Origin of the sequence: Paenibacillus sp. FSL L8-0470 (genome assembly GCF_038008625.1) — a bacterium.
Classification (GTDB): Bacteria; Bacillota; Bacilli; order Paenibacillales; family Paenibacillaceae; genus Paenibacillus_AQ.
Genome location: NZ_JBBOZM010000001.1, coordinates 4,537,785 through 4,594,684, shown reverse-complemented (window position 1 = coordinate 4,594,684; position 56,900 = coordinate 4,537,785). Strand labels below are relative to the sequence as shown.

Annotated in this window: 59 protein-coding genes, 1 tRNA gene and 2 pseudogenes (2 of these 62 cut by a window edge); 48 read left to right on the top strand and 14 right to left on the bottom strand. The window is 46.7% G+C overall.

Annotated elements, in window-relative coordinates; translation table 11 throughout:
* The 8 genes and pseudogenes from NST99_RS20925 to NST99_RS20890 all read left to right on the top strand — a co-directional run.
* Positions 1-341, top strand: the 3' end of a protein-coding gene (locus NST99_RS20925; protein WP_341094139.1) for an alpha/beta hydrolase family protein. 781 nt of this gene lie to the left of the window's left edge; 341 of the gene's 1,122 nt are visible here — the last part of the coding sequence; the start codon falls outside the window, past its left edge; its stop codon occupies positions 339-341.
* Between the two features lie 48 nt (positions 342-389).
* The gene (locus tag NST99_RS20920) at positions 390-1,457 is read left to right on the top strand and encodes an alpha/beta hydrolase family protein (RefSeq protein ID WP_341094138.1); all 1,068 of its coding nucleotides are present in this window, start codon (positions 390-392) and stop codon (positions 1,455-1,457) included.
* A gap of 109 nt (positions 1,458-1,566) precedes the next feature.
* Positions 1,567-1,683: pseudogene (locus NST99_RS20915) on the top strand (winged helix-turn-helix domain-containing protein); the annotation flags it as partial.
* Between the two features lie 331 nt (positions 1,684-2,014).
* Positions 2,015-2,488 carry an IS200/IS605 family transposase gene (tnpA, locus tag NST99_RS20910; protein WP_341094137.1) on the top strand — a complete coding sequence of 158 codons (474 nt, stop codon included), beginning with the start codon at positions 2,015-2,017 and terminating at the stop codon, positions 2,486-2,488.
* A gap of 425 nt (positions 2,489-2,913) precedes the next feature.
* A pseudogene (locus NST99_RS20905) lies at positions 2,914-3,634 on the top strand (IS5 family transposase).
* A 132-nt stretch (positions 3,635-3,766) separates the two neighbouring features.
* On the top strand, positions 3,767-3,928 hold the full coding sequence (locus tag NST99_RS20900) for a DUF255 domain-containing protein (RefSeq protein ID WP_341094136.1): 162 nt from the start codon (positions 3,767-3,769) through the stop codon (positions 3,926-3,928).
* A 237-nt stretch (positions 3,929-4,165) separates the two neighbouring features.
* On the top strand, positions 4,166-4,987 hold the full coding sequence (locus NST99_RS20895; RefSeq protein WP_341094135.1) for a helix-turn-helix domain-containing protein: 822 nt from the start codon (positions 4,166-4,168) through the stop codon (positions 4,985-4,987).
* Positions 4,988-5,171: 184 nt separating this feature from the next.
* Positions 5,172-5,606 (top strand): VOC family protein, encoded by a 435-nt coding sequence (locus NST99_RS20890; protein ID WP_341094134.1) that lies wholly within the window; start codon positions 5,172-5,174, stop codon positions 5,604-5,606.
* A gap of 198 nt (positions 5,607-5,804) precedes the next feature.
* On the opposite strand, the gene NST99_RS33745 is transcribed toward NST99_RS20890, so the two are convergent.
* On the bottom strand, positions 5,805-5,936 hold the full coding sequence (locus NST99_RS33745; protein ID WP_445744978.1) for a multicopper oxidase domain-containing protein: 132 nt from the start codon (positions 5,934-5,936) through the stop codon (positions 5,805-5,807).
* On the bottom strand, positions 5,918-6,127 hold the full coding sequence (locus NST99_RS20885; RefSeq protein ID WP_341094133.1) for a hypothetical protein: 210 nt from the start codon (positions 6,125-6,127) through the stop codon (positions 5,918-5,920). Before NST99_RS20885 ends, NST99_RS33745 begins: the two co-directional genes overlap by 19 nt.
* A gap of 161 nt (positions 6,128-6,288) precedes the next feature.
* Here NST99_RS20885 and NST99_RS20880 point away from each other — a divergent pair, with 161 nt between their 5' ends.
* From NST99_RS20880 to NST99_RS20850, 7 genes are all read left to right on the top strand, one after another.
* Entirely contained in the window at positions 6,289-7,281 is a 993-nt protein-coding gene (locus tag NST99_RS20880) for a hypothetical protein (RefSeq protein WP_341094132.1), read from the top strand.
* A gap of 14 nt (positions 7,282-7,295) precedes the next feature.
* On the top strand, positions 7,296-7,556 hold the full coding sequence (locus tag NST99_RS20875; protein ID WP_341094130.1) for a helix-turn-helix domain-containing protein: 261 nt from the start codon (positions 7,296-7,298) through the stop codon (positions 7,554-7,556).
* Between the two features lie 639 nt (positions 7,557-8,195).
* Positions 8,196-9,764: a recombinase family protein gene (locus NST99_RS20870; protein ID WP_341097713.1), complete on the top strand. Its 1,569-nt coding sequence runs from the start codon at positions 8,196-8,198 to the stop codon at positions 9,762-9,764.
* Positions 9,765-10,288: 524 nt separating this feature from the next.
* Positions 10,289-13,396 (top strand): ATP-binding protein, encoded by a 3,108-nt coding sequence (locus NST99_RS20865; RefSeq protein WP_341094129.1) that lies wholly within the window; start codon positions 10,289-10,291, stop codon positions 13,394-13,396.
* Entirely contained in the window at positions 13,389-14,294 is a 906-nt protein-coding gene (locus NST99_RS20860) for an RNA-binding domain-containing protein (RefSeq protein WP_341094128.1), read from the top strand. The genes NST99_RS20865 and NST99_RS20860 overlap by 8 nt, the downstream gene beginning before the upstream one ends.
* Positions 14,295-14,652: 358 nt before the next feature.
* Positions 14,653-14,814 (top strand): DUF255 domain-containing protein, encoded by a 162-nt coding sequence (locus NST99_RS20855; protein WP_076110153.1) that lies wholly within the window; start codon positions 14,653-14,655, stop codon positions 14,812-14,814.
* A 37-nt stretch (positions 14,815-14,851) separates the two neighbouring features.
* Entirely contained in the window at positions 14,852-16,774 is a 1,923-nt protein-coding gene (locus NST99_RS20850; RefSeq protein WP_341094126.1) for a thioredoxin domain-containing protein, read from the top strand.
* Between the two features lie 454 nt (positions 16,775-17,228).
* On the opposite strand, the gene NST99_RS20845 is transcribed toward NST99_RS20850, so the two are convergent.
* Positions 17,229-18,062 (bottom strand): MurR/RpiR family transcriptional regulator, encoded by an 834-nt coding sequence (locus NST99_RS20845; RefSeq protein WP_341094125.1) that lies wholly within the window; start codon positions 18,060-18,062, stop codon positions 17,229-17,231.
* Positions 18,063-18,243: 181 nt separating this feature from the next.
* On the opposite strand from NST99_RS20845, the gene NST99_RS20840 reads away from it, so the two are divergent.
* The 13 genes from NST99_RS20840 (at position 18,244) to NST99_RS20780 (ending at position 34,484) form a co-directional block, all read left to right on the top strand.
* Positions 18,244-19,122, top strand: a complete 879-nt coding sequence (locus NST99_RS20840) for a cell division protein FtsQ (protein WP_341094123.1) — start codon at positions 18,244-18,246, stop codon at positions 19,120-19,122.
* The gene (locus NST99_RS20835; RefSeq protein ID WP_341094122.1) at positions 19,115-20,866 is read left to right on the top strand and encodes an ABC transporter ATP-binding protein; all 1,752 of its coding nucleotides are present in this window, start codon (positions 19,115-19,117) and stop codon (positions 20,864-20,866) included. Before NST99_RS20840 ends, NST99_RS20835 begins: the two co-directional genes overlap by 8 nt.
* On the top strand, positions 20,838-21,674 hold the full coding sequence (locus NST99_RS20830) for an energy-coupling factor transporter transmembrane component T family protein (RefSeq protein WP_341094121.1): 837 nt from the start codon (positions 20,838-20,840) through the stop codon (positions 21,672-21,674). The genes NST99_RS20835 and NST99_RS20830 overlap by 29 nt, the downstream gene beginning before the upstream one ends.
* A gap of 35 nt (positions 21,675-21,709) precedes the next feature.
* Positions 21,710-22,501, top strand: a complete 792-nt coding sequence (locus NST99_RS20825) for a PHP domain-containing protein (protein ID WP_341094120.1) — start codon at positions 21,710-21,712, stop codon at positions 22,499-22,501.
* A gap of 659 nt (positions 22,502-23,160) precedes the next feature.
* On the top strand, positions 23,161-24,111 hold the full coding sequence (locus tag NST99_RS20820) for an ABC transporter permease (protein WP_341094119.1): 951 nt from the start codon (positions 23,161-23,163) through the stop codon (positions 24,109-24,111).
* 34 nt (positions 24,112-24,145) lie between these two features.
* Positions 24,146-25,042 (top strand): carbohydrate ABC transporter permease, encoded by an 897-nt coding sequence (locus tag NST99_RS20815; RefSeq protein WP_341094118.1) that lies wholly within the window; start codon positions 24,146-24,148, stop codon positions 25,040-25,042.
* Positions 25,043-25,131: 89 nt separating this feature from the next.
* Positions 25,132-26,778, top strand: coding sequence for an extracellular solute-binding protein (locus NST99_RS20810; protein WP_341094117.1), 1,647 nt, complete (start codon positions 25,132-25,134; stop codon positions 26,776-26,778).
* Positions 26,779-26,856: 78 nt separating this feature from the next.
* Positions 26,857-27,876, top strand: a complete 1,020-nt coding sequence (locus NST99_RS20805) for a LacI family DNA-binding transcriptional regulator (RefSeq protein WP_341094116.1) — start codon at positions 26,857-26,859, stop codon at positions 27,874-27,876.
* 7 nt (positions 27,877-27,883) lie between these two features.
* Positions 27,884-28,870 (top strand): N-acetylglucosamine kinase, encoded by a 987-nt coding sequence (locus NST99_RS20800; RefSeq protein ID WP_341094115.1) that lies wholly within the window; start codon positions 27,884-27,886, stop codon positions 28,868-28,870.
* Positions 28,855-30,159, top strand: a complete 1,305-nt coding sequence (locus NST99_RS20795) for a 6-phospho-beta-glucosidase (protein WP_341094114.1) — start codon at positions 28,855-28,857, stop codon at positions 30,157-30,159. Before NST99_RS20800 ends, NST99_RS20795 begins: the two co-directional genes overlap by 16 nt.
* A 226-nt stretch (positions 30,160-30,385) precedes the next feature.
* Positions 30,386-32,353, top strand: a complete 1,968-nt coding sequence (locus NST99_RS20790; protein ID WP_341094112.1) for a serine hydrolase domain-containing protein — start codon at positions 30,386-30,388, stop codon at positions 32,351-32,353.
* 59 nt (positions 32,354-32,412) lie between these two features.
* Positions 32,413-33,090, top strand: coding sequence for a response regulator transcription factor (locus tag NST99_RS20785; RefSeq protein WP_341094110.1), 678 nt, complete (start codon positions 32,413-32,415; stop codon positions 33,088-33,090).
* The gene (locus NST99_RS20780; RefSeq protein ID WP_341094109.1) at positions 33,087-34,484 is read left to right on the top strand and encodes a HAMP domain-containing sensor histidine kinase; all 1,398 of its coding nucleotides are present in this window, start codon (positions 33,087-33,089) and stop codon (positions 34,482-34,484) included. Before NST99_RS20785 ends, NST99_RS20780 begins: the two co-directional genes overlap by 4 nt.
* A 59-nt stretch (positions 34,485-34,543) precedes the next feature.
* On the opposite strand, the gene NST99_RS20775 is transcribed toward NST99_RS20780, so the two are convergent.
* The 3 genes from NST99_RS20775 to NST99_RS20765 form a co-directional block, all read right to left on the bottom strand.
* Entirely contained in the window at positions 34,544-35,179 is a 636-nt protein-coding gene (locus tag NST99_RS20775) for a TetR/AcrR family transcriptional regulator (RefSeq protein ID WP_341094108.1), read from the bottom strand.
* A 75-nt stretch (positions 35,180-35,254) separates the two neighbouring features.
* Positions 35,255-36,427: a pectin acetylesterase-family hydrolase gene (locus NST99_RS20770; protein WP_341094107.1), complete on the bottom strand. Its 1,173-nt coding sequence runs from the start codon at positions 36,425-36,427 to the stop codon at positions 35,255-35,257.
* Positions 36,428-36,667: 240 nt separating this feature from the next.
* Positions 36,668-36,880 (bottom strand): hypothetical protein, encoded by a 213-nt coding sequence (locus NST99_RS20765; RefSeq protein ID WP_038593656.1) that lies wholly within the window; start codon positions 36,878-36,880, stop codon positions 36,668-36,670.
* Positions 36,881-37,118: 238 nt separating this feature from the next.
* Between NST99_RS20765 and NST99_RS20760 the strand changes: the two genes are divergently transcribed.
* The 3 genes from NST99_RS20760 (at position 37,119) to NST99_RS20750 (ending at position 39,681) form a co-directional block, all read left to right on the top strand.
* Positions 37,119-37,958 (top strand): DegV family protein, encoded by an 840-nt coding sequence (locus tag NST99_RS20760; RefSeq protein ID WP_341094106.1) that lies wholly within the window; start codon positions 37,119-37,121, stop codon positions 37,956-37,958.
* Positions 37,959-38,130: 172 nt separating this feature from the next.
* On the top strand, positions 38,131-38,490 hold the full coding sequence (locus tag NST99_RS20755; RefSeq protein ID WP_341094105.1) for an acetyl-CoA acetyltransferase: 360 nt from the start codon (positions 38,131-38,133) through the stop codon (positions 38,488-38,490).
* 174 nt (positions 38,491-38,664) lie between these two features.
* On the top strand, positions 38,665-39,681 hold the full coding sequence (locus tag NST99_RS20750) for a S66 family peptidase (RefSeq protein WP_341094104.1): 1,017 nt from the start codon (positions 38,665-38,667) through the stop codon (positions 39,679-39,681).
* A gap of 45 nt (positions 39,682-39,726) precedes the next feature.
* On the opposite strand, the gene NST99_RS20745 is transcribed toward NST99_RS20750, so the two are convergent.
* Positions 39,727-40,182, bottom strand: a complete 456-nt coding sequence (locus NST99_RS20745; protein ID WP_341094102.1) for a GreA/GreB family elongation factor — start codon at positions 40,180-40,182, stop codon at positions 39,727-39,729.
* Between the two features lie 424 nt (positions 40,183-40,606).
* Here NST99_RS20745 and NST99_RS20740 point away from each other — a divergent pair, with 424 nt between their 5' ends.
* Positions 40,607-40,801, top strand: coding sequence for a sporulation protein Cse60 (locus tag NST99_RS20740; RefSeq protein ID WP_038593642.1), 195 nt, complete (start codon positions 40,607-40,609; stop codon positions 40,799-40,801).
* A 165-nt stretch (positions 40,802-40,966) separates the two neighbouring features.
* Here NST99_RS20740 and NST99_RS20735 read toward each other — a convergent pair whose 3' ends face one another.
* The 4 genes from NST99_RS20735 to NST99_RS20720 all read right to left on the bottom strand — a co-directional run bounded on the left by NST99_RS20735 (position 40,967) and on the right by NST99_RS20720 (position 42,932).
* On the bottom strand, positions 40,967-41,254 hold the full coding sequence (locus tag NST99_RS20735) for a YxcD family protein (RefSeq protein ID WP_341094101.1): 288 nt from the start codon (positions 41,252-41,254) through the stop codon (positions 40,967-40,969).
* Positions 41,254-41,670: a hypothetical protein gene (locus NST99_RS20730; RefSeq protein ID WP_341097712.1), complete on the bottom strand. Its 417-nt coding sequence runs from the start codon at positions 41,668-41,670 to the stop codon at positions 41,254-41,256. The genes NST99_RS20735 and NST99_RS20730 overlap by 1 nt, the downstream gene beginning before the upstream one ends.
* 182 nt (positions 41,671-41,852) lie before the next feature.
* The gene (locus NST99_RS20725; protein ID WP_038593636.1) at positions 41,853-42,431 is read right to left on the bottom strand and encodes a beta-class carbonic anhydrase; all 579 of its coding nucleotides are present in this window, start codon (positions 42,429-42,431) and stop codon (positions 41,853-41,855) included.
* A gap of 129 nt (positions 42,432-42,560) precedes the next feature.
* A complete protein-coding gene (locus tag NST99_RS20720; RefSeq protein WP_341094100.1) occupies positions 42,561-42,932 on the bottom strand; it encodes an iron-sulfur cluster biosynthesis family protein in 372 nt (123 codons plus the stop codon).
* A 135-nt stretch (positions 42,933-43,067) separates the two neighbouring features.
* On the opposite strand from NST99_RS20720, the gene NST99_RS20715 reads away from it, so the two are divergent.
* The 8 genes from NST99_RS20715 to trmD all read left to right on the top strand — a co-directional run bounded on the left by NST99_RS20715 (position 43,068) and on the right by trmD (position 49,591).
* The gene (locus NST99_RS20715) at positions 43,068-44,585 is read left to right on the top strand and encodes a carboxypeptidase M32 (RefSeq protein ID WP_341094099.1); all 1,518 of its coding nucleotides are present in this window, start codon (positions 43,068-43,070) and stop codon (positions 44,583-44,585) included.
* Between the two features lie 81 nt (positions 44,586-44,666).
* Positions 44,667-45,314 (top strand): PAQR family membrane homeostasis protein TrhA, encoded by a 648-nt coding sequence (gene trhA, locus NST99_RS20710; protein ID WP_341094098.1) that lies wholly within the window; start codon positions 44,667-44,669, stop codon positions 45,312-45,314.
* Between the two features lie 148 nt (positions 45,315-45,462).
* A complete protein-coding gene (locus tag NST99_RS20705) occupies positions 45,463-45,819 on the top strand; it encodes a putative DNA-binding protein (RefSeq protein WP_038593628.1) in 357 nt (118 codons plus the stop codon).
* 21 nt (positions 45,820-45,840) lie between these two features.
* Positions 45,841-47,232: a signal recognition particle protein gene (gene ffh / locus NST99_RS20700; RefSeq protein ID WP_341094097.1), complete on the top strand. Its 1,392-nt coding sequence runs from the start codon at positions 45,841-45,843 to the stop codon at positions 47,230-47,232.
* Between the two features lie 270 nt (positions 47,233-47,502).
* Positions 47,503-47,775, top strand: a complete 273-nt coding sequence (rpsP, locus tag NST99_RS20695) for a 30S ribosomal protein S16 (RefSeq protein ID WP_036688604.1) — start codon at positions 47,503-47,505, stop codon at positions 47,773-47,775.
* A gap of 22 nt (positions 47,776-47,797) precedes the next feature.
* Positions 47,798-48,028 carry a KH domain-containing protein gene (locus tag NST99_RS20690; RefSeq protein WP_038593622.1) on the top strand — a complete coding sequence of 77 codons (231 nt, stop codon included), beginning with the start codon at positions 47,798-47,800 and terminating at the stop codon, positions 48,026-48,028.
* Positions 48,029-48,194: 166 nt separating this feature from the next.
* Positions 48,195-48,719, top strand: coding sequence for a ribosome maturation factor RimM (gene rimM / locus NST99_RS20685; protein ID WP_341094096.1), 525 nt, complete (start codon positions 48,195-48,197; stop codon positions 48,717-48,719).
* Entirely contained in the window at positions 48,719-49,591 is an 873-nt protein-coding gene (gene trmD / locus NST99_RS20680) for a tRNA (guanosine(37)-N1)-methyltransferase TrmD (protein WP_341097711.1), read from the top strand. The genes rimM and trmD overlap by 1 nt, the downstream gene beginning before the upstream one ends.
* A gap of 778 nt (positions 49,592-50,369) precedes the next feature.
* On the opposite strand, the gene NST99_RS20675 is transcribed toward trmD, so the two are convergent.
* On the bottom strand, positions 50,370-50,735 hold the full coding sequence (locus NST99_RS20675) for a hypothetical protein (protein ID WP_341094095.1): 366 nt from the start codon (positions 50,733-50,735) through the stop codon (positions 50,370-50,372).
* Positions 50,736-50,933: 198 nt separating this feature from the next.
* On the opposite strand from NST99_RS20675, the gene NST99_RS20670 reads away from it, so the two are divergent.
* Positions 50,934-51,007, top strand: a tRNA-Pro gene (locus tag NST99_RS20670).
* Positions 51,008-51,170: 163 nt separating this feature from the next.
* On the opposite strand, the gene NST99_RS20665 is transcribed toward NST99_RS20670, so the two are convergent.
* Entirely contained in the window at positions 51,171-51,368 is a 198-nt protein-coding gene (locus NST99_RS20665; RefSeq protein WP_341094094.1) for a hypothetical protein, read from the bottom strand.
* Positions 51,369-51,578: 210 nt separating this feature from the next.
* On the opposite strand from NST99_RS20665, the gene NST99_RS20660 reads away from it, so the two are divergent.
* On the top strand, positions 51,579-51,827 hold the full coding sequence (locus NST99_RS20660; protein ID WP_038593610.1) for a hypothetical protein: 249 nt from the start codon (positions 51,579-51,581) through the stop codon (positions 51,825-51,827).
* Positions 51,828-51,915: 88 nt separating this feature from the next.
* On the opposite strand, the gene NST99_RS20655 is transcribed toward NST99_RS20660, so the two are convergent.
* Positions 51,916-52,959 (bottom strand): hypothetical protein, encoded by a 1,044-nt coding sequence (locus tag NST99_RS20655; protein ID WP_341094093.1) that lies wholly within the window; start codon positions 52,957-52,959, stop codon positions 51,916-51,918.
* Between the two features lie 332 nt (positions 52,960-53,291).
* Between NST99_RS20655 and NST99_RS20650 the strand changes: the two genes are divergently transcribed.
* The 6 genes from NST99_RS20650 to NST99_RS20625 form a co-directional block, all read left to right on the top strand.
* The gene (locus tag NST99_RS20650; protein WP_341094092.1) at positions 53,292-53,579 is read left to right on the top strand and encodes a hypothetical protein; all 288 of its coding nucleotides are present in this window, start codon (positions 53,292-53,294) and stop codon (positions 53,577-53,579) included.
* A 141-nt stretch (positions 53,580-53,720) separates the two neighbouring features.
* Positions 53,721-54,065, top strand: coding sequence for a 50S ribosomal protein L19 (gene rplS / locus NST99_RS20645; protein ID WP_038593601.1), 345 nt, complete (start codon positions 53,721-53,723; stop codon positions 54,063-54,065).
* Between the two features lie 217 nt (positions 54,066-54,282).
* Positions 54,283-54,903 (top strand): signal peptidase I, encoded by a 621-nt coding sequence (lepB, locus tag NST99_RS20640; protein ID WP_341094091.1) that lies wholly within the window; start codon positions 54,283-54,285, stop codon positions 54,901-54,903.
* A gap of 29 nt (positions 54,904-54,932) precedes the next feature.
* Positions 54,933-55,793: a ribosome biogenesis GTPase YlqF gene (gene ylqF, locus NST99_RS20635; protein WP_341094090.1), complete on the top strand. Its 861-nt coding sequence runs from the start codon at positions 54,933-54,935 to the stop codon at positions 55,791-55,793.
* Positions 55,794-56,012: 219 nt separating this feature from the next.
* Positions 56,013-56,624: a ribonuclease HII gene (locus tag NST99_RS20630; RefSeq protein ID WP_341097709.1), complete on the top strand. Its 612-nt coding sequence runs from the start codon at positions 56,013-56,015 to the stop codon at positions 56,622-56,624.
* A 59-nt stretch (positions 56,625-56,683) separates the two neighbouring features.
* On the top strand, positions 56,684-56,900 hold the start of the coding sequence (locus NST99_RS20625; RefSeq protein WP_341094089.1) for a DNA ligase. Its footprint extends 2,093 nt past the window's final position; the window shows 217 of its 2,310 coding nt (coding positions 1-217); it begins with the start codon at positions 56,684-56,686; its stop codon lies off the right edge, out of view.

Here is a 56,900-nt window from a genome sequence, read left to right as displayed (position 1 = left end):
TTTATATCGGGGGTCTCCAAGGTTTAAAGCAATTAAATCCGATCTGGCAGCGTGGTGTCACTTATATGACTGGATGTTTGACACTGGAAGAAGCTGTTCATCAATTTGATTGGGACATTGAAATGGCTCCGAATCTGCAAGTCCCTCTATTGTTTTATCATGCAGGGAAGGATGAAGTGATGCCCTCGCCAAAAATTCATTCAGAAAAGATAATGAAATGGGCACAGGGAGACAAGCAGCTTAAATATTACGAAGAGGGGGAACATTGCACCATGAATTATTTGGATGAAGTGTTCCCGGAAATGATTGACTGGCTTAAACACAACCTTGCAATGAACTGAACAAATAGAATCGGGAATATCTAATCAATTGAAGAGGTGGTTAATGATATGGATAAAAATCAGCAGATGCTTCATGACACGATTCGAACTGTACCCATAGACAGGGCAATTCCCAATGGATTTGATTTAATTGATTATTTGAAGCTTATGGAAGAACACCGGAAGGGTAGAGACTATGTTGACACATGTTTAGAGATCGCAGAGACTGCTCAATCGCTTGCGGAGAAGGCTTTAAAAGATGGCCGTATTTTTACTGCAAGAACATTTTTCTTAAATGCAACGGCAGCATATAGAGTCGGACAATACACAATAATTCATGACACGGAAAAAAAGCTGGATATGTATCGTAAATTAATCACCTGCTACAGCGAAGCGGCAAAATTATATACTCCACAAATCGAGATAGTTAAAATTCCATACAAGGGATGCCAAATGGTAGGTTGGTTGAGAATGCCTGAAAAAGCAAACGTTCGGGTACCCGTTGTTATTTCTATCGGTGGTGCTGATGGATGGCGTGAAGAGCATCACAATTATAGCCATTTTTATTCCGAAAGAGGAATAGCCTATTTGATGATTGATGGGCCCGGCCAAGGTGAAACAAGATTATTCAATAAACTGTATATGGAATTGAACAATGAAGAAGCTCTAAATGAAATAATTGAGTATGTATCCAAAGATCAACGTTTTGAGAAAATCGGGATGATTGGCTACAGTTTTGGAGGCTACTTGGTTGCCAGAACGGCAGCAATTAGTGACAAGCTGGATGCTTGTGTTGTTAATGGGGGCTCATACTCTCCCAAAGAAATACTGTCCTTCTTGCCACACTTTACAAATGTATTCTCTGCTTTGACTAATAAAAAGGATCAAGACTTGGAACGGTTTATTAATGGCATGACTATGGAAGGATATGCTAACCAGATCAAATGTCCGCTTTTTTTGAATCATGGAAAACTTGACCCCTTATTTTCAGCATCCGGTATTCAAAGAATTTATGATGAGTCTCTTTCTATGAATAAAACAATTAAACTATGGGATGATGGAAACCACTGCGTAACCAACCATGCAACTGAAGTTATTACAATGATAACGGACTGGTTTACAGAAGTGTTGTGTTAAAGTCAAAGACTTGGTTGTTACATTGTTTGCTAGGTATGACCTGCAATTATATAACTTTTTTATTCGTATAAAATAGTCAGTTGAAGCATGGGTCGCTCACCTCCACACATTCGGAAAATGGATCGAACAAAAGTGGGATATCCGGTATTCGGATCGGGGAGCACTAGACCTGCTGTACCGTTTGAAGCTTAGCTTTACGAAGCCAACCTTCACGCTGGCTAAAGCATAAAAATAGGCGGAATTCAAAAAACACTTGCAAGCGTAAAAAAACACCTCGGAACTTTGTCTGCCGCCAGCCGGTTAACCCTGAGGCGGTCAAGGAGCTGCTGGTAGTACGACAATAGGCAGAATGAAATTGCAATAAACCGTTATGTAAATCAAGAGGAGCGCAGGAAGAACTGCGCTCCTCTTTTTGTTATGGCTTTAGCCAGTTGAGTGCGTGAAACGCGCGAAACAAAAAACCACCCGCTATGCGGGTGGAGGGAACGAGGGTTTGACCACCAGGACCATTCCGATAAAATTGAGATGTTCAGGCTCAACGGAAGGAATGATCTTAGATGGCAAACAAGAGCTATAGTCTAGCTCACACGAAGTGGATGTGCAAATACCATATCGTGTTCACCCCGAAGTATAGACGGAAAGAGATTTATAATCAAGTGAGGAAAGATTTGATCGAAATCGTCAAACGTCTATGTAAGTACAAGGGAGTAGAAATACTAGAAGGTCATATGATGCCAGATCACGTGCACATGCTGGTCGCGATACCACCGAAGATCGCCGTGTCTACGTTCATGGGATATCTGAAGGGAAAAAGTTCGCTCATGATCTTTGAGAAGCATGCGGGGCTAAAGTATAAGTATGGGAATCGAAAATTTTGGGCGGAAGGCTATTACGTGAGTACAGTGGGCTTAAATGAAGCCACAGTAGCCAAATACATCCGTGAACAAGAAGCACATGACCAAGCCGTAGATAAATTGAGTGTAAAAGAATACGAAGACCCATTCAGTGACAAAAGAAACAAAAAGAAATAAGCCCGTTTAACGGGTAAGTGAGGATGACAAATTACACTGAGCCTGAACAAATGTGTGGTCAGGCTAGCGTCTTTAGGCGCAGTTTGGCAACGAGGGGTTATACCCCTAGAGCAAACCACCCGTTGGACGGGTGGTCCTGATTGTGTAACGGTTTGGTCTACTCCTGCAGCACCAAAGATTTTATTTGCGCTGGTAGCGGCTGGACTGAAGCTCTACTCCAACTGCAGAATTGGGTCCCTCTAAACGCCAGACAATCTATATGCGGTACCTTGAACACACCTAAGCAGAGTCACCGGATAGACCAAGGTTTATTCTAATGTCTATTCCAATTTTCACTCTAATGGGGCACTTTACACCTCTGACTATGAAGTGTCTGAAAACTAAAAAAGATGGTAAGATTTGAGAAAACGAATGGGGCGTCAAGCATGATTCAAAGACGGTACGAAATAAGCGATGAACGGTGGGAACAAATTAAGGGCATGTTTCCACCCTACAAAACAGGACGTCCGTCAAAATTAAGTGAAAGAACCATGTTTAACGCTTTTCTATGGATCGCTCGAAGTGGTGCTGCCTGACGCGATCTACCGGAGGAACGCTATGGTTCATGGAAAACGGTCTACAGCCGCTTCTGCAAGTGGCGAGATACCGGACTGCTTGTCGCGATCTTCCAAACTCTTCAGGTCGAACCTGACTTTGAAAACTTGAGCATTGATTCTACATCAGTCAAAGCCCATCAACATAGTGCCGGTGCTAAAAAAACGCCCCAGGACACGAAGTGAATCAGCACATCGGCGTCAGTCGTGGCGGAAAGACAACCAAACTTCACACCTTCGTCGATGGATTAGGAAACCCCCTCGCTTTTCTTCTGACGGGTAGTCAAGTCTACGATTCCGTTCCAGCGATCGATTTCAGAAGCGATTCGGAATTGGATTACAGCTAAGCAGGCATCCTACACCATCCCGCCTAAAACGAATAGTCAAAACCCATGGAAAGTCGATTGGTATCGCTACAAAGAACGCCACCTAGTGTGAGTGCTTTTTCAATAAAATCAATCACTTTCGCCGTGTGGCTACTCGTTACGACAAGTTGGCCAAGTCATTCCTGGCTTCTGTATACGTAGCTGCCATTTTCAAATTGACTCAATGAAGAGTTTTCAGACACGACCTAAATGATTTTCAAGTTTTTACTGCCTTTACATAGTTCCTCCCCCATCAATTTGGGTAAACTAACCCTAAGCAATACTTTACCCAAATCCAACACAAAACGGGGTGATGCCCCATGACAACTCAAAAAGTACCCAATAGATTAGCCATGGAAAAGTCACCGTATTTGCTGCAACACGCAAATAACCCGGTGAACTGGTTCCCTTGGTCGGAGGAAGCTTTTGAAATCGCTAAACGCGACAACAAGCCTATCTTCTTATCTGTTGGGTATAGCTAGTTGTTGATCCATAAGAACTTGCCATTGGTGGGATGTTCGCGTGAATCAATAATAATTGCTCTATAATTTTATAGGGGAATGGGCAGTTAATTGGTGTTTCTTGGGGATGTCTAGATAATTTTTCCAAAGCTAATTTGAATAAGTACCAGAGCTTAAGGTTGCTTAAGGTAGTACTTCCTAAGAAAGGTGGAGCGACTCCGTGGATTTAACATCCATGGCTCCTGTCGCGAATATGCCATGAAGTTACGCACTTATACTCCGCAAGCCCCATTATTAAATTTTGTTGATTATTTCTGGTATCTCGAAGGATATAGTCCTCCTTATTCGAAGGAGCTAACGCTTCCTAATGGTTCGATTGAACTCGTGATCAACCTATGTGAGTATAAGATTAAATTGTTTGATCGAGAATCTAACGGCCTGTTACGGACGTATGACAGCTCTGTCATTTGCGGGCCGCATTCAGAGTTTTTCATGATTGATACTTCCGCAGAGACCACGGTTTTGGGAATACATTTCAAACCGGGTGGAATCTATCCATTTCTTAAAATACCAGTGAATGAACTACATAATATTCGTGTATCCTTGGATACACTGTGGGGAGCAAGAGCTCATGAACTGCGTGAGACGCTGCTTCCCTTGAAAACGGTGGATGATCAGTTTCGAATACTTGAAGAAAATCTTTTGAAATTGGCTTCCAGACCTCTGATACGACATCCAGCAGTAAGCTTCGCACTTAACGAGTTTTTGAGTTTGCGACATAAAAGACCCCTCTCGGATGTAAGCGGACAAATCGGTTTAAGCCAACGGAGATTTATCCAGATTTTTAAAGAAGAAGTGGGGATGACTCCCAATCTCTTCTGTCGTCTTCGCCGTTTTCAAGAGGTATTGAACAGATTAAACCACACAGAAAGCGTCAATTGGTTGGATGTCGCTATCGCTTGCGGTTATTATGATCAGATGCATTTTATAAAAGATTTCCAAGCTTTCACCGGTCTCAGTCCTACGGATTATTTCTCAAGGCAAGGCAGGCATCACAATCATGTTGCGATCTACAATTAGCCATATTCAAATGCAGACTATGTTATTATTGGACGGAAAATTATTTTAAAAAGGTCAATTTTTTACTATACGCTCGGTTGAGGGGCGATTAGAATAGTATGTGAGCGGGAATGGTCAGCTTAAGCGCATCAAACGATACTGCATAGGGCTTATCATCTTCCGGGAAAGAGAGAGGTGGATTATATTGGATAAAGCAACCCCGTTTCTATGGATCAAGAATACTGCGGAGGCGATTGAGTTCTATAAGAAAGCTTTTGATGCCGTAGAGAAATATCGCTTGACGGAGCCGGAAGGCAAAGTGGCTCATGCTGAGATTACAATCGGCGGAGCCAACATTTCAATTGCTGGTGAATATCCAGAATTTGACATTTTAGGGCCGGAAACTATTGGTAATACGACAGTTGGTATCCATCTGAAGGTGGACGATGCGGATAAGTTGTTCCATCAGGCGATTGCGGCTGGAGCTACAAGCGTTAATCCTATGGCGGATCAATTCTACGGTGACCGATCGGGAAGTGTGAAGGATCCTTTCGGACATTATTGGATGATCTCAACCACGATTGAAGTCGTGGATCCGGAGGAAATACAAAAACGATTCCTCGCTTTGTATGTAAATTAATCTGTTCTCCGTTGACTAAGGTGCCTCCGATAGAAATGAAGATGTCTAAGCCCAAAGGTTGCAGTGGCATCCTTTGGGCTTACTTCTATTTTGGTTTTCGTGTGAATCAATATTATTTTAGATATCCTCGCTTGGTAATCAAAATAACAGCCTGGATCAATGCTAGACGAAGCTTCAACCTCCGGTACGCCTTCCACTTCATTTTGGAATATCTAAACCATGCCAGTGTACGCTTGTCGGTTGAGGCAATTGATTATGTGCTCTAATGAATACATAGTCTCCAGAGTATAAGCAGATCGTTGGACCGGGAGTTATTCCATATAGCCCCATGCATTCATGTAAATTCCGGGAACTATCTCGATCTTTACTACTTCGGCAACAAGCTTGAAATACTTAACTCCATTTGTCGCGGTAAAGGGTAAATGTGGGATATTGGGAGCAAGAACAATGCTGATTGAACCTATGGAATTTTCCGTGGGGTATTTGTTGTATTTAAATACTTTTTCCATTGAACGAGCCATGGAGTAGCACCCTTGACAATATATTGCAAGAGTCATACAGTAAGCAGTAAGTGATAAGTAGTAAGTAGTAAGTAGTATTGAGACGAATTCAAAAAAAAGTTCTTCATACACTCACGAAACACGAACCGGCTTGTCAAAATCATGGGTAGGGGTGGATGGCTATGATGGATTTAAAATTAGCACAAAGTTTTGCGCTGACCGCATTAAATGCACAGAGTAGTCTTTACATGACTAATGCAAAGAAAGTGTCTCTGCGTTCTATGGCTGCTGCGGTTATTTTGGAGGCCTACTTAGAGGGATATTTTACACAAGCTGATAACGAGCTAACTTTCCGCAAAGAAGTGCTTGACCAATCCAGTTCAACGCTCTACAGAGAAACTATTCTATTACCCTTGCTCCATAATCATGCTGAGGTACAAGGTGATCTGGGATGGTGGCTGAAAAAAGCTTCCATGCTGCCTAACAAAAAATTAAAGAAGTTTGAAATCGCGATATCAGATTATCTAAAGGCAATGAATTTGTTGGAAGAAATTCCGAGTTTGTTAGGGAGCGACATGTATTATGATTCAGCGGGCGTTGAAATGAAAGCCTATCGCAGCAACATTGGGGTTTATACAAGCATTACAGAGAACCTTCGAGCAGAAATTTTGGAAGAGGGAACGGTAACGGATGAGATCATTTGCATGCTTTGGCTGCTTCACGAAAGTGGATGTATGCATGATGTCTTCTCACGGAATGAACTGGAGAAGATCAATACCAGAATGCACGATCTATACCGTAGTAACTTATGGGCAAAGTCATTGTTTCGGATCCAAATCCATCATGGAATTGAGTTAGGGATCAAACAGTTCCTGCAAATGAAGTCGAAGTTTATGATGACATATGCGGGCAGCAGTATCAATTTTTTATTCCCTTTCCTTGAGCGATCACAAGCTGTCTTTATAGAGACAGAGGCTTGGTTCGATAATTCTAATAAAAGGCTAAACTCCGTCCTTACAAGGTTAGAGTCCTATGGACATGAAGTTAAGGTTATTGAGAGAGGATCAATTGCGACCATCAAAATTGATAATTTGTTATACGATGCGATGCCGCATTTTGTGATGATGAAAATACCGATTCAAGGTGTGCGTCTTGTTCCGAAGCGCCCACTGTAAAGGAGTTGGTATCCATGTCTAGGCAACGTTCCATGGAGGCGATTCTAAACTCAGAGTATGTGTCTATAGGTGAATTAGTAAGAATTACAGGTTCTCGTTATAGCACGCTGAAACATTACACCGAAGAAGGTATGCTGCCCTTTGAACAGGCTGAAGAGAATTTAACACGAAGATATAAAAGAGAGGAAACCGTCGCACGCATTATTCGGATAAAAGAACTGAAAGCGAACGGTTTATCTATCCCGCAAATTAAAGAAGCTATAGGCATGAATTAACATAGGTTGAGTTCTAGATTTTCATGGGATACCATAGATGGTCCCTGAACAAAGGGATGGCAAACATCAGCAAGAAGATTCGTCACAGCAGGAAATAATATTAAATGAAGCAAATGTGTAAAAGTTGCAGTAAGAACTAAATGATGGGCAAAGAAGTGCGGCCACTTTCCATTGAAGAATGTAAAGCCTGGAAAATTCGGAGTGACCAACAGTCAGATGATTCCGGCCATTAAGCAAGTCATTACTGAAGGTTCCGTTGAGAAGCTAAGAATGCTCAGATTTATGTTTCTATATTCTTTCGAGAATTCATTGTAGTATTTGAAAAAGGTGGAGCGGGAATTCATCCAAAATAACCTTAGATAAAACAAGCCGGTGCGAAAGTGGTAATGCGCACCGGCTTGTTTTTATTTTGTTAAGTTTCGGGCTTGTCTTGTGGAGAATGGTTTGATTTGGGAAGAGGTATGTCCATTTAGGCCTCGGCTTGGGCGTTTCGGCTAATGAGTTCAGCAATATGTTCATGAAACTCTCTTAATGCCTTGCGGGATGGTTGATTGATTTCTTTAACTACATACTCACATTTCTTCATCATTACGCCTCCAAAAATTTACAGTTGTCATTTTCGATAATGTGTCTTCAAAAATGTTCAACATTCTACTTGGAAGGCGGCAAAATCTTAACACGTTTGGAGTAGAGAATCTTATGGAAAGTAAAGCAATTAAGCACGTAGCCATATATCTAAGAAAATCTCGTAATGATGGCGAATTTGAAGACGTTCTCTCGAAGCATCGGGATACCCTTCTGGCCTTGGTCGGAAGTCGGAATTGGACCTATAGGCTATATGAAGAGGTGGCTTCAGGGGAAAAGATCGAGGCCCGGAAGGAAATGCAGAAGTTACTTCGGCATGTCGAAGACAAATTGTATGATGGTGTGGTCGTCATGGATATTGACCGTCTAGGCCGTGGAGAGAATAAGGATTGGGCACTCATTAAAGATACATTTTTGAACTCGGAGACGTTGATCATTACCCCAAGCAAGATATACGATCTGGAAGTGGACAATGACGATGTATCGTTTGATTTTATGTCCATCTTCGCCAGAATCGAGTATAAAACGATTAAGCGCAGAATGAAGCAAGGAAAAGAAGCAGGAGCTAAGAAAGGCATGTGGACGAACGGTAAGCCACCATTTCCCTACTATTATGATAAGAACACAAAATCGGTATTGGTGGATGAAGGCAAGCGCCCTATTTATCGGGCCATAGTTGAAAAATACCTGAGTGGAATTAATCTTGGGCATATTGCGATTTGGTTAACGGATAATAGAATACCAACGCCATACAACATTAAACCGGATGGAAGGGACAAAGGGTGGTCCAATGTGACCGTACAAAGGCTGCTATTGAGCGAGATTCATCTTGGCTACATCACCTATGGAAAAACGCGAACAAAACGTGGTCAAGTGGAGATAGTTCCAGAAGAAGAACGAATCAAGGTCATGGGAACACATGAGAAATTGAAGACACAGGAAGAACATGATGCCATCGTAGAACGTTTAGTGAAGAACAGGCTAATGAATCCCAATAGCCGGAGAAATATATTTCCACTGTCGGGATTACTCTACTGTGAAAAATGCGGTTGTAGAATGCAGTTCAGAGTGGGCCAAAGCAAGAAACAGGGCCAATATTGGAGTGCTTTATGCTACCACCATTATAAGGATGGCAGCAAATGTGAGCAGAAGGGCAAGGTGTTGGACGAAGAGTTTTTTAATGCTTTATATGAGCGCATCATCAATGTTGACCCGAACATGTTGCAGGAGATCGAGCTCCAAGGTCGCGGTTATAACGATACGAAGACGATGATTGCAGTGAAGGAGCAGGAGTTGCAAAAGCACAAACGGGCATTAGATAAATTACACGAATCCTATGAAGAGGACATTATTACGAAGCAGGTGTTTCTGGAGCGCAAGGTGGTTAGATCAAGACAGATTCAGAAGCTGGAGGAAGAAATGCAGGATCTGCGGAAGATGGTAGTGGATGAAAGTAATTATCCTACGATGAAGCAGATCGTAGAGCGGATTGGACAGTTTAGGGAGTTGTGGGATGTAGCAGTGACAAGTGAAGAGAAGAATCGGGCGTTGAAGAAGCTGGTGGAGCGGATTATTTATAATAGGGAAGGGAATCGGGTGGAGCTGACGGTTTGTTATAAATGAAGATTGATATATTCGTTCTTATTACTTTCTCCTCACATGTTGAGTGCTGTGTGTTGTTGGTTAGGGAGTAGTGAGTTGGAGCCACATTTACCTGTTTAAATAGCTACTTTGCCCCAAGCTTCTAGAGTTCGGGCTATTTGTTATAACCAAAGTAATTAATTCAGCGTAAGACATTTGATGAAGATACCGTTTGTTGGATTGAGAATAGTATATATAGGACTACTTAAGAATGATGCTCCTGTCACTTGAGGAGGTATTTTTTTGTTGCAAATGGGAAAAATTTCTGGAATTTAAAACCTAAATGGTCTATGCTTATTGTAGTTTTAGCATGTGTATAAATGATAGATTGTCAAGTTTTATTGATAGAAACCATCGGGAAGATTATCCAGAATGAAATAAATAGGACATATAAAAATCTTCCTGCAACGTAGGAGGATGTGAGTTTGGATAGATCAATGGAAGCTTTGTCCCATTTGTCTCGACGAAAATCGAGAGGCTATTTTATTATAAGGAGTATATAGTTTATGAAGTTTCGTGAGAAAATCCAACAATTGCGTAAAGGTGCAAGCGAGGCTCAATCTGCAACAAAAATTATCGATAAGCTCAAGGCCCTTAAAGACAGCAATGGTCCAGATACATCGTATAGATGGATATGGGAGTTGATTCAAAATGCTAAGGATGTCGTTAATGCAAGTGGGTTCGTTGATATCGAGATTAAATTTAGCGAAGTTAATAAAACTATTGAATTTAACCATAATGGTCGATTGTTTACGACTGAAAACATAGTTTTTTTGATTGAACAGGTTTCAACAAAAGAACGCTCATTGACCGCTGAGAATAAAAAGAAATCTACTGGAAAATTTGGGACAGGTTTCTTGACGACTCATTTGCTTTCTGAAAAGGTTTGGGTGCATGGTTATCTACAAGACGATAATGAAAGCCCTCGTTCCTTCGAGACATTATTAGACAGGACTGGACAAGATAAAACATCAATTATGAATGCTATAAGTGAGAGTTGTGATATGCTGGACAACGGAACAGAGTGTACTGTTAATGAGAATCAAATGAATACGAAGTTTGTTTACGAATTGGATAGAGTAGGAATAGAAACAGCAAAGTCAGGCCTAAGAAATCTTCTGATTTCTATTCCATATGTATTTGCATTTGTGCCAGAGTTAAGTTCAATAACCGTTAGTATGGATAATTATGAAAGAGTGATTCGAAGAGGGGGAAGATTCACTGTAGACCTTGAATCTGCTAATGTTACCGAGGTGCAAATCGCAAAATCAAAAGGTGAAAATCCTACTTTTGAAAATAGGTATGTCTTTGTGCAGTCGAATGATGAGGTATCGATCGCTGTAGAAATTAAAAAAAACAGTACAAATGAAAAACATTTAATTGGTCTACATAAGGAATTGCCACGGATTTTTTGCGATTTCCCCTTACTAGGCACTCATGACTTCTCATTTCCAGTAGTTGTAAATAGTCCATTGTTTAATCCCACAGAGCCTCGTGACGGCATCCCCTTGATTCATTCCGAGCGTTCAGGTGGTGACTCAGAAGATAACAGAAACAGAATTATAAAAGCAATAAATCTATATAACGATATGCTTGACTATTTTGCAAAGGAAGGTTACAAAGACCTCTATAATATTGTTAAGATTTCTGAACAATCCGAAAAAAATTGGCTCGACTCAGATTGGGTTGAGAAGATTCTTATTCATCCAATCAAAGAGCATATAAAAACAACTACTTTCATTCATAATAGTTTGGATGAAACTTGTTCTCTTTATGATGTTTGGGGCACCTCAAGCATTTTGATTATGAAAGATGAAACTCCTGAATATAGAAGTAAAGTTTGGGAGTTGTCAAATATATTGATGCCTGCGAAGATGACCCGAAAAGATGAAATCGAAAACTGGTACAACTCATTGTGGGTGGAGTGCCGCAATTTTGGCATTGTTGATCTAATTAAAGAGGTTGAGGACTGTGGTAATTTGGTGACCCTGAGTACTCGTTTGGGTTGTGATTCGATAAAATGGCTTAACGATTTAATTATTCTTCTATATCATAATTCAAGTAAGTTCATTGCTGAATTAGGGCTAAATCCATCCATTCTTCCTAACCAATGCGGAGATTTTTTACCTTTGGATAGAATATATGCTGAAAAAAATATCGGTGAAGTATATAAGGATATAGCCTTAATTGCAGGTATTAATTTCAGAGCAAGATTGCTTGATAATAGGGTCTCAAAAGACTATCTGCAAGGGTTGCAAGAATTTAACTTGAATAATGTATTTAGTGAGCTTATTCAAACCCCAATTGATCAAGAAACAAAACTTGAATTTTATAAAGCAATCACCAATCTTCGTACAGGAAAAAATGATAAGCAAAACGAATTTGTGGATATTGCTAAATGCCTATATCCAAATTACTTTGATCAATACAGCAGAGTAAATTATCTTAATGATAAACTGCTCTCCGATGCATTGAAGTTTTGGAGGGAGAAGATTTGTATAGATTTAAGTGACTGTGCCTCTATTAGTAGTGTCCTTGAGCAATATGACTTTCAAAATAACAGAGAAGTAGCTGAATGGGTTTCAAAATTGGCAAACCATTTCAGAATATGTGAGGATGAAAACTTACTTGATAGATACGCTGTATTACCAAATCAAGTTGGGGATTTTATGTGTAAGAGTGAAATCTTTTTTGACGACGGAAGTCTTAATGAAATTCTAAAAGACGCGGCTATGTATTCAGGCAATGACGTAAGGGAAAAAATGTTGTTTGAAGGCATTGCAATTGAGATACCCTTAAACCGAACTATATCGCTTGAAACTATAGCTCCAACAATCACTGACTATGTTAGAAATAACAATAAATTAATAAGACTAAACGGTTTCGAGCTTAGAGAAACATTTAGAAACACTTGCGCATGGATTAGGGACAACCGCAAAGATAGTAGGGTTAGTAAGTGTTTTAAAGAACTTATAGAAAATCTTCATTGGTTCTATGACGATGAAGAAATTGCTGAAAGTATGGCAAAGTCAGAACAGTATGATGAAGTTTTAAAAAAATATAATGTAGCTGATATAAATGAATTGGCGAATATACTTGCAACTCAATCATCTGCGGGGAGCGAAGCTATCAGCATTTCAAAAGAACTGCTTGCTCAGTGGGGGATATCATCAGAAGAAGAGCTTTACAAAGCACTGTCAAAAAATGTTTTTGGTTCTGCTCAAATCCACTATTCCAAAAGTGATCCTGAGGTTTTTAGTTACGTTAAAGATATTCTGAATCGCTCAAGAACTAATATTGTAAACTTTTTGCATGAACATGATGATTATGATTTTGATAAAAACAACCTTCAGCTTATAAAAAATACAGCGAATACGATTTTTAGAGTTCGTAAATTCGAACAAGAAATTTACATTATTGCTAGACCTTCAGATTTTGAACAAATAATCTTGTACTACGATACGGAAATAGATTTGCTAGATTTTGATAAAGACTGTGAGTTGTGGGTGGAGGATGGAGTTGATCCAATCCCCAAAAAGATTACTCTTGGCAGAATACTGAAATTGACAGGAGTAAATAAGATTCCATTAAGGAGTTTAAAGCATAATGATTGATAGACATACAATCAGTACGTTGTTAGGTTCAACATCGTTTAAGAACCTAGTCGGTGTAGGGATGGAATTAAAGCCGTATGAATTGGCTTTGCTTATGTTGCGTGCATTAGACAACTCCGAAGAATATGGGTATATCGTGATGGGTGTATCTAAGCTTATCAACAATTACGCGGTTGTTGGGTTAAGCCTCACGGTTAAAGACAGTGCTAAAGAACCTATCTCTACTGCATTGAGCCTTATATCCGTTGAACTTGAGGTTGAGTACGATAACATAGATGTTAATGGGAGAAATGTATTTGTAATAAAGTTGAAGAATAGCCCCAAAGCTCCTTCTATGAATTTTACAAGAGATCTCGATTCGCAAGAAGGTTTTATCAAAAATTTAATTGTAGCTTGTTTAACATTACAAGCAAGAAATTATTATTCTAATGCAAGTGAAGACGAGCGTAATGATTATATTGGTGACATGCTTGCAGCCATCGGTTATAGCATAAAAGACCAAACTAGACGAGGAAGTTCTTCGTCAGGCAAAGGTTCTGGTGAACTTGATATATTCGTGTCAAAAGACAGATTACCGTTTACTGTTATTGAAGCAATGAATCTTAGTTCTTTAAGTACAAACTACATTAACGAGCATTTGGATAAGATTTTTTCATACGATACTTCAGGTAATAAATTCAATGTATGCCTATCTTACGTCAAAATCGCAGACTTCAATTCGTTTTGGGAAAGATATTCTGCGCATGTGACGAATCACAGCTATCCTGCACCTTTGCTCTCATCAGATACAAGTATCGATGATGAATATGGGTATTCAGAATTAAGAATAATGAAGACCAATCATAATCGTTCGAGTAGAACGGTTAGCTTGTATCATATTTGTGTCAAAATTCATTGATTTATATTAGATAATATGAAGGGTTGGAGTGAAGCTTGCTCTATGATATTTGGAACAATACATGATATGGCATCCTATTATAATAAAAGTTTTATAAATCAAAGAACCCCAGAAAACAGACAAGCATGCCTGGAAATGGCGATTACAAGGTATTTTTCTGATTTGGAAAGTGTTCGAATACTGACAAAAGAAACTTTTTAAAGATTGTAGTTACTTATGGGTATATTAAATGGTGGTGTTAATGACTATCATGAGCAAATACTTCAATTGTTTTCACTGCGCCCTCCCCCACCATTTTGGGTAAACTAACCCTAAGCAACACTTTACCCAAATCCAACACGAAACGAGGTGATGCCCCATGACAACTCAAAAAGTACCCAATAGATTAGCCAAGGAGAAGTCGCCGTATCTGCTGCAGCACGCACATAACCCGGTGAACTGGTTCCCTTGGTCCGAAGAAGCTTTTGAAATCGCCAAGCGCGACAACAAGCCTGTCTTCTTATCTATTGGGTATAGCTAGTTGTTGATTCACACGTACCTGTCATTGGTGCCACGTAATGGAACGCGAATCCTTCGAAGACGAAGAAGTCGCCCAGCTTCTTAACAACAATTTTGTCGCCATCAAAGTTGACCGCGAAGAGCGGCCGGATATTGATGCGCTGTATATGTCGGTGTGTCAGGCGCTGACCGGGAGCGGGGGATGGCCGCTGACGGTGCTGCTGACGCCGGAGAAGAAGCCGTTTTATGCGGGGACGTATTTTCCGAAGCGGCAGATGTTCGGGCGTATTGGGCTGATGGATGTGCTGGAGCAAATTCACCGCAAATGGGAGCAGGACGGTGAAGCGCTGGACAAGCTTGGAGATGAGCTGCTTGCGGACCTTCAGTCGCTGGACCGGAAGAACTCGAAAAGTATCAGCGAAGGCAGTGTAGGAGCAATTCCCGGCGAAGAACTGCTGCACGAAGCCTATGAGCTGTACCGCCGCCAATTCGATGAGGAATACAGCGGGTTCGGCAATGCGCCGAAGTTCCCTTCACCGCATAATTTGTCTTTCTTGCTGGCGTACAGTCAGAACTATGATCAGCCGGAAGCGCTACGGATGGTAGAGAAGACACTCGATGCCATGTACCGGGGCGGGATGTACGACCATGTGGGCTTCGGTTTCTCCCGGTATTCTACAGACCGGGAATGGCTGGTGCCGCATTTCGAGAAGATGCTCTACGACAATGCGCTGCTGGCTATTACCTATCTGGAGGCATACCAGATCACGAAGAAGCCGCTGTATGCGGAGATTGCGGAGCAGATCTTCACGTATGTGCTGCGCGATATGACCTCGCCTGAAGGGGCCTTCTACTCAGCGGAGGACGCGGATTCGGAAGGCGTGGAAGGGAAGTTCTATGTCTTCACCCGTGAGCAGATTGAGGAAGCGCTAGGGCTTGAGGATATGCATTCCTATTGCCATGTGTACGGGATTACACCGGAGGGGAATTTCGAAGGTGCTAATATTCCGAATCTGCTGCAGGGCTTGCCGGATGAAATGGCTGAGCGGATGGGGTTGAATCCGCTTGGACTGCGGACCCGCACGGACGAATGGCGCGAGAAGCTGTTCGCGTACCGGGAGCAGCGTATTCATCCGTCCAAGGATGACAAGGTGCTGACTTCATGGAACGGGCTGATGATCACGGCGCTGGCGAAGGGAGCGAAGGCGCTGCAGAAGCCGGAGTATGCCAAAGCCGCGGCAGCGGCAGCGGATTTCATCTGGGAGAAGCTGCGGCGTGAAGATGGCAGGCTGCTGGCCCGCTACCGTGACGGAGAGTCGGCAATCTCTGCCTATGTGGATGATTATGCTTTTATGCTCTGGGGGCTGACTGAGCTGTATGAAGCTACGGGCCAAGCTGTTTACCTGGAACGTGCGTTAACGCTCAAGGACGGACTGCTAGAGCTGTTCATTGACGAGGCAGGCGGCGGGTTCTTCTTCACTGGTCATGATGGTGAAGAGCTGCCGATCCGCTCAAAGGAATTGTATGACGGAGCAATCCCATCCGGGAATTCCGTGGCGGCGAAGCTGCTGTGGAAGCTGTCAGTGATCTCACAGGATGTGGAGCTGAAGGCAATTGCCGAGCGGACCGCAGCGGTGCTGTCCTCCGCTGCATCGGAGTACCCGCCGGGTTATGCAATGTATTTGCAGGCCCATCTGGCGATGGCTTCCGGCGGCAGGGAATGGGTGCTCTCCGGTAAGCGGGAGGACCCGGCACTGCATGGCATGCTCGCCCAGATACAGCAGGCATACTTGCCGGATGCTGCACTGATTGTGAACTGGGAAGGCAGCGGAGAGGATACGCTGCGGAAGCTGCTGCCGCATCTGGCGGACAAGCCGACGGTGGGTGGACAGGCGACGGCGTATGAATGCCGGAACTTTGCCTGCCGCCAGCCGGTTAATAACCCCGAGGCGGTCAAGGAGCTGCTGGCGGCACGGCAATAGGCAGAATGAAATTGCAATAAGCCTGTTATGTAAATCAAGAGGAGCGCAGGATGAACTGCGCTCCTCTTTTTGTTGTGTAACGGCTTGGCCTACTCCATTAAGAGCCAAAGATTTTTTGCGCGCTGACGCGGCTGGACTGAACCTCTACCCCAACTGTCGAACTCTTAATCTGGATTTAACGGTTCCTTTGAAATCCTGACAAACTATATGCGGTACCTTGAAAAAACCGAAGCAGAGGCACCAGATAGACCAAGGTTTATTCCACTGTCTATACCAATGTCTATTTCAATGTCATTTCCAATGTCTACTCTAATGGGGTACTTCACACCTCTGACTAGACGGTTTTTTGTAACTTTAGACTTTTTAGTGTGGCGATACCAGGGTGATGGCGTGACTGGTGTCTAACGAGACTAACCTGACTGGTATATCGGCCCTCAGTTCCGGCTCAACCGGCTCAGCTCCGGGGAAGCTTACTGCCGTACCGGGCACGCAGCAGCTGAAGCTTATCCAGCTTGCGCAGACTGTGCTCCTTGCTCAGTAGCCCCACGCCGAGGATCAGATTCTCGATAATGTAGGTCGGGCCAACCATGGAGTGAAACTCCCATACTTCGCCGCGTCCCGCGTACAGCACGATATCGGCATCATAGGAACGGGGGAAGACCAGTCTGTCGGTAATCAGGATGACCACATACCCCGCTTCGCGCGCGTAATCGAGAATCACCTCCGTTTCAGGCAAAAGCTGGACAAATCCGAACACCAGCACAACATCCTTTTTGCCGGCATGCATCAGCGTTTCCAGCAGCTCGTGACCGCTCGGGGCCATCCGTTTGATCGTAATTCCAAAGCGGGCCATGCGGTAAGCCATCAGCTCAGCGAGGCCCGCACAGGGACCGGGGCTGTAAACATAGATCTGCCTTGCCGCAGACAGGGCTTCTACCGCACGCTGCAGCAGCGCGTCATTCAAATACCGGCTGGTCTCCTCGAGATGATGCGAGCTGATTTCCAGCAGTTTTTGCGGGAGGGAGCCGCTTCCGGTCCGCTGCATCACATCGCGCATTTTCTCGGACGGAGTGGATTCAAAACGGAAACGGAGCCGGTTTTTGAAGTCCTTGGCATGCTTGAACCCGGCGGCTTTCCAGAACCGGGAGACCGAAGCGATGCTTAAGCCCAGCTCGTTAGCGATCTCCTGCTCGGTCATGTAGAGGACGCGCTGCTCATTTTTGGGGATGAAATCGGCAAGGAGCCTTTGATTCGGTGAAAAGGGGCGGCGGTTCCAGTCTTTGTACATAGCGGTAAGGCCTCCTGATTAGAAGATTCTGCTTCCACTATACGGTCCCAGTGTGTTGTAAATATTTTTACACCGTTAAAAAAACTGAAAATAACATTACATTGCATTAACAATCGGGAAAAGCTGTGCTGACACGCACTTTCTATACTTAAGGTAATTTCCTGGAGGGGGCCGATTGTTCATGAGTACGTTAAAAAACCGTTATACGCTGACCCAATCGCAAAAAATGATGATTTTTGTGCTGTCCATGTCCTTGTACGGGTTGTCCAACATGTTCACGGAGCTGATTCCAAGCCTGCAGCTTGGGCCGATTGAGCTGTCTGTCGAGTATTTCGCCTTCATCCCGCTCACGCTCTGCATGCTGTTTCATCCGCTGTATGCCGCCGTGGGTGCCGCTGTTGGTGAAGTAATCTTCGGCGAACTGATGCTCGGCCAATTCGGCGGGCTGGGAGAGCTGGAGAAATTCATTACCTTCTCACTGGCGATGTACACGGCAGGCCGCATGGTCTCCGATCCCAAGAACCGCAGGCAGGTTGGGGTGGCGGCAATCAGCGGGGTGGCCATCCACCAGTTCTTCAGCTCGGTCATCGACATCGTCAAGGTATGGGTCGGGGTCGAGGAGCTGGAAGCCGTTAAAGGACTGGCCGAAAGTATTGTAATCATTGAGGGTGTGGGTTTTCTGAATGATGTGCTGTTCTCCGGCATCCTGTTTGCGCTGCTGCCGACGTTATACCTGGTGCCGCGTTTATACGGAAAAATCGAACCCTTGCTTGGAATGAAACCCCGCGAACGGAATATGAAATACGCCAGCGGTGCCTGGCTGCCACCGAAGCTCGTCATTGGCGGAATTATCCTGTCACTGCTGGCGCTTGGTGCGGAGCTGCTGTCGGAATCCGGCTGGAGCATCGGTGAGTTCGAGCTGCCTGGGGCCGAATCTCATGAGGGAAGTCTGATCTGGCTGAGTATGCTGGCCGCTGCGGTTGTTGCTGCAGCTGTGATTATTGTGCTGCTGCGCCGCGCTGCCCGCAGGCGGCAGGGGGGAGGCCAATTTGATGCGTAAGCCGGTACTTGAACTGAAGGAAGTAACGTTTACGTATCCGGGTGCCGAGCAGCCGGTGCTGCAGGAGGTATCGCTCAAGCTTGAGGAAGGTGACTTCATTGCGGTGATGGGCAGCAACGGTTCGGGGAAATCAACGCTCTGCAAATGCTTCAACGGTCTGATCCCGCATTATTACACTGGTGATTTTGAAGGTGAGGTTTTGCTGCGTGGAGAATCTGCAGCCGGGAAAAGCGTAAGCCAGCTCTCCAGACATATGGGCTATGTCTACCAGGATTTTGAGAATCAGCTGGTCCGTCCGACTGTGCTGGATGATGTATGCTTCACCCCGCTGAATTACGGCCTGGCCGATTACCGGGAGCGGGGGGAACGGGCCCTTGCGCTGACCGGACTCAGCGGCATGGGCAGCGAATTCATCTGGCAGCTCAGCGGCGGGCAGAAGCATTTGCTTGCACTGGCCGGAGCGCTGGCTATGGACCCGGATATTCTGGTCATTGACGAGCCGGTTGCTCAGCTTGATCCGCAGCATGCCCGTCAAATCTACGACATCCTGCGCCGCCTGAATGAACAGCACGGCAAAACCATCATCGTTATCGAGCATCATGCCGAGTTCATTGCGGAATACTGCCATTCGGTTGTGCTGATGGACGGCGGCAGGCTGCGCTGGCACAAGCCGGTGCGCGAAGCGTTGTCTTCGGTGGAGGAACTGCTGGCGCTGGGCATCTATCCGCCCGATGTGACCCGGGCAGCCTGGATGCTGCAGCCCGGACCCCGGAGCGGAATGCTTTATCCGCTGAACACCGGGGAGAGCGGCGGCTGCTTCATGCGCCGCCGCGGCAGCGAATGGTCCGCCATTGCCGCAGAGCAGCTTCCCGCACCCGTTGGGCGGAAGGGAGAGGCCATTGTCAAGATGGATAAGGTCCTGCTCTCCTACCGGACCATCCACAAAACGGTTCATCCGGTGCTGAAAGGAATTAACCTGGAGCTGCGCTCCGGGGAATCGGTTGCACTGATCGGCAACAACGGCGCAGGGAAGTCTTCGCTGATGAAGCTGATTGCCGGCATCACCACACCAACCGGAGGAACCGTTCATGTCAAGGGAATGAAGGTGAACGGCTTGCCGCCGGAGCGCCTCTCCGGTATTGCCTCCTATGTGTTCCAGAACCCGGAGGATATGTTCATCGACGACTCTGTGCGTGGAGAGATCGCCTACTACTTGAAGGCAAGACGGCTCGTGGATACGGATGAAACGGTAGAAGCGATGATGGAGGCCTTCCGTCTGCAGGAGCTGGCCGAGCGTGACGCCCGCCTGCTCAGCGGCGGGCAGCAGCGCCGGGTTTCGCTGGCGATTGGCGCGGCTGTCCGTCCGGCAGTGATGCTGCTGGATGAACCTACTGCCAACCTGGATATTTCAACGAAGCAGGAGATGGTAGAGGTGCTGGAGACACTGCGCAGTCACGTGGAGACTGTGGTCATCGCCACCCATGACATGGCGCTGGTAGCGGAATGGGCCAGCCGGGTGATCGTAATGAACGACGGGATGATAATTGCCGACGGCAGCAAGGATGAAATATTCTCCGACGGCGCGTTGCTGCGCCGCGCCGGGCTGGCTGAAACCCAGCTCATGGAGCTGAGCCGGATCCTGGGGCTGCCCCGCAGCTGCTGCAGCCTGGAAGAATTTACCCGGAATGTGGAATGGAGAAAGGAGGCGGTTACGCATGGTGGAAACAGTCAAACGGGCACTTAACCGGATTTCAGTCGAGCAGATCAAGCTGGAGCTGCTTGGCAATGCTTACAACAGCAGCAGTACTTTCCTCGGAAGGCTGGACCCGCGCACGCTGCTGATCTGGTATGTATTCTTCGCGATTGCGCCCTGGTTTGTGTACAACCGGACGATATTGCTCGGTATGTTTGTGCTGATGGTCATCACGACGATCCTGTCCCGGGTGAGTCCCTATATCATATTTATTCTCTGCCTGGGGCTGATCAGCCAGATCGGCTGGATGTTCCTGGTGTCACTGTTTTTCGGGGGCGGGGCGGAATCGCTGCTGCCCATGCTGACGCTGACGCTCAAGCTCTCCGTCATTTCACTGGCGAGCATTACTGTCTTCTCCAGTCTGGACCCGGAGCGGTTGAGTGACGGACTGTCCTCTCTAGGGGTACCGGATGCTTTTGCCTTCAGCTTGTCTTACGGTTACCGGATTCTGCCCACACTGCTGGAAGAGTTTCACCAGATCCTGCTCTCGTTCAGATTAAGAGGCCAAAGGCCGCTGAAGCATGGAATCCTGTACTGGCACACTGCCGCTTATTATTTTCGGATTATCGTGCTGGTCTTCTATCCATTGATGCTGAATACAGCTAAGCGTTCCCGGACAACCGTCGAAGCGCTGGAGACCAGAGGGTATACTTATGCAGTGAAGAATCCGCAGGTGCGAAAGATGAAGCTATCATATCTGGCTATGAAACGAACCGACTGGGCTTTTATTGCAGGCTCTGCCGTGTATATAGGTTTGCTGTTTCTTGCGGGTTATGCCTATCCAAATTTGCTCTATTAAACTCACCCTCAAGCACAAAGGAGAGAAATCCATTTATGAATATAGATCTGCACACCCATGGCAAGCTGTCCAAGAAATCAAGCTTCTCCCCGGATTATTTCCGGGAGATGGTCAGGGAAGCTATAGCGAACGGTCTGGATGCCATCGCCCTGACTGAACATTTTAACACTTCGAATTTCTTCGCTATGTATGAGACGCTGGACCGTATGTATCCTTATAACGGCCATTATTACGAGGCGGACGGCCTAAAGATTTTCCCGGGAATGGAAGTGGATATTGCCGAGACGGGCCATATTCTGCTGATCGGGCTGAAGGAGCATATTCTGGATGTCCGTTTCAGTCTTGAGGGCTACACCAAAGAGGGGCATTTCATACCGTTCCGTCAGCTGCTGGATCTGGCTGATTCCCGGGACTTGTGGAAAATCGGAGGCCACCCGTTCCGGAGCTCCACTCCGCTGCATCATCTGGACCCGGAGCAGCTGGCCCGGCTGGATGCTTTTGATTTCAATGCCAAGGATATTTACATGCAGGGAGCGGAGGTATACCGTGCATTGATTACTCCTTTTGCTGCCAAGCTGGGTGTTCCGGTCATTGCCGGAAGCGACAGCCATCAATGCCTGCAATATGGCAGCGTAGTGAACAAGCTCGAGTGCACCTGCTCCACGGTGAAGGAATTGAGAGAAGCAGTGCGCAAGGGCTATTATTCCATAGAAGTTTCTCCCTGCCTGCACACCAAGGTCAAGGCCTCGGTCATGATGAAAAAGCTGCTGAAGCAAATGTCGGGCGAAGCCCCGTCCAGGGATGAGGCTGAGGAATACTCGGCTTAGCGTGCGATGCTCTGAAGCCCAGCACGATCCCGCACCGGGAAGGTGCTGGGCTGCCGGTAACTGAAGCAAGCTTAGGATGCGTTCGTCATCTTAAGCTTGGCATGTTCAAAGGATGATTACACGCTTTTTGGACAAATATAATATTACAGCAATTATCTAACCAATATCCTGCAATGGCAGCGGCAGAAAGCTCTACGCGGAAATTCGAAACGTCAATGGATATTTGCTATACTCCTCAGTTATAAGTTATATGTAATAATACATAACGTAAGTTAAGCGAATGTTCTGGTTTCATTGGTTTAACACTCATTTTTTTCTAGAATTTAATTAAAAACATCAAAAAGTATCGACAATCTCATATCAATGTTTTATAATCCTACTAACAAGTCGTCTATTGTGTGATATAAACTAACATTATTGAAGAGGAGAGGAAGTTTTAATATTTATAGCAGATACAAATTTATGGTATTGACACACATGATAAAAGCGCTTACAATCCCCTTAAGGAAAGGTCCTCTCACTGTATGAAATGTTCACGGGCATGGAAGGAGGCTTTTATTTTTAGGACGAAAGTTAAAAGGTTTTAACTATGTGGATATTTTTTTAGGACTAAAGTTAAAAGGTTTTAATTTTACAGCACATGGGAGCGAGGGATGTTAATGATTCCAGTCTCAGTTACTAAAGAACATAAGATAAAGCAGGATTCACTGGCACGAAGGTTTTTCAAGCAATGGGATATTCAACTGATGGTGATTCCCGCATTGTTGTTCGTTTTTGTTTTCAGTTACATTCCGATGTATGGGGTGCTGATGGCATTTCAGGATTACAGCATTTATAAAGGTTTTCTACATAGTCCCTGGGTCGGATTCAAGCATTTTGAGATGTTCTTCAATGCTCCTGAATTCTGGACCGTGATGCGTAATACGCTGGTGATCAGCCTGCTCAAGTTTTTCGTTGGTTTTCCGGCTCCGATCCTTCTGGCGCTCATGCTAAATGAAGTCAAAAAGGCTGCATTCAAGCGGGTCGTTCAGACAATCAGTTATTTGCCGCATTTTCTGTCCTGGGTCATTGTCTCGGGGTTTGTCATTTCCCTCCTGTCGACCGATAACGGCAGCATTAACATTCTTCTGCAAAGTGTGCATCTGATCGATGAGCCTATTAACTTCCTATCAATACCAGAATATTTCTGGACGATTCTCGTAACGACAGATGTCTGGAAAGAAATCGGCTTTGCGTCCATCGTGTATCTGGCTGCGATTGCGGGTGTGGACCCTCATATCTACGAGGCAGCCTCCATTGACGGAGCTAGCAGATTTAAGCAGATTTTCCACATTACCATTCCTTCCATTCTACCTGTCATTACCATATTTATGATCCTGGCTATCGGCAACTTGCTAAGTGCGGGATTTGAGGACATTTTGCTCTTGGGCTCCAACCCGGTATTGCGTGATGTCTCCGAAGTTCTGGACACGTATGTGTACCGGATAGGGATAGAGAATTCAAGATTCTCCTATGCGACGGCGGCTGGACTGTTCAAGGCGATCATAAGCGTAGGCATGCTGACTATGGCCAATCTCTTCGCACGAAGATCGGGAAACAGCTTATGGTAATCCGGGGATATGACTTGAAGGAGGCGGCTGCATCATGCACAGGATGAGTTTTGGAGATAAGATATTGAGCTGGAGTATCTATTTTCTGCTATCGGTATTGGCGTTTGTGACTCTTTATCCCTTCTGGAATGCGGCAGTTATTTCATTTAACAACGGAATGGATACGGTTATGGGAGGGGTTACCTTCTGGCCCCGCGACTTCACACTGGACAATTATAAAATTGTGTTCGAGGATTCAAGGCTTGTGAACGGCTTTGTGATCACGCTGCTTCGGACAGGAGTCGGAACGTTGCTATCTATACTGGCTACGGCTATTCTGGCATACGGCATGACGAAGCAAGAGTTGATAGGGCGCAAGTATTACATGATTATGTGCATCGTTACGATGTATTTCAGCGGCGGTCTGATTCCTTCGTTCCTGCTGGTTCGGGAACTGGGACTAATGAATACGTTCTGGGTTCTGGTCATTCCCGGGATCATCAGCGTGTGGAACATGATTATCTTCCGAACCTTTTTCCTGGGGCTTCCCGGGGGCCTGGAAGAATCCGCGAAAATAGACGGATGCAGTAACTGGGGAGTATTGTTCCGCATCGTGTTTCCGTTATCCGGTCCCGTGCTCGCGACATTGTCACTGTTCACAGCCATTTATCATTGGAATGACTGGTTCATGCCTAGCATTTATATTAACAATGTTGATTTGCTGCCGATTCAGACCAAGCTCCAGCAAATCCTCAATTCCAATATTATGAGCGAGCAGATGAGCCAGATGGATTCAGCGGCCAAAAGCCACATGGAACAAATGAAGACCGTCACGAGCAAATCCTTGTCCATGGCGACGATGATGGTTGCAACCGTCCCGATCATGTGTGTGTATCCCTTCGTTCAGAAGTATTTTGTGAAGGGTGTGCTGGTAGGCTCGTTAAAAGAGTAGTCTGTTGCCCAGTGGCCCTCTGGTCTTTGCTTCCGGGTTCAAAGCGTCATGCTTGACCAATAGATAGAATATTGAAGGGAGTTTTTAAGATGGTAAAACTGAGGAGATCCATGTTTATGCTTCTGACCACTGCACTGATGGTCATGCCGATGCTGGCCGCCTGTAGCAGCAACAACACGAACTCAACCCACAAGCCTTCAGGAGAAACGTCAACCGGGAACAACAAGGAAGGGGGATTTGCCCTTGGCGATAAGCCTCTGGAGTTCTCATTCTATGGGCATTACGATTGGTACTCCATGCCAGCCTGGGGAGAAGATCCGGCTACGAAATGGATAAAGAATACTAAGAAAGTCAATGTCGTTCCTATCAACTCCGGGGGGAATGCCAAGCAGAAGCTAAACACCATGATTGCCTCAGGCGATTTACCGGATGTGATGTGGATGGAACGAGGCTCCGATATTGAGAAGCTGCGTGCGAACGGCTTGCTGGTGCCCTTGGACGATTATCTGGACAAATACCCTAACTTGAAAAAATGGGCCGGAGAATCGACGCTCAATATGCTGCGCTCCTCGGATGGCAAGCTGTATCAATTCCCGAACTGGTATACCTCGCAGCCTAACGGCAATGCCGGATATATGGTCAACAAGAAAATCTATGAGGAGTTGGGCTCGCCTTCATTAGAGACTACCGAGGATCTATATCAATATTTGAAGCAAGTGAAGGAAAAGTATCCGAACGTCATCCCGCTGGAAGTCGGGCAGGCGGATGGAATTGAGATTTTAACCTCGGCATTTGCGGAGAACCGTCCTTATCGCTTTAATTCGATTATGGCCGTACCGCAAGGCAATGAGCTGACGTCCATCTTTAAAGATCCGGTATACCGTGAATCCATGCAATATTCGAGTAAATTAATGCGTGAAAGGCTGATGACGCAAGATGCGTTCACACAGAAGCGGGAGCAGGTATCGGAGAAGGTGACCACCGGACGTATTGCCGTGTTCGCATCATCGAGTCCAACCGAATTCGGGGCTGCTGGGGATGCTCTGCTGAAGGCGGCAGATCCGAAGGCAGGGTATATTATGGTCTGGCCTATACATAAAGCGGGTCTGGATCGTAACAAAATCTTCCCGGGCGATTACAATCAGCTGGGCTGGAACGTAAATGTCATTACACAAGCTGCAAAAGATCCCGAGGCGGTTTTTGCCTTCCTGGATTGGATGACAGGACCAGAAGGACAGCGTGTAACGATGTGGGGTCCGGAAGGTTTGTATTGGGACGGAACGGATGATGAGGACTCTCCGATTTTCACAGATAAATATACAAGTGATGTTGAAGGCCTAAGCAAATTGATGAACTCCACCGTGGACTTCCAATGGACAGGAAACACAGTCTATGTGGATAAGTCGAAGAGTAAATTTGAACAGACGCTACCGGAGGACAAACGTAGCTGGGAGACACGCTGGCAGCTCGAAATCACCTGGAAGACACAGTTTAATACGACGGAATTCGTTAATCTGGACCCGCCAGGCGACAGTGAAGAGGGAATCATTGCTCAGAGTGTGAAGGATGTATTCGACAAGGCCAAATCCAAAGCCATCCTGAGTGCCAAGAATGATGAAGAAGTGCTGGCAATTCTCGATCAGGCTGAAGTGGATGCCCAGAAGAATGGATATGCCAAGCTGCTGAAGTACAAGACAGAAAGATGGCAGGAAAACCTGAAGAATTTGAACAAATAATGCAAGCAAACTCCTACATCGAGTCCGGCAACACTCATGATATACTAAAAAGAACCAAATCAGATTAGGAGTTTACCTATGAAAGTTAATATATTCGATGTAGCCAGAAAGTCCGGATTGTCTGTCGTGACAGTCTCCCGTGTGCTTAACAATGTCTCATCGGTGCGGGAGAAAAACAGACAAAAGGTGCTCGAAGCCATTAAAGAATTGAACTATAGCCCGAACTCAGCAGCGCGAACCCTGGTCAGAGGGAAGACGGGGGTGATCGGATTAACGCTGACGGCCCTGAATGATACGGTGTTCGACAGTGTCGTGAAATCGGTCTTTGAAAGTCTCAAGCTAAGCGGCTACTTTCTGGCGCTATCCATTGATTCCGAGCCTGTGAATGGCTTCTCAGAAGCAAGTAATTTCTTGTTCCAGGAAGATCGTGTAGACGGAATCATCGTACTTTCTTCATTAGAAGAAGAGGCCTATGTCACTGAGCTGGAGCGCAAGCGAATCCCCTTTGTGATGATTGACAGTCATGGGGAGCACAGTAATGTTACGACGATCAACGTTGACAACTATTTGGGCGGGTATGAAGCGACCAAACATCTGATTGCGCTTGGACATACGCGTATTGCCCATATTACCGGACAAAGCGTGTTCCTCAGCGCCCGTCAGCGGAAAGAGGGCTTCATAGATGCAATGAACGAAGCCGGACTGTCTCCGTTCATGATTATTGAAGGGGGGTTCGGCACCAATTGTGGCTATGGCCTCATGCAGGACATGATTGCCCGCGGCAACATCCCGTCTGCCATTTTCGCCGCCGATGATGTCATTGCACTTGGCGTCATCCGGGCATTGAAGGAAGCGGGCTACAACGTGCCGGATGATGTATCGGTCATCGGGTATGACGACCAGTCTTTTGCCCAGGAAGTTCATCCTGCACTCACGACCATCCGTCAACCGGCGGATCTGATGGGACAGCATGCAGTGAAGATCCTGCTGGACATGATCAATGGCAGCGAGGTCAGCCATACCAGGGTGCAGCTAAAGCCTGAACTGGTTTACAGGAAATCTACATCAAAATATAAAGGCGACATTAGTCAGGGGTGACTAGGGATTGAACTATTATCTGGGGATAGATGCAGGTGGAAGCAAGACCATTGCTGTAATTACAGATGAGTCAGGAACGATTGTAAGCAGTGGAATGAGTGGATGCGGTAATCATCAAGTCAATGTGGAGCTGGCCCGGACCAGCATTACCGAATCGGTCGATCAGGCGCTGCAAGGCGCGCGGCTAAGCCGCAGCGATATTGCGTTCGCGTCATTTGGACTGGCCGGAGCGGACCGGGAAGCAGATTATGTTATTTTGCGCCCGATGATTAAAGCGCTGGGCTTCACCAATTATGAGATTGTCTGCGATACCGTTATCGGCCTGCGGGCGGGTACAAGACAGCCGTATGGTGTGGTGTTGATCTGCGGAACGGGAACCAACTGCCTCGGAATTAGTCCTGAGGGACAAGAACTGCAGTGCGGTGGCTTTGGTTATGCATTCGGAGATTTTGGCGGCGGAAGCGAGCTGGCTGTCGAGGTATTCCGTTCAGTGATCCGCTCCTGGGAAGGCAGAGAGGAACGGACACTGCTGACGGAAGCGGTGCTGGGTACGCTCGGATATGACTCTGTAGAAAGCCTCTTTCATGATTATCTCGATCATGGCAGACATATTCCTGTGGATCTGACCAAGCTTCTCTTTCCAGCGGCGGATCAAGGTGACCGCGTGGCGCTTCGGATCCTTCAGCAGCAAGGGCTTGAGTTGGGTCTTTCGGCGAGAGCCGTCATTGAGAAGCTTGGAATGGAGGAAGCTACACTTGATGTAGTATTGGTCGGCAGTGTGCTGACCCGCAACGGCGGGAAATACATGGCACCGGCCATCACGGGGCAGCTGACAGAAGGCTGCACGATACGTGTATTAAGGATGGAGCCTGTGGGCGGTGCGATCCTGCGCGCGATGGAGAAATCGGGATTGACCATAGCGGATAAAGTATATGAAGCGCTTGAACAGCAGCTTTCCATAGAAGGAGCGAATACAGCATGGATAAAAGCTTAAAGGTCGTTGTGATTGGCGGCGGTTCTTCCTATACGCCGGAGATTATCGAAGGGTTTATTCTCAATTTTGAGAGCTTTCCTGTCCGCGAAATTGTGCTGGTGGATATCCCCGAAGGAGAGGGGAAGTTAAAAATCGTTGGCAATCTGGCGAAGCGGATGATTGAGAAGTCGGGTCTGCCCATTACGGTGGAGCAGACGCTGAACAGACGCGAAGCTTTGGTGGGAGCGGACTTTGTGACCACCCAGATGCGGGTAGGTCTGCTCAAAGCACGGATCTGGGATGAGACCATCCCGCTGAAGTACGGGATCATCGGCCAGGAGACAACCGGACCGGGTGGCATGATGAAGGCGCTGCGGACAATTCCGGTGCTGCTGGACATTTGCCGGGATATTGAGGAGATTTGCCCGGAGGCCTGGATGTTGAATTTTACGAATCCGGCAGGGATGGTTACCGAAGCCATTCTGAAGCATACCAAGGTCAAATCCATCGGGCTATGCAATTCACCGATTGCTGCTTATAAGTGGCTGTCGCAGTTGTATGAGACGCCAGCCAGAGACATTTACTGCGAATTTGTAGGCCTCAACCACCTGCACTGGATTACTCAGGTACACATTAAAGGAGAGGATAAGCTGCAGGAGCTACTGGATAACCGTGACGGTTATTCAGCCAAGAACGTGCCTCAATTCCAATGGAACGCCAGCTTTATCTCATCGCTCCGGGCCATTCCATCCTATTACTTAAAATATTTCTATCTGACCAGGGAACTGCTGGAGGAGCAGCAGCATGCCCTGGAGCATGAAGGAACCCGGGCCGAGGTGGTTAAGCGGCTGGAGGATGAATTGTTCGAGCTATATCTGGACCCCAATCTGTCGGAGAAACCTAAGCAGCTGGAGAAAAGGGGCGGGGCTTACTACTCTGAAGCCGCAGTACTATTGATGAAATCCATTTACAATGATACTCGCGATATTCAGACCCTCAACGTGCGCAATCAGGGAGTATTGGATTTCCTCCCGGCGGATGCATCTATTGAAGTGAACTGCGTCGTCACTAGCCAAGGGCCTATTCCACTGCCTGTATCCCGGGTGCCTGTGGCTGCCAAAGGGCTGATTCATGCGGTGAAAACCTATGAGCAGCTTACGATTGAAGCTGCTGTTACTGGAGACAGAGGGCTGGCTCTGCAGGCTTTGGCGAACCATCCCTTGGTAGATTCCGTCAATGTAGCGGAGCAGATGCTTGAAGAAATGCTGCTCAAGAACAAGGACTATTTACCGTTATTCTTTAAAGATTGAGCCGTAACAGATGTTTAGCGCATCGGTATTGAAATAGCTAGCCATATAAATTGAATCCCGGTAACTGTAAATAGACTGCTTTCTGTCGCTCTTGGCGGCGGCAAAGCAGTCTTGTTTGTTTTTTTATAGCTTGTTAACGTTCCATTCATAATACTTTGATAATCTCTATAAGTGTTAGGGCGGATGCTTATCCAATCCCAATAAATGATGATACGGAGGATAAATGATGTTTATGATGATGAAAAAAAGGCTAATCGCTGGTCTGGCCCTCTTGGCTGTTCTAGGTGCCGGGTTAGGGGGAACCCTGATGTTATCCGGGAAACTGGCCTCGGCTGAAACGGCTCAAGCCAAGCCAGAGGTGCATCAGATTGAAGCACCAGGGAATCTTGATGACAGTGCGGGTCTGACTACCTTCGTGGATGGAATAATGGAAGAAGATATGAACAGGCTGCACATTCCGGGAGCGGTCATCTCCATTGTGAGAGACGGAAAGATTATTCTGGCGAAGGGATACGGCAGTTCCAACCTGGAAAAAGCTGTACCGGTTGATCCCGCAACCAGCATGTTCCGGATCGCTTCAACCACTAAGCTGTTCACCTGGACGGCGGTGATGCAATTGATGGAGCAGGGCAAGATTGATCTGGATACCGATATTAATACCTACCTGAAATCAGTGAAGATACCAGCTACCTATCCTGAGCCTATCACGATGCGTCATTTGATGACACATACAGCCGGGTTCGAAGAAGGTGGCGTTGGCTATCAAATCACTACGGACCCTGCCAAACTGCCGGGGTCGATCTCCGAAACGCTCGACAAGCATATGCCGGCACGGGTAAGACCGCCAGGCGAGCTCAGTTCCTATTCCAACTATGGCGCCACACTCGCGGGCCTGATTGTGGAGGAAGTAAGCGGAATTCCTTACAATGATTACATTAAAAAGTACATTTTCGATCCGCTGGATATGGAACATGCAACCGTAGTGGAGCCTTTGCCGGAGCAGTTTAAGCCATACGAAGTTCTGGGTTACACAAGCAAGAACGGCAGTTTTGTTCCCGGTACACCTACATTCGAAGGCGGCTTTCGTCCCGCCGGCTCAGGTACAGTATCTGCAGAAGACATGGCTCACTTCATGATCGCCCATCTGCAGAATGGGAAGTATGGTGACAAGGAGATTCTGAGAGCGGGTACGGCAAAATTAATGCATTCGACGGCATTTCAATTCGACAAACGTATGCCTGGAGTGGATCTTGGATTCGCCGAGAAACGGTATAACGGCCTGAATGTTATTGCCCATGGCGGTGCGGACCCGATGTTCAACACGGAATTGTATCTTGTGCCTGCCAAGAATGTCGGCATCTTCGTCTCCTACAATGGCGGTCAGGGCAGTGAGTCCGCAGAAGGTCTGGTTCAAGCTTTTTTTAACAAATATTATCCTGCTCCTGTACCTCAGCAGCCAGTGATTTCCGCTTCTGCGGAATCTCTAGAAAAGTATGCGGGCTCCTATCAATTTACACGCCGCAATTTCAGCGACATTGATAAATTTTTCAGTTTTTTCGCCCAGATTAATGTAACCGTCTCAGACAATAAACTGTCCTTGGGAAGTGGCAGTGAACAACAATTGTATGTCCCTGTGGACACTAATCTGTTCCAGCATGAGGGAGGCACGGAACAAATCGGATTCCGCACCGACGACTCCGGGAAAGTCACACATATGCTCTTGGGCGCTATTCCGGATATGCCGCTGGAACGCACACCGCTCATAGATAAGAACAAGTTCTGGCTTGTCCTGCTCGGCGTCTCGGGCCTGATTTTCCTCACTGCTCTGCTGGGACTACTGTTCTCCAGACGCAAGCTCAAGGTAATGACGAATCCTGAAAAATGGGCGATTCGACTCTCCGCAGCGACAGCGGGTTGGGGACTAATAAGCTTTATCACAACATTTGCAGTGCTTATGTCGTTGGACACGCTGGAGAGACTCAGCAGCGTCAGTACCTCATTTTATCTCGTTTTAGCCATGCCTGTGATATTCGTTGGAATGACTCTGGCTTTGCTTGTCTCGGCTGTGCTGGCTTGGAAGAACAAGTACTGGACGGATTTCACACGCGTGCATTACACTTTTGTGGCACTTTCCGCTGTGGCACTGTGCCTGTTCTTCTACCATTGGAATCTGCTGGGCTGGCAGTTCGGCTAAGGCCATTTCTTGCCAGGAACAAATCATATATAATATAAGCCTAAGAGAGGAGGATGATCGTGGCTATTATACTTATCGCGGATGATGATGCGAACATCCGAAAGCTGATGTCTTTGTACCTGCGAAAAGAAGGCTTTGAAATCAAAGAGGCCAGCGATGGCGTCAAAGCGCTGTCCATCGTGGAGAACTCGCGGGTGGATCTCGTTATTCTCGATATTATGATGCCAGGATTGGACGGTTGGGATCTGTGCAGAGAAATCAGGCGCTGGGATGCCAACCTCGCCCTTCTGATGGTAACAGCCAAAGCAGAGTCGGCACACAAGGTGAAAGGATTCCGACTGGGAACGGATGATTACCTGACCAAGCCGTTTGATCCCATTGAGCTGGTGATGCGGGTAAAAGCGCTGCTTAAACGCTCGCTGGTCGTTTCTTCCCAGACTGTACAGGTGGGTAATGTTGAGCTCAATCGCCGTACCTTTCAGGTCACCCGTGGAAATGAGCCGGTCACTATTCCTTTGAAGGAGTTCGAGCTTCTGTTTCTGCTGGCCAGCCACCCCGGACAAATCTTCACCAGGGAGCAGCTGATTATGCAGATCTGGGGTTTGAACTATGAAGGGGATGGCCGGACCGTCGATGTCCATATCAGCCGGCTGAGGGATAAGTTCACTGGCAACGACGGGCAATTTCAAATCGAAACGGCACGCGGTCTGGGCTACCGGCTGATTCCTGAGTCATGATCAAGACCTTGTATGTTCGTGTCATTCTCACGTTTCTCGGCATCATTATTTTTAGCCTAATATGCTCTTTTCTCATTGGTCTATATGTCTTTCAGAAGCAAATAAGCTATGAGGGTCAGAACGAAATGATCGCAGTGGGCAAGGAAATCATTCATCGCTATGATGACGCCAAACCTAAGGATAAGGATGAGTTCCTGAACAGTATGGTTAAGGTATCCGCATACCCGATCCACCTGTACAATCCTTCCGGGGAACATACCTTCTATGGGCTCAAAGATAATCCGGCTGTCATCATCACCCCCGAAGCTGTCAAACAAGTGCTGCAAGGAAAGTTCTATCGTTCCAGCGCTGATGATAAGGATACATTCGTCGGAATGCCGTTTCTGCTAAAAGGGGAGTGGCATGCGATGTTCCTGCAGTATTCCGCCGAGAACGAAAATATCGTTAACCGGATGATGCTCTTCGTGCTTCTACTTGTGCTATTGCTCGGCAGTATATGTATTCTCATTGCCGCCAGGTATCTGGTGGAGCCAATCAAAGCACTGACAAATGCGACGAAGAGGCTGGCAAAGGGTGATTTCGAAGTAGAGTTAAAGGTGAACCGGGTGGACGAAATAGGGGATCTGACGCAAAGCTATGTGGAGATGGCCGGGGAGCTCAAGCAGCTGGAGCAGATGAGGCAGGATTTTGTATCCAATGTCTCTCACGAAATTCAGACACCGCTGACGTCTATTTCCGGGTTTGCCAAGGCTTTGCGGAGTGATGATCTGGTAGTGGAGGAAGAACGCGGCGAATACCTAGATATCATTATTGCGGAGAGTGACCGTCTGTCCAGACTCAGCGATAATCTGCTGAAGCTTGCTTCCCTGGATTCCGAGCACCATCCCTTCGAAGCAGGCGACTTTAATCTTGATGAGCAAATTCGAACCGTCGTTGTAACCTGCGAGCCGCAGTGGTCGGCCAAAGGCATCGTCATTGATCTTGAGCTGCCGGTGGCTGTCAAAATCAAGGGAGATGAAGATCAGCTTAAGCAAGTCTGGATGAATCTGCTTAGCAACAGCATCAAGTTTACACCGCAGGGCGGGAACATCCGTATCGGGATAGACGTAGGAGCAGCAGAAGTATCCGCTACCATTAGCGATAACGGGACCGGTATTTCCCCGGAAGAGTTCAGCGCGATATTCCAAAGGTTCTATAAAGTCGACCGGAACGGGAACAATAACGGCAACGGCCTTGGACTGGCGATTGTGAAGAAAATTGTCTCTCTGCATCAGGGGAGTATCGAGGTGGATGGTGCAGTAGGAGAGGGCACGACGATTATCGTCAGACTTCCTTTCTCTCCATCTGTTAGGGCCAGCGGAAGGTCCATAAGCCCTCTGATGATGACCTGGTGAAAGGGAAGTAAGCTGACTTCTGTGGATTGCATTGCCCCTTAAGTACTCATGAAGCACACTTAAGGGGTTTTGTGATGGTTGGTATGCCGTACGCTCTGCATGATGAAATCTTTGAACTGGCGATCGTTAGCCATGTCTTCTTCTGTAACTTCTCCGCCGCGTTGGTGGGCAATAATAACGGCTTTTTGTAAATACATGAAATACAGGTGGGTGGACTTCAGCAGAATGTCCATCCATCTTGTTTTTTCCTCTGGAGCTACCGGTACGGTGTCCAATTGCACTAGGCGCGTGTACCAGCCCTGCATCGCTTGCTTGAAATCAGGCAGTTCAGCGGGATTCTTGGATAGAGTGCTATAGTAGACGCCAAAAATGGCATCGTAATAGATCAACGACTCCTGATGCTCCCTAAGCGCCAAATACTTGTCCAGAATAATCTCCAGGGATTCTTCGGGCTGCTCGAAACGAAAGTCAAACAGCAGCTGTCCGAACATCCGCTCCAGATTCTCAACATAGATCTGGGCGGCTAATTCTTCCTTGTCCTTATAATGATGATACAAAGTACGCCGGGAGACACCGGCTTCTTCTGCAATCTGAGCCATATCGGTGCGCTCAATGCCTTGCGCACAGAATAGGTTCAGCGCTGTATCCTTAATCATCTCCCGCGTCATTTGCATCTGCTTTTCACGCAGCTTCATCTATCTTCTCTCCTGCCTCTTGCTATTTTTCCTTGTGCTAAATGTCTTTAAATCTTAAATCTGCTGAGCTTACTCTTACTTCTCAAGGAACTTGCTGCCCACCGAATAGGGCTTCTGATGGTTAACCGCATCCCCCAGCCATTTCAGCAGTGTAACACCATCCTGCTCTGCTTGAAAAAAAGTCTCTCGCGTTGCAAATGTGTGCGGGGTTGTGCCCTTCTCAGCATCCAGTCCATAGTCAGTCAGATAATAATAATAATTCGGTAACGCGGCGTCCAAAGAACGCACGGATGCCCGCATTTGCTGTGACCATTCGTTGATCTTCTTCTGGTCCTGTGGCCCTTTATAATCGTTGATGTTGTTCTGAAAGTGAATCAGGATCTCGTCAAATAACGAGTAGGATTGTAATAGTATAGCATTGGGCGGCAGGAGATATCCGTTGGCTTTAAAGGCTGCCCCGATGATATCCGCTTCGGCGGGATACCCAAATGTCTTGGTAAAGTCAGCGTGCCATTCCTGATCCACAACCTTCGGCCATTTGTCCGATTTCAGGAAGGAGCTGTCGGAATATTGATAAATCTCGGAGTCCTTATAATGACTGGCAATCTCCTCCGCCCAGAAGGCGGAGCCGAACCCGCCGGCACTTTCGCCTGCGATGAGCAGCTTGTCGGGCGTATCCACATTAGCATAAATCCAGTCGAGGCCGCTCCGCACGTTATTGCTGCCGTTATAGCGCATAGTGAAGGGGGTGCCGTCTTCCTTCTTATATTCCGCATTGTGCTTGCCGATATGGAAGTCACCGGTCGAATAAGGCAGATATACAACATTCCAGCCGTTGAAGGGGTTGTCAGGGTTATCCGTGTCCATCATGCCTCTCAGCAAGGAGAGCATATAGAAGGGGATGTTGGGAAAATAATTGCCTGTATCCCCGCCCTTAATGAAATTCATGATCTTGATCGGATGCTCGGCGCTTGTGGCGTCCCAACTGGCCCCGCCTCCGGAAAAGAAGATGATCCAGTTATTGTTTCCCCCTTTTTTATTCCACAGAAAATACTCTGAACCATCACTGGAGATGACATTTCCGGCCAGCTTGACTTTATTCCACTTGTAAGGTTTCACTTCTGCCAGTTCGGAGGTTGTGGTCACCGGTCTCTTGATTACAAAAGTGCTGATCGCAAGAACGGCAATCAAAATAAGACTCAACAATCCAATTCCTGTGAACGTCGTGATTTTCCCTATTCTTCTCATATCCATCTCCCCCTTAATGGGAGTATACGTCAAGTTAACTCATTGCACAAGGTGTATACTTTAATAATGATGAATATAGTGCGTGATGCTTAAACGGTTTTGAGACCCCTTCAGGGGAAGGGGAAACAGTGGTCTGAGCATAGATTATTTTCACATCCCCAAAATGCTAAGTTTATAAAATATACCCAGTCCAACACTGAATTATCGTGTTCTGACTGGGTATTTGCTTGTTGCAACTTGTTATTCTTTCGTTTCTTTAGGCGTTACCCTAGCCGGACGAACGACCCAATTGCTGCGGTTCATCGGTTTTACTGTATCAATCCGCGGATTCGGAATCTCAGGAGCGCTCTCGGCTGGGGTTGCCGATTCTGCGGATTCTTTGTCCGTTACATTTTTCTTCGCCAGTCCGCCTCCGTTATGCTTACCTTTGTTCCACACTCTGTTCTTGCCCATGGTTACACTCCATTTCTATACGCTGATTTATTTACCATATCACAACATGGAAAGGTAAGAAAGTACACTGGCGACTGCTATTTCAGTTACCGGGATTCTTCATACAGCAAAAATAGTCCGGAAAGTGAGTTAATATACCCCTAAGCATAAAAGAAATGTTTTGACAAGTTATAAAATGTACTATTGATTCGTGCTGTTGGTGACTATAATAATATAGAATTGAAAGGAGAGCACTCTGATGCCCATCAAGATAATTACGGATAGCGGTTCCGACATCCCCCTTGAGTACGTTAACCAATATGATATTACTGTAGTCCAGCTGCCGGTTCATTTCGGACATGAGCTGATGCCGGAAGATACGGACACGAAGGCTTTTTATGCTAAAATGCGCGAATCGAAGGATCTGCCGACCACAGCAAGTCCCAGTCCGCAAGTCTTCCTGGATAAGTTCAAAGAAGTGGAAGCAGGCACTGACATTATGGTCGTCTGCATGTCCTCCAATATTAGCAGCACCTATCAGGCCGCGATGATCGCCAAGGAAATGTATGAAGAAGAAGGATTTCCGAATGCGATTGAAGTTATAGATACGAAGAGATTTTCCGGTGGACTATCCCTGATTGTCGCCTTCGCGGCGAAATGGTCGGTGACCTATTCAAGCCTTGCGGAATTGAAAGAAATGATTCTTCTCAAATCCCGGGAAGTGGAAGCATTCTTCACGCTGGATACGTTGGAAAATGTAATCAAGGGCGGACGGCTGAACCGTTTGTCGGGCGCGGTGGCTTCGGTGCTGAACATCAAGCTGCTGCTCAAAATCAGCGAGGAAGGTACAGTTGAGGTGGTGGAGAAAACCCGCGGGCTGCCCAAGGCGCTCAACCATCTGCTGGCCAAGCTTGAGGAGAAGCAGCATGATTACGAGAAGGCGGTTATTGCCATTGTGCACAGCAACTGCGAGAAGCTGGCCCTGGAGATTAAAGAACGCATTCTCGAAAAACACCCCTTTAAAGAGGTCGTATTCTCCAGCATGGGACCGGTTATGGGCACCTATGCCGGCGAAGGCGGAATCGGAGTGGCTTTTTAAAGGGAATGTAGCCCTAAAAACAAGCCGTACATGGGAACTAGCCCCGCGTGCGGCTATTTTGTTTTCCGGGAGACCTGTCTGGGGCGGTATTCTATAAGATATGGGAGGGAAGACACCTTACTATAGGCATCAGCATAGACTGAAGCAAAACCAATTACGGAGGTCAACCAACATGTCGACATATAATTCCAGCCAGCAAGCGACGGTTATCTATCAAGCCGACCCTGCTGTAGTCCAGCACCTGCACGGAGTCCGTGAATCTCTGCATCACTCCTGCAAGCCCTACTTAAACCATAAAGTGAAAGTACAGACGATTGACGGACTCATGCATGAGGGAATCATTGCGGGGATGGACAGCAAAAATCTGTATCTGACAGTAACTGCTACCACACAATCTGTACGCGGATACTATAATCCGTACTACAAACCATTCCCGCCGGGTCCGGGCTACTATCCATATCCCGCGCCGATTAACAATAATGTGATCTTACCGCTTGTGCTATTCGAGCTGCTTGCCATCTCTTTGATCTAATCCCGGCCCTATCAGGAATAGAAGACATGATCTGGATCATCGGCAGCTCTGCCGTATGTTCTGGTCATGTCTTTTGCCGTTTGTATCTGTATAAGATCAATCCGGGCTTCCGAAGACTTGCTATTCGATGTAGAATCAAAGGTGGATTGCGGGATTTTTTTCAGGAGGTAGAAAATGATTACATACCCTTTATTAAACGACGGGGCGGCGATCGGTGTGACAGCTTCTTCATATGGCGTAAGTCCACTAGACCGTAAGCTGTTCGAGCAAGCCTGTGAGCGGATGAAAGAAAAAGGATACCGGGTGTATTGCGGCGAGACGGTATTTAAACAGAATAAAGCCAAATCAGCTTCAGGCAAAATACGTGCCGAGGAATTTAACGCCATGATGCAGGAGGATGCCATCGACCTTATCATTCCGCCATGGGGCGGGGAATTATTGATTGAAATGCTGGAATATATAGATTTCAGCCTGGTGCAGGAGAAATGGATATTGGGTTTTTCCGATATCAGTCTGCTGCTGCTTGCCGTTACGCTGCAGACGGGTCTGGCAACAGCGCACGGTCCAAGCCTGGCAGATCTGCGGGGGAAGCAAACCGATAACACTACAGCCATGTGGCAAAAGGTAATGTCCACGCCCCGTGGAGGTTCGATTATGCAGAATTCTTCGGCAAAGTATCAGCAGGAGGGGGGAGTGGACGTTGATTCCCCCTTTATCTTTCTTTTGGATGAGCCGACGGTTTGGAAATCGGTGACTGCTGGTGAAGTAACATTGTCCGGGCGTTTGCTTGGCGGATGCATAGATGTGATCCGGCATATCATCGGGACACCTTTCGGAAATGTGCAGTATTTCCAGCAGAACATGATTCACAACGAACCGATCATGTGGTATTTGGAGAATTGTGAATTGAATACTGTGGACTTGCGCCGGTCTTTGGTACAGATGAAACTGGCTGGCTGGTTCGAGCATTGCTCCGGTATTATGTTCGGGAGAAGCGGTGCCAATCGTCCGGTGGACAACTATACGGTGGAGGATTGTTACAAAGAATTGTCCGAGGAGCTTCAATTGCCGGTAATCTATGATGTTGACTTCGGCCATGTTCCGCCGCAGCTTACTTTAATCAACGGGGCGTATGCGGAAGTGAAGATGCAGAACGGTGCGGGGACAATTACCCAGTATTTTAAGGATTAGCGGAAAATGATTAAGGGACAGCCCGGCGGCTGCCCCTTTCTTTGTTCAGACTGCTGAATCCACTTCGCCGCTATTCTCAAAGCTGATGTTGTCAATCATGACAGAGATTTTCCCTGAAGGGACTTCAAGCTCATACTCATGATTGCGCTGGGCCATCAGCAGCTGCATACCCAGTGGCGACAGCCAGGAAATCTTCCCTTCGGCCGGGTCGGTGTATGCAGGGAACACAATGGTGTAGGTGTCTATATAACCATCCTCCAAATAGCGGAGGTCCAGCCGGCTTCCGATCAATACACTGGAGCATAATTTCTCTTCACTATAGTCCGAGAGAAGCTGCTCTAGAATAGTGCAGTAGCGGTTAATCAGTTCCTCCGCCTGTTTTCTCTGAGGATGTTTGCCAGGGTAATAATGATTGAGAAATCCATTTCTCTCTTCATCAAAATATAACAGCTGCTTTACCAGTTGAGTCCGGGAGGTTTGCAGTAGAAGACTATGGTTCATAGTAGATTTCACCCCCTCTAAGAAAAACATCCCCTGCTGCCATCTTGTAATTCGTAATCATGTCCAGCCTCCTCAAAATTTGGTGTACCGCCCTTAAAAAAGGGTGTGCAAATAGAGATCTCCTTAAATGGAGACCTTCACAACAGTATATCAGCTTCTCAGCAGAGAACCAAACGATTGTTACACAGGGCTGCCATGGATTTTTTCATAATTATGGAGTGAAAACATTTGACCCTTCTCCCATAGGATGTTAAGCTTGACTGATATTAAGGCATTTCGCAGTTTACTGCGAAGTGCCTTGCTGTATGTTTAGAGGTTTCTTACATTAAATGTTACCAGAGGAGTGATGCGCCATGAGCACTTCATTGTTTTCTTATATAGAATTTGAACTATCAAATAATTACATTTATTAAAGGAGAATATTATGATTCAAGTAAAAGAGTTTGTAGATGCGGATAATTCCTATGCTGAAAATAAGGCAAATGAATTTCTGATGGGATTGCAGGAAGAACAAGTAGTGAAGGTGTGCTACGGTTCCGTAGTCAAATCTTCGCGGGACGGGGCGGAGCATCAACGGAGCACCATTCTGATTGTGTATAAGACGAATGAAAAGCTATAACTGGAGTTTGTTTTTTACGTGGTTGTCCGCCCTCTCCACGTTATGTATAGTGATCATCTTACTTTATCATGCGTTTAGTATTTAGCAGTTCACATTAACCGAAGAACAATAAAGGGACAGCCCGTAGGCTGTCCCTTTATTGTTTGGAATACTGCGAAAATAAAATCAGGTGTTGACAATTGCTGTTATTTCTTCATCCAGCTCCAGTCTGAGATCTTCACGGTAAGCCCGGATGCCATACTCACTGTGCATATAGCGGAGGATCGCTTCAGTTATATTGGACTCTACCAGGTATTGGCTTCGGCCTTGAATCCACACCTCTGCGCTGTACCCGGTATCTTCCTCCCAGCTGAGCTCTACCTGAACATCTTCCACACGGACTGCCTTGCGTTCAGCCATATGCAGGCAGATGGCGTTAATAATTTCATCCATGCTTAGAACAGTTGTTGGCATTAGTAACGGCCATCCCTTTCCTCAAGCCTGCGTCTTTCTTTTCTGCGGCGGAAGAAGGACATGATCAGTACCACTACAAGATAGATGGCAAGCATATTAATCAATAGGCCAAGGATATTCCCGAAAGCGCCCATTCCGCCGAACATGCCCCCGAAGAGGAAGCCGGCGATTCCGCCGATCATCAGGCCTTTCATCAAGCTGCCTCCGCTGAAGAATCCGCGTTTTGCAGTGCCGGCTGTTGTTCCTTTGGTGCTATCGCTTTGTTTCACATTATTGGTTGTAGATTTCTTTGGAGTGGTGGTAAATCCGCGGGATCCGGATTTAAAGCCGCCTCCACGCCGTGCATCCGCAAAGTCAGGAGCGGTTACGGCAAAAAACAGGGTAAAGGCCATTACAATCATCATTACGCGTTTCATGGGTTTCATTGAGTACAAGTACCCTCCTAAAGGTTGTCTTGGATTTGTAGTGTCTGTCCGGTAATACGTAGTATGCCCTAGGAGGTTTCAATTTTAATATAATAATTTAGAGATTAAATGCCGGAATACAAATTATGGCCAAAAAAAAGTGCGCGGATCCAGGATCCACGCAAACAGCAGTTTCAGAGAGTTGCCTTGTTCTCCACATACCCGTCCGAGACAAGCTCAAGCGCTCCGGTTGCCGGATCGATGATCATGCCGTGCACAGGCACGTTTGGGGGGAGTAAGGGGTGGCGCTTGATCAGCTCCACAGTTTGAATTACCCCTTCCTCCACATTGTCAAACCCGCGCAGCCACTTGGTTAATTTAATCCCTGAGTTCTCCAGGGTCGAAAGGACCTGTTCGGAAACGCCGCGCTCTTTGATCGAGTTGATCATCTTGTCTGCATTCAGCGAAGCCATGCCGCATTCGTAATGGCCGACCACAATAACTTCGTCCGCATCCAGCTCGTATAACGCGACCATTACGCTCCGCATTACGCTGCCGAAGGGCTGGGAAATGATCGCACCGGCATTTTTAATGATTTTGACATCACCGTTTTTGAAATTCATTGCTTTGGGCAGCAGCTCTACGAGCCGGGTGTCCATGCAAGTGATGATCAGCATTTTTTTATCAGGGAAGCGGCTGGTCAGATAGGCTTCGTATTCTTTTTTCTCGACAAACTGTTTGTTGAACTCCAGGATATTCGTAATTTGAGTCATGACCATGCTTCCTCCTAAAAGTTTTGTGAGCATAGCTTCCTAGGTTTACTTCGTGCAAAACTTACCTCGGAAGGATACACTGTGTTTTGTGAGCATAGCTTCCTAGGTTTAGGAATAGATGCTTAAGGGTTAACGGGGAGTTACTTCGTAAGCAATTCCTGCACCCGGCTGGGGTGCTTCGGTATTGCGCAAGTCTCTTACAAGAATATTCTTGCCATAAATCTGTGAATGACTGTCCAGCTTGAACGAAGAGAAACGCTCCTCGGCATCAAGCCGCATTTGCTCTTCATAAAAGATCTCCTGCTGGCGGCTGATAATAAAAGACAACTCGTCTGCATCAATGGAAACATCGCCGGATTGTGCTTCATTAACGATCAGCAGAACATTGATTCCGTCGCAGCCGCAACCCTCCGTATCATAAAAGAGTTTAAAAAGCCCCGGCTGATCCCCAAGCCTTTCCTTCAGCTTCCTCTCGGCCAGAGGTGTAATCTGAATCTTCATGTTCTGTTCACACTCCTATCGGCTTAATGATAAAGTATTTCAAATTAGAGATGTAAGGCTCTGAAGTTGATTATACTTATTTAAAAAAGTATCATCAAGAGGAGACGCTAAAACAGAGAAAGCAGGTGCTCGGATATGGAACAGACGGTTAAAGAAGAGTGGGAGAAATTTGAAGAGCTATTGTTAAAAATCAGCGGGTATTCTGAAACAATCGGACTTTTGCATTGGGATCTGCGTACAGGCGCACCCCGTAAAGGGGTGGAGATCCGTTCGGGTACGATTGGTATGCTTAGCGGAGAACTGTTCAGACTCCAGACCTCGCCGGAAATGGGGGAGTTTACGGAGTTCTTCAGCCGCCCGGCTGTCAGCAGCCAGCTAAGCGACAACCAGAATAAAATCGTGAAAGATTGCCGCAAGGAGTTCGAGCGCAGCAAGAGCATTCCATCCAAAAGGTTTGAGGAATATTCGGTTCTGTCGGCTCATTCGCAAACCGTGTGGGAAGAAGCCAAGGAAAGCAATGATTTTACCTCCTTTGAGCCGTTCTTAAGCCAGATTGTTGCCTTCAAGCAGGAGTTCATTGATTACTGGGGTGTCAAAGGCACCCGATACGATACGCTGCTGGATATGTACGAACCAGATCTGACCACCGAAAAAGTCGATGAAATCTTCGATCGTCTGCGCAGCCGCCTTGTTCCGCTGGTGGAAGCCATCAATGCTTCGCCTAACAAGCCGGACACGAAATTCCTGAGCGAAATCTACGCCAAAGAGCAACAGGAGAAATTCGGCCTCTTTGTTCTGGGGCAGATGGGCTATGATTTTGAAGCGGGCCGGCTGGATGAAAGTGTACATCCTTTCGCAACCGGGCTGAATCCGGGCGATGTGCGCATCACTACCAACTATTTGCTGGACAACGTTACTAGTGCTATTTTCAGCTCGCTCCATGAGGGCGGACACGCTCTATATGAGCAAAACATCAGCAAGGATCTGGTCGGCACACCGCTGGCTCAAGGGGCATCTATGGGTATCCATGAATCCCAGTCGAGACTGTGGGAGAATATGATCGGCCGTAGCCGGGCCTTCTGGCAGCGTTATTACGGCGATCTGCAGCAGCATTTCCCTGAACAGCTGACAAATGTGGAAGTAGAAGATTTCTACCGTGCGATCAACAGTGTGGCGAATTCCTTCATCCGCATCGAAGCCGATGAGCTTACTTATAACCTGCATATTATCGTCCGTTATGAAATCGAGAAGCTGATCTTTAACGAAGGGCTGGAAGTGAAGGAGCTGCCAAAAGTATGGAATGCCAAATACCAGGAATACCTCGGCATTACACCGCCGACCGATGCGCTTGGCGTACTGCAGGATGTCCATTGGTCCGGCGGTGACTTTGGTTATTTTGCCTCATACTCCCTTGGTAATATGTATGCTGCGCAAATGTTGAACACTCTGCGTAAAGAGCTGCCGGAATTTGACGCTCTGATCGCCGAAGGCAATCTGCTGCCGATTAAGGAATGGCTCACAGACAAGGTCTACCGGTACGGCTCGGCGCTGACGCCTTCACAAATTATCGAGCAAGTGACCGGCGAACCGCTGAACCCGGATTATCTGGCTGATTATCTCGAGGCGAAATATACGGAGCTTTACAAGCTGTAACACCCAAATGAGGCTATAGGCTGGAATGAGTTCCGGGAAAACGATATAATAGAAGAAAACCGCAAACGGAAGGATTTTTTTATGGCAAACACGCATACTTACAGCCGCAGGGAAGAGGTAGCCAATGCAATTACTCATGGTATAGGTACGGTACTGAGTGTAGCTGCACTTGTCCTGCTTGTTGTTTTTGCCAGTCTAAAGGGGACGGCTTGGCATGTAGTCAGCTTTTCCATTTATGGAACGACGATGCTGCTTCTGTATCTGAATTCCACACTGGTTCATAGTCTCAGGGAGGGCAAAGCGAAGGATCTGTTCGAATTCTTTGACCACTCCTCGATTTACCTGTTTATTGCCGGTACCTATACACCATTTTTGCTGGTAGCCATTCGTGGCACGCTTGGATGGAGCCTGTTCGGCATTATCTGGGGAGTGGCATTCTTCGGAGTATTGTTCAAGGCCTACTTCGTCAAAAGGTTTCTGTTCATGTCCACTGTCTTCTATATTGCGATGGGCTGGCTGATTGTGATTGCCTGGAATCCTTTGTCGGCTGTAGTGGCCGGAGAAGGCATGACGCTGCTGATGGCCGGGGGAATATTGTACACGCTGGGGACCATCTTTTATGTATGGAGAGGTTTCCCGTTCCACCACGCCATCTGGCATGTGTTTGTACTGGCGGGCAGTGTGACCCACTTTTTCGCGGTGCTGATTTACCTGCTTCCCATCCGTTAATTCAGAGCATTTCGAGACAGGAATTATGGTTTGGGCATAAAGAATAAGATGACAAGCAAAAATGCTTGACATCTTTCTTTGTTTTCGGTATCATAAGGGACGTTGTGAAGCTGTAAAGTGTTTTTCCTTGACGAAGGGAGTGCCCTTAATGAGTCAGGAGAATAGGCTCGAGAAAACTAACCGGATTAACTTGTTATTTGCTTTCTATGAACGCCTGCTTACTGACAAGCAGCAAACGTTTCTTAAATATTATTTCCACGATGATTTCTCACTCGGAGAGATCGCCGCGGAATTTGAAATCAGCCGCCAAGCCGTTTATGAACATATTAAACGTGCGGAGCAAGTGCTGGAGAATTATGAAGAGAAGCTTGGGCTTCTTGCCAAGCATGAAGACCGCAACCGATATTTAGAAGAACTGCGCAGACTGCCGGACAATGGGATGCTGCCTGAGCAATATAAACAGCGGTTCACGGATATCCTGGATCGTTTGCAGAGGTTAGAGTAGCATGAAGGGAGACAGCCGCATATGGCGTTTGAAGGTTTAACCGGAAGATTGCAGAATGTGTTCAGCAAGCTGCGCGGCAAAGGAAAAGTAACTGAAGATGACGTCAACGAAGCAATGCGTGAAGTGCGGCTGGCGCTTCTGGAAGCCGATGTTAACTTCAAAGTAGTCAAGGACTTCGTGTCCAAGGTGAAGGAGAAGTCGATCGGCAAGGAAGTGATGGACAGCTTTACTCCCGGCATGGTAATCATTGATATCGTTAACAAGGAATTAACCGACCTGATGGGTGGAAGTCAAGCGAAGCTGGCTAAGTCCAATAAGCCGCCGACAGTCATTATGATGGCGGGTCTGCAAGGGGCCGGTAAGACGACCACTTCGGGCAAGCTGGCCAAGCTGCTACAGAAGGGCAATCACCGTCCTTTACTTGTTGCGGGCGATATTTACCGGCCGGCTGCGATCAAACAGCTGCAGGTGCTGGGCGAACAAATTAAGGTTCCAGTATTCTCCCTGGGAGATCAGACGAGCCCGGTGGAGATTGCCAGACAAGCGGTCCAGCACGCGAAGGACAACGGACTGGATTATGTGATCATCGATACTGCAGGCCGCCTGCATATTGATGAAGAACTGATGGAAGAACTGAAGCAGATCCATAACGTCGTGAATCCTGACGAGGTGCTGCTTGTAGTGGATGCCATGACAGGTCAGGATGCCGTGAATGTAGCCGAAAGCTTCAATAAGCAGCTTGAGCTTACCGGCGTAGTGCTGACTAAGCTCGACGGCGACAGTCGCGGTGGTGCAGCATTATCCGTCAAAGCGGTAACCGGCACTCCGATCAAATTCGCCGCACTGGGCGAGAAGATCGATGCGCTGGAGCCGTTCCATCCGGAACGGATGGCTTCACGGATTCTCGGCATGGGCGATATGCTCTCCTTGATCGAGAAGGCTCAGGCCAACATAGATACTGAAAAAGCGAAGGAAATGGAACGTAAGATGCGCAATGCGGAATTTACGTTCGACGATTTCCTGGAGCAGATGGATCAGGTCAAGAAGCTTGGCCCGATCGACCAGATTCTCGACATGCTGCCTGGTATGAACAAAGCCAAAGGCATGAAGGACCTGAAGGTTGACGACAAGCAGATGGGCCGCGTCGAAGCGATTGTTCATTCGATGACCAAAGCTGAGAAAGCCCAGCCTGAGATCATCAATCATAACCGCCGTAAGCGCATCGCCGCAGGCAGCGGAACCAACGTAGCCGAGGTTAACCGTCTCATCAAGCAGTTCGATGAAATGCGCAAGATGATGAAGCAGTTCTCCGGTATGATGGGCGGCGGCGGTGGTAAGGGCGGTAAGAAAAACGCCATGAAGCAGCTTAAGAGCCTTGGCGGCGGCAAGGGTATGAAGTTCCCATTCCGTTAATGTTAATAGTCTTTAAGTTTAAGGTTTAAGCTTTACCCCTAGATCAGACATTGTACAACATCAGATGATCAAGAAGGTTTTAATCTTTTGATCTTAATTCCTGCCCGAACTATTCCAGGTCCCGCCAGTCTGAATGCCCACGCTTATTGCACTTAGCCGGGTGTCCAGAGGGCAGAGCCCTTGTCTAAGGGAGGGTTTGGGAGGGATCAAAAAAAGGGTTCCAGCAAACTCTTTCCAATCTTTCGATATTCTTTTAAGGAGGTGAATTTCGTGGCAGTACGTATTCGTTTGAAAAGAATGGGTGCACATAAAGCGCCTTTCTATCGTGTAGTGGTTTCCGATTCCCGGTCCCCTCGTGACGGTCGTTTCATCGAGGAAATCGGTTATTATAATCCGATTGAACAACCGGCAGTAGTTAAGATCGATGAGGAAAAAGCTCTTAAATGGCTTCAAACAGGTGCACAAGCATCTGATACCGTCCGCAACTTGCTTTCCAAAGCAGGCGTGATGAAGAAGTTCCATGAGCTGAAGCAACAGAAATAATGACTGATTGCGAGGGTCCTCTATGGAAGAATTAGTTGGTGTTATTGCTAAGGCTTTAGTGGATCATCCAGAAGATGTGATCGTGCGGACTGTGGAGAAGGATCACCTGATTGTATATGAGCTCTCTGTACATCCTGATGATGTCGGCAAGGTCATTGGCAAGCAGGGGCGGATCGCCAAAGCGCTTCGCACAGTAGTCACATCTGCAGCAGTCAAGAGCGATAAACGCGTTACCGTGGATATTTTATCTTAATGGATGCGTTCAATGAGGGGCTAGGGATAGTATATCCCGGCTCCTTTTTGTTCAAATATAGCAGTATAGATTAATGTATAAAGAACCAAAATAGGCGTTGCCGTGCCATTTATGTACGAGTCCTATTGCAGCAGTAACGCTGATAATATTTGAAGGAGAGGATTATATGACCGAAGAGTTAACCGTAGGCAGGCTGGTCAATACCCACGGCATTCGCGGGGAGGTCAAGATTTTGTCGCATACCGATTTTCCGGATGTCCGCTTTGCGCCGGGCAAAAAGCTGCAGCTTATCCCCGCTGATGGAAGTCCGAAATTCGAGGTGATCGTGGAATCTGCCAAAGAGCATAAAGGGATGTTCATTGCCAAACTGAAGGGCTATACCAACATCAATCAGATCGAGAAATATAAAGGCAGCCTGCTTAAGGTTCCTAGTGATGATCTGGTCGAGCTTCCGGAAAATGAATATTACTTCCACCACATCGTTGGCTGCGAAGTATACACTGATGAGGATGGAAGCGAGCCGCTGGGCACGATTACAGACATCCTGCAGCCTGGAGCCAACGACGTCTGGGTTGTGAAACCGGCCAAAGGACAGGATATTCTTATTCCGGTCATCAATGATGTAGTGCTTGACGTGGATATTGCAGCCCGGAAAATCACCGTTCACCTGATGGAAGGACTATTACCATGATGAGAATTGATGTGCTGACGCTCTTCCCGGAAATGTGTGAGGGCGTATTTGGCACAAGCATTCTTGGCAAAGCACGTGAAAAAGGGATCGTCTCCCTAAACGCAGTCAATTTCCGTGATTTCTCAGGCAATAAGCATAACAGTGTGGATGACACGCCTTATGGCGGAGGCGGAGGGATGGTGCTGAAGCCTGACCCAATCTTTGCTGCCGTGGAACATGTGCTGGGCATCTCGCAGGACGGAGAGCAAGCTGAGGAGATCGCCGGGGGAAGTTTTCCCGAAAGCGACGATGTAAACGGAGATGAGCGCCAGCATGGTACTGGAGCAATAGCGGAACGTACGTCTGCTTCTCCTGTGAAACCGCGTATTATCCTTATGTGCCCGCAGGGAAAACAATATAACCAGCATATCGCCGAGGAATTAGCCCAGGAGCAGCATCTGATTTTTATCTGTGGCCATTATGAAGGTTATGATGAACGGATCAGAGAGCATCTCGTAACGGATGAGCTGTCCATTGGGGATTACGTGCTGACTGGTGGTGAGCTGCCCGCCCTGACGGTCATTGATTCAGTGGTGCGGCTGCAGCCCGGGGCCCTTGGAAATGAAACCTCAGCGATAACAGATTCGTTCAGCACCGGCCTGCTGGAGTATCCGCATTATACGCGTCCGGCTGAGTTTCGCGGATGGAAGGTGCCGGATATGCTCCTGAGCGGTCACCATGCCAATATCGAAATATGGCGGCGTGAGCAGGCTCTGGAACGAACCCTGGAGCGCAGACCGGATCTCCTGGATACCGCCGAATTAACGGTGAAGGATAAGAAGACGCTGGAGCGTTTACGCCAGCAGCAGAACAAGCCTCAACAAAATAATTAATGGCACAAGGCATATCACACGTCTTTTTAACGTATATTACGTTGAGGAGGCGTTTTTTGTTATGTAGTGAATAATTTAGCAGACATATAGGCTTCACAAAAAAAATAAGAGCAAATGTGCGTAGTTATCCTTTTTTTAGGGTAATAAATAGAGGTGCCGCCATAAGAAATGCAACTTAGATGCAGTTAGCTTAACAATTGAAAGGAATGAACTGAAAGTGACTACGAATACGCGTGAAGAATTCAAACCGGACGTGGACACTGTCCACAAGGAAGCGGAGCCGCTCCGTACAGTAAGCGATATTATCGATTTTTATACGAATCGTAAATCGTAACCCCCTTTCTGAGTAGAGAACAGACCCTGGCAACAGGTCCAATAGGAGAAGTGCTATAGTAATAGCAGCAGTAACCCAAAAAACCATTAGAACAGACGGATCAATGACCCGCTGCTTTAATGGTTTTACTGTTTTTGTTAATCAAGACATGAAAAAGACCGTCCGAAGACGGTCTCTCTACCCGAGGCGCTGTTTTATTACCTTGATCCGTATCCCGCGCCACCAAAGCCAGTTGATCAGCCGTTGGTCCGGGTAAGGGATACGTTCAGCATGTCATGCTTGATGTGAACGCACCTCCTTTCCTTGTGCCAAGAGTATAGCATAACGTGATTTGAAAATCTATAAAATTTTAAGAATGTATTAAAAACTATTTTCACAGAAGAAAGTATTGCTTTGATGAGAACTCAGAACTCAGAGCTCGGAGAACTTCGGTTTATTTTCGTTTTAGAACGCCAATAGCCGCCGCATAAGTTCCGCAGCTTCCTCCGCAACCTCGGCATCCGGGATCGCTAAGTCACTGATGCCAGCCTGGCATTGATAACGAATCCGCAGCGTGCCATCTATGTGCTGTTTTTCTATAATGCTAATTCCGCTCTGATGTGCCTGCGCTTTTATCATGAGCTCTTCTTGCGTTAATCTTTCCCGGGCCTGTGTCAGCCACGCGACGTACGGGTCAAGTGTGTGCATCGAGAGGAATATCTGGGAGTCCCGTTCGAATGCGGCTTTCACCATCGGAAGGATCGTGTAAGGACGGATGAAATTGCGGACTTCTGCGGTGATAGATGCGGGTGAGTTGCGTGTTGCGGACATTACAGTGCCTCCGTTCGATTGCGAATGTATGTTCGCATTATATCGCATGTGAACAAGTTTGTACAGGTGCGCGTTATTTTATTGCATAGGTGCACGGCCATACGCTATAATAAATGCGAGATTGGTAAAAGCTGTGACGACCGTATGGGCAATCGTTGGCAGAACGTGATAATGGCGCGGAAGTTACAGAGTAACCGTCGGGGTATAGCGCAGCCTGGTAGCGCGCACCCTTGGGGTGGGTGAGGTCGCAGGTTCAAATCCTGTTACTCCGATACGACACTAAAAAAACCGCTTCATACGGATTCAAGATTCCGTATGAAGCGGTTTTTTTGTCCAAATATAAGAATTTATATGCTTCACGCTATAAACTATCCTTCTATTTCTCGCTGAAACGGATACCGTCCTTTTGAGGACGGCAAAGCCGTTTCCACTTGGTTATCGTCGCTCTAGTACTTCACTGTCACTGCGGGTAAGCTTTATGACCCCGGTAACCAATGCATATAATGCAACAACCGTGAGTACGATAATGGCCCAGACGTAGTTTCTTACTGTGTAAGTAAGTGATGCGAAGATTAGGAACAAGGCGATGCGCAGTATTCCCTCGTTAATAAAATTTCTCCCTGCTGTACTCATGATTTCTTCCTCCTTAAGTTCGAATTAGTGCATATACAAGCCCGTAAGCGCTTTACTGTTTGTAAGCTTATTATAAACCTTTTCCAACGAAAAAGACACATATTGTTCACAAGTTATTTATTTCACATTTATTTCACAATGGTAACTTAGCCGTTACCGGCTAATCCCTCCAGTCATAAAATAAATCACTACAGTAAAGGAGGAGTTACGGTGGAAGCATATTATAATTGTCTGCAATGCAAAAACAAAAGGGTACGGATTATGACAACCGATGGAAAACAGCATGAAGGTATCATCGTGGATGTGGATCGTAACAATGTCTATTTGAAAACGAAGGGCAACGGAAAAATGAAAACCTCGGCATTTTACCCAGGCAATTATTACGGCGGTTTTTACGGGTACGGCAGTGAAATTTTAACTTTAAGCTTGTTTACACTGCTGGCAATCGCACTGATCTAAAAGGCAAAAAAAGTGGACCTCCCTAATCTGGGAAGCCCACTTTTTGCGTATATACGTAAATTTCGATATCGGTTCGGTATCTTTCATTTTAGTTCTGTATGGAGATGGAGCCGATTTCCGTGGATAGGGACAACAGCGGTCCACCCCCGTTTAAATCATGTTTGCCGGAACCTGTACCGGAAATATGTCCAAGCTCGCTAGAGGCCTCCACAGTGCATTTGAGACTGCTGTCCAAAGAGGCGGATATTTTGCCTATGTCACTTTTAGCTTTGAGACTGCTGCCGTTTTTCATCTCATTGATACTTAGCCCGATGCTTCCGGTATCTGTCTCTACCTTAGACTTGCCGGTGACTTCAACATCCCGGAGTGTGACGGCTCCAACATCGCTCGAAATGTCAAAGGTGCCCTGCAACTGGCTCAACTCAATAGAACCTACATCATTATTGATTTCAAATCTGTCGAAACTGGCTGGAAGCTCAATCAGGTAGTTGATGCTGAAGTCTGAATAGCCGTATTTTTTGTGCGCCCAGGACCATAAATCCTTTTTGGGACTGTCCTTGGCGTAGGTGGATACTTTAAGCTCGTCACCGCTAATTTTTACAGATACTTCAGCATTATCAAACAACTCTGGAGCATATTTGCTGGAGGCATGATGGGCTACGATAGTAGCGGTTACGTTAACGGTATTTCCTGTAGTGGAGATGACCTCAACCTCACCCACTGCATTGTCCAGGGTAAGTGTAGAGGAGGACCCTGGTTTTGAGGTGGCAACAAGTTCTTTGCTGACACTGTCGGCTGTGATCTGTTCTGCCACAACGGACGCAGTATTCTGAGCAGTTTGCTGTACATTTTCCATTGCTTCTCCGATACCCTGCCCAAGGTTTGCTGTTGCTTCACTTAACCCGTGTCCTAAATCTGCTGCTGCTTCACTGATCTCCTGCCCGAGTTCACTAGAGAATTCTTCAAACTCCCCATTACTGTCAGCAACTTCCTGTTGGGAGTTGCCGGATAAGCGCTGTTCAAGCTGATTATCAGCAGCTTCCTTGCCAGGCAGTTCTCTGCAGCCGGCTAATAGTACAATGGAGAAAACAGCCAGTGCTGCAATCTTTGCTGGTTTATAATTTTTTTTCAAATGGAGCCCCTCCTAAAAGTCTGTATATTGCTTATGTATAATCGTTATTATATATTATGGTAAATAATTGAATAACAGGCTAGAGACCGGTTGCTGTGCTGGACTAAAGTCCAGTACCTTTGGGCGCGACTACAAATCAATAAACGATTGTGTTAAAATTAGCTGTAGATGATAGGTTCAGTAAAGCTGAAACGGCGGGTTGGAAATCAGAGCAATCGAAGTGTAGAAGTGTAACGGAGCTTGGCAGCAGAAAACAGACCGACTCTCAGGCACCATGAAGGGCGGTCTATTACTATTTTGACTGTAAAAAGTCAAGGGAGCGGATGAGCCTGATGCGATATGCAGCAATCCTGATCGTATTGTTATTTGTTGTGGTTGTTTACTGGCTGTTTAACAGACGGCATAAGAGGGCCGGAAGTCCAAAGACTGCAACGGCCAGCAATGTGATCTCGATGGACAGACACCGCAAAGCTAAGCAGAGTTCCACGGAGCAGCTCTGTTCCTCATGCAAGAAGAGAAACGGAAAACTTATCTTTTATGCCCAGGATAACGGAAGCGTAGTCGGACTATGCAAGGATTGCAAAACGAAAGCCCAAAAGAAGGATATGCTGCCGCTCTAAAAATATAGTTGTATTAGCCTACTCTTTATGTTATTATTATTTCTGTTGTGTGGAATACGGTGGTCCTCTGCGGATAATGAGGGAGAGCGATGGTCTCTCCGGAAGAGGCATGAACACCTGTACGGAAGGAGGAAGTCCTAAATGAATATCCTACAAGCAATTACGCAAGAACAAATCCGCAAAGATATCCCGAGTTTTCGCCCGGGAGACACTTTGAAGGTACACGTAAAAGTTATCGAAGGAACTCGTGAACGGATCCAGTTGTTCGAAGGCGTTGTAATCAAACGTCGCGGCGGTGGAATTGGTGAGACTTTTACGGTTCGTAAAATTTCTTACGGTGTTGGTGTGGAAAGAACTTTCCCAATCAACTCGCCTAAACTCGAGAAAATCGAAGTGGCTCGCCGTGGTAAAGTTCGTCGTGCGAAGCTCTACTATCTTCGTGAACTGCGCGGTAAAGCTGCAAGAATTAAAGAAATCCGTCGCTAGAATAGTGACAAAGGAAAGGGGCTTGAGTTCAAGCCCCTTTCGTTTATTCTTGTTGCTATATCCGGTTCTTCTCGACCCCAATAATGGACATTAAAATAGTTGCCTTAGGATCAGCTTCTCCGAAAAGGCCTCCTGAAGGAGTAATCGTGGAGGAGTTTTTGGCAGGAGTTTTTTTGTGTTGTATAGTGAATATAGGATGAAGAGAGGACGGTGAATTATGCAGCAGGATTTGCAGCAGGGACAAGGGGAGATCGTGGAGTCCGGCGGACAGAATCCCAAGAAACAGAAGAATGAAGTGTTGGAATGGATTAAAGCGATAGCAATTGCATTGGTTCTGGTAATTCTGATACGCTGGCTTTTATTTAAGCCGTTTATTGTGGATGGACCTTCTATGAAGCCTAATTTCCATACCGGTGAACGTGTAATTGTAAATGAAATCTTGTATGACATCCGCTCTCCGCAGCGTGGCGAGGTGATTGTGTTTCATGTACCTTCAGAGGGCAGGGACTTCATCAAGCGCGTAATTGGAGTGGCAGGAGATACGGTGAAAGTCGAAGGGGATGTCGTTACAGTTAACGGAGAACCTGTGAACGAAACTTACATTCAAGGCGCGATTGATGAAGCGCATAATAATAATGCTTTGTACAATAATAAAGATTTCCCAAACGAAGATTTTACTGACGGCACAGTGCCGGAAGGACATGTATTCGTAATGGGGGATAACCGCTCAGACAGTACGGATAGCCGGATGATCGGTTATGTGCCGCTTGGCGATATTGTAGGCCGTGCAGATCTGATTTTTTGGCCGGTCAAAGACATTTCAGTAATTAACCATTAAGCTGACAGAAGTCAAAGGAGGTGACGGCAATGGCCATTCAATGGTTCCCGGGTCATATGACGAAGGCTAGACGGCAAATTGAGGATAAGCTGAAGCTGATAGATGTTGCAATAGAACTGCTTGATTCCCGTCTGCCGCTTTCCAGCCGCAATCCGATGATTGACGATATTTTACGGGACAAGCCGAGATTGATTATTCTGAATAAAGCAGATTTGGCTGATCCAGAAGCGACGCGCAAATGGTTGGCGTACTTCAAAGCCCAGGGGCATGTCGCCCATCCTGTAGATGCGTCTACCGGAACAGGTGTGAAGGAAATCCCTGAACAGGTTAAACTGCTGCTGAAGGAGAAAATTGATCGGCAAATTGCCAAGGGGATGAATCCGCGGGCGATGCGCGCACTGATCGTGGGGATTCCCAATGTGGGCAAATCGACGCTCATTAACCGGATGGCAGGCAAGAGTATCGCTGCAACCGGTGACCGCCCAGGGGTCACAAAGGGCCAGCAATGGATCAAAACAGGCGGAAATCTGGAGCTTCTGGATACCCCGGGTATTCTGTGGCCAAAGTTCGAGGATCAGGATGTAGGCTACCGCCTTGCGGTAACCGGAGCTATTAAAGAGGAGATTCTGAACGTCGAGGATATCGCCTTTTATGCTGTCAAATATCTGGTCTCAGATTATGGTTCCCGGTTTAAGGAACGCTTCGGGATTGATAAGCTTCCTGAGGATCTGGAGAACCCCGATGAGATCGTTGCCGTTCTGGAAGCGATAGGGCGTAAACGTGGCTGCCTCATCAGTGGCGGGCGAGTGGATCTGGAGAAGGCGTCACGTACGTTACTCCACGAACTGCGGGCAGGAAAGCTTGGAACCTTTACCTTGGAGATGCCTTGAGCACGGTAAAATAATGATTGGATTATAAGCCATCCACTTTTTGGGGTGGCTCTTTTTGTTGTCTTTGTTTTTGAAGCATGATAGAAATGGGTCCTATGCAGAATTTTATTTATTAACTTAAAGAAGGATGCCTCCTGACGGCTTCATATGATAAGCTAAAAAGCAGTAGTATTGAATATAAGTGAAACTGGCGGTGGATGAACAGTGAGTACTATAGATATGTTGTTATACGAAAAAGAAGGCTGGGAGCAGTCATTTTGCCGGATTGCCGGTGTAGATGAGGTGGGCAGAGGCTGTCTGTTCGGGGATGTTGTCGCCGCAGCGGTGATATTGCCAGAAGGCCTTATTATAGAGGGTGTTGACGATTCAAAAAAGCTGAGCGCCAAGAAGAGAGAGGTTCTGTTTGAGCACATTATGGAGCAAGCGCTGGCGGTTGGTGTTGGTCACGTTGACTCTGCGGTCATTGATGAAATTAACATTAAACAGGCTTCGCGGCTGGCAATGAAGAAGGCGGTGGAGGGCTTGAGCCATACGCCGGATTACATGCTAATTGATGCGGAAAAAGTGGATTTGCCGCTTCCTCAGCGTTCAATTATTAAAGGAGATGCCAATAGTCAATCCATAGCTGCGGCATCCATTGTGGCGAAGGTGACCCGTGACCGGCTCTGTGAAGGCTTATGGGAGGAATTATACCCGGACTATGGGATTAAAATACATAAAGGCTACGCGACCAAGCTTCACCGCGAGCAAATTGCAGCCTTGGGGCCAACGCCTATGCACCGGCGGAGCTTCATCAGCCGGATATTGGCGGAGCAGCAGACGTTATTTTAAAAAAAGAACTTAAATGTCGATATACTAAGAAGACATTAAACGAAGGGAGGAGAAAAGGCATGAATATCGGATCTATGATTCGAGGATTGCTCGGAGACAGTAAACCGGGAGAAGCCAAGTCTTTGGAGCTTAAGGAAGGCCAGGTCGTTCGTGGTGTAGTCCTCAGTGTGTCGGAATCCGGCAAAGAAGCGGTCGTTCAGATCCAAGGCACACCTGTACGTGCGGAGCTGGAAACTCCGCTGCAGCCTGGACAAACCTTAAATCTGCAGGTTGCCC

What these genes read in the sequence shown, in the direction of transcription:
- lepB (WP_341094091.1), top strand. Translation starts at nt 54,283, where the DNA reads ATGCAGCAGGATTTGCAGCAGGGACAAGGGGAGATCGTGGAGTCCGGC.
- NST99_RS20745 (WP_341094102.1), bottom strand. Translation starts at nt 40,182, where the DNA reads ATGAACCATAGTCTTCTACTGCAAACCTCCCGGACTCAACTGGTAAAG.
- ylqF (WP_341094090.1), top strand. Translation starts at nt 54,933, where the DNA reads ATGGCCATTCAATGGTTCCCGGGTCATATGACGAAGGCTAGACGGCAA.
- NST99_RS20835 (WP_341094122.1), top strand. Translation starts at nt 19,115, where the DNA reads ATGCGTAAGCCGGTACTTGAACTGAAGGAAGTAACGTTTACGTATCCG.
- NST99_RS20855 (WP_076110153.1), top strand. Translation starts at nt 14,653, where the DNA reads ATGACAACTCAAAAAGTACCCAATAGATTAGCCAAGGAGAAGTCGCCG.
- NST99_RS20795 (WP_341094114.1), top strand. Translation starts at nt 28,855, where the DNA reads ATGGATAAAAGCTTAAAGGTCGTTGTGATTGGCGGCGGTTCTTCCTAT.
- NST99_RS20750 (WP_341094104.1), top strand. Translation starts at nt 38,665, where the DNA reads ATGATTACATACCCTTTATTAAACGACGGGGCGGCGATCGGTGTGACA.
- NST99_RS20775 (WP_341094108.1), bottom strand. Translation starts at nt 35,179, where the DNA reads ATGAAGCTGCGTGAAAAGCAGATGCAAATGACGCGGGAGATGATTAAG.
- NST99_RS20760 (WP_341094106.1), top strand. Translation starts at nt 37,119, where the DNA reads ATGCCCATCAAGATAATTACGGATAGCGGTTCCGACATCCCCCTTGAG.
- NST99_RS20815 (WP_341094118.1), top strand. Translation starts at nt 24,146, where the DNA reads ATGCACAGGATGAGTTTTGGAGATAAGATATTGAGCTGGAGTATCTAT.
- NST99_RS20895 (WP_341094135.1), top strand. Translation starts at nt 4,166, where the DNA reads ATGAAGTTACGCACTTATACTCCGCAAGCCCCATTATTAAATTTTGTT.
- NST99_RS20810 (WP_341094117.1), top strand. Translation starts at nt 25,132, where the DNA reads ATGGTAAAACTGAGGAGATCCATGTTTATGCTTCTGACCACTGCACTG.
- NST99_RS20735 (WP_341094101.1), bottom strand. Translation starts at nt 41,254, where the DNA reads ATGCCAACAACTGTTCTAAGCATGGATGAAATTATTAACGCCATCTGC.
- NST99_RS20825 (WP_341094120.1), top strand. Translation starts at nt 21,710, where the DNA reads ATGAATATAGATCTGCACACCCATGGCAAGCTGTCCAAGAAATCAAGC.
- NST99_RS20920 (WP_341094138.1), top strand. Translation starts at nt 390, where the DNA reads ATGGATAAAAATCAGCAGATGCTTCATGACACGATTCGAACTGTACCC.
- NST99_RS20690 (WP_038593622.1), top strand. Translation starts at nt 47,798, where the DNA reads ATGGAAGAATTAGTTGGTGTTATTGCTAAGGCTTTAGTGGATCATCCA.
- NST99_RS20715 (WP_341094099.1), top strand. Translation starts at nt 43,068, where the DNA reads ATGGAACAGACGGTTAAAGAAGAGTGGGAGAAATTTGAAGAGCTATTG.
- NST99_RS20870 (WP_341097713.1), top strand. Translation starts at nt 8,196, where the DNA reads ATGTTCAACATTCTACTTGGAAGGCGGCAAAATCTTAACACGTTTGGA.
- NST99_RS20705 (WP_038593628.1), top strand. Translation starts at nt 45,463, where the DNA reads ATGAGTCAGGAGAATAGGCTCGAGAAAACTAACCGGATTAACTTGTTA.
- NST99_RS20845 (WP_341094125.1), bottom strand. Translation starts at nt 18,062, where the DNA reads ATGTACAAAGACTGGAACCGCCGCCCCTTTTCACCGAATCAAAGGCTC.
- NST99_RS20875 (WP_341094130.1), top strand. Translation starts at nt 7,296, where the DNA reads ATGTCTAGGCAACGTTCCATGGAGGCGATTCTAAACTCAGAGTATGTG.
- NST99_RS33745 (WP_445744978.1), bottom strand. Translation starts at nt 5,936, where the DNA reads ATGGGGCTATATGGAATAACTCCCGGTCCAACGATCTGCTTATACTCT.
- NST99_RS20730 (WP_341097712.1), bottom strand. Translation starts at nt 41,670, where the DNA reads ATGAAACGCGTAATGATGATTGTAATGGCCTTTACCCTGTTTTTTGCC.
- NST99_RS20830 (WP_341094121.1), top strand. Translation starts at nt 20,838, where the DNA reads ATGGTGGAAACAGTCAAACGGGCACTTAACCGGATTTCAGTCGAGCAG.
- NST99_RS20665 (WP_341094094.1), bottom strand. Translation starts at nt 51,368, where the DNA reads ATGAGTACAGCAGGGAGAAATTTTATTAACGAGGGAATACTGCGCATC.
- NST99_RS20770 (WP_341094107.1), bottom strand. Translation starts at nt 36,427, where the DNA reads ATGAGAAGAATAGGGAAAATCACGACGTTCACAGGAATTGGATTGTTG.
- NST99_RS20860 (WP_341094128.1), top strand. Translation starts at nt 13,389, where the DNA reads ATGATTGATAGACATACAATCAGTACGTTGTTAGGTTCAACATCGTTT.
- NST99_RS20900 (WP_341094136.1), top strand. Translation starts at nt 3,767, where the DNA reads ATGACAACTCAAAAAGTACCCAATAGATTAGCCATGGAAAAGTCACCG.
- rplS (WP_038593601.1), top strand. Translation starts at nt 53,721, where the DNA reads ATGAATATCCTACAAGCAATTACGCAAGAACAAATCCGCAAAGATATC.
- NST99_RS20650 (WP_341094092.1), top strand. Translation starts at nt 53,292, where the DNA reads ATGCGATATGCAGCAATCCTGATCGTATTGTTATTTGTTGTGGTTGTT.
- tnpA (WP_341094137.1), top strand. Translation starts at nt 2,015, where the DNA reads ATGGCAAACAAGAGCTATAGTCTAGCTCACACGAAGTGGATGTGCAAA.
- NST99_RS20755 (WP_341094105.1), top strand. Translation starts at nt 38,131, where the DNA reads ATGTCGACATATAATTCCAGCCAGCAAGCGACGGTTATCTATCAAGCC.
- NST99_RS20725 (WP_038593636.1), bottom strand. Translation starts at nt 42,431, where the DNA reads ATGACTCAAATTACGAATATCCTGGAGTTCAACAAACAGTTTGTCGAG.
- NST99_RS20765 (WP_038593656.1), bottom strand. Translation starts at nt 36,880, where the DNA reads ATGGGCAAGAACAGAGTGTGGAACAAAGGTAAGCATAACGGAGGCGGA.
- NST99_RS20865 (WP_341094129.1), top strand. Translation starts at nt 10,289, where the DNA reads ATGAAGTTTCGTGAGAAAATCCAACAATTGCGTAAAGGTGCAAGCGAG.
- NST99_RS20805 (WP_341094116.1), top strand. Translation starts at nt 26,857, where the DNA reads ATGAAAGTTAATATATTCGATGTAGCCAGAAAGTCCGGATTGTCTGTC.
- trmD (WP_341097711.1), top strand. Translation starts at nt 48,719, where the DNA reads ATGAGAATTGATGTGCTGACGCTCTTCCCGGAAATGTGTGAGGGCGTA.
- NST99_RS20880 (WP_341094132.1), top strand. Translation starts at nt 6,289, where the DNA reads ATGATGGATTTAAAATTAGCACAAAGTTTTGCGCTGACCGCATTAAAT.
- NST99_RS20850 (WP_341094126.1), top strand. Translation starts at nt 14,852, where the DNA reads ATGGAACGCGAATCCTTCGAAGACGAAGAAGTCGCCCAGCTTCTTAAC.
- NST99_RS20820 (WP_341094119.1), top strand. Translation starts at nt 23,161, where the DNA reads ATGATTCCAGTCTCAGTTACTAAAGAACATAAGATAAAGCAGGATTCA.
- NST99_RS20780 (WP_341094109.1), top strand. Translation starts at nt 33,087, where the DNA reads ATGATCAAGACCTTGTATGTTCGTGTCATTCTCACGTTTCTCGGCATC.
- NST99_RS20840 (WP_341094123.1), top strand. Translation starts at nt 18,244, where the DNA reads ATGAGTACGTTAAAAAACCGTTATACGCTGACCCAATCGCAAAAAATG.
- rimM (WP_341094096.1), top strand. Translation starts at nt 48,195, where the DNA reads ATGACCGAAGAGTTAACCGTAGGCAGGCTGGTCAATACCCACGGCATT.
- NST99_RS20790 (WP_341094112.1), top strand. Translation starts at nt 30,386, where the DNA reads ATGTTTATGATGATGAAAAAAAGGCTAATCGCTGGTCTGGCCCTCTTG.
- NST99_RS20740 (WP_038593642.1), top strand. Translation starts at nt 40,607, where the DNA reads ATGATTCAAGTAAAAGAGTTTGTAGATGCGGATAATTCCTATGCTGAA.
- trhA (WP_341094098.1), top strand. Translation starts at nt 44,667, where the DNA reads ATGGCAAACACGCATACTTACAGCCGCAGGGAAGAGGTAGCCAATGCA.
- NST99_RS20675 (WP_341094095.1), bottom strand. Translation starts at nt 50,735, where the DNA reads ATGTCCGCAACACGCAACTCACCCGCATCTATCACCGCAGAAGTCCGC.
- NST99_RS20630 (WP_341097709.1), top strand. Translation starts at nt 56,013, where the DNA reads ATGTTGTTATACGAAAAAGAAGGCTGGGAGCAGTCATTTTGCCGGATT.
- ffh (WP_341094097.1), top strand. Translation starts at nt 45,841, where the DNA reads ATGGCGTTTGAAGGTTTAACCGGAAGATTGCAGAATGTGTTCAGCAAG.
- NST99_RS20885 (WP_341094133.1), bottom strand. Translation starts at nt 6,127, where the DNA reads ATGGCTCGTTCAATGGAAAAAGTATTTAAATACAACAAATACCCCACG.
- NST99_RS20720 (WP_341094100.1), bottom strand. Translation starts at nt 42,932, where the DNA reads ATGAAGATTCAGATTACACCTCTGGCCGAGAGGAAGCTGAAGGAAAGG.